Below are 55,872 nucleotides of genomic sequence, written 5' to 3'. Positions count from 1 at the left end.
TCACGTTGTTCGATACGACCGGAACACTCGTCGGAGTCGGAAAACAGGCCAACCTGTTGAAAGAAGATGGGACGATCGAAAACGGGCACCGCGCCTTGTTCGCCGATTCACTCGCGACGATGGGCGGCTCGCTCGTCGGGACGAGCCCGTCGACGGCTTATATCGAGTCGGCCGCTGGTGTCGCCCAAGGCGGACGGACCGGTCTGACGACCGCGGTCGTGGCCGGTTTGTTCGGACTGACATTGTTCTTCAGCCCGCTCATCGGTGCCATCTCTGGCGTTGCCGCCATCACGGCACCGGCCCTCATCATCGTCGGTGCGCTCATGTTGACGAACGTCCGTTACATCGACTGGACAGACTTCAGCGAATACTTCCCGGCGTTCATGACGATTCTCATCATGCCGCTCTCAGGCAGTATCGAACGCGGGATCGCCTTCGGTTTCATCCTCTATCCGATCTTTAAAGCGATGAACAAAGAAACGGTCCACCCGCTCATCTACTTGTTCGGCGCGCTATTCATCCTGGAAATGTTTTTCTTATAAGTTAGATTCGAGCCCTCGTCGACCGACGAGGGTTTTTCTGTTATCGGGCAGGGTAATGCTGTTTTATAGCAGTCATCTTCTGAATATTGATTCATTATCATTTAGTTCTCAATTAGACAGGATTTGACAATTTTTTGTGAGAATCGTTCCATTTTTCTGTTTTGGCCTCGTTTGTTATGGAATAATAACTGTGAAACCGTTTTCGATTTTGACTAAGAACAGGAAAGAAGGAATGGACATGCCTAACGTGGCGCTGTTCGTCACTTGTCTCTCCGATACGTTGTTCCCATCGGTAGGACAAGCGACGGTCGAACTATTAGAACATCTAGGTTGTGACGTCAGTTTCCCATTTGAACAAACGTGTTGCGGGCAGCCCGCTTACAACAGTGGCTACCATGAAGAGACGAAAAAGATTGCGAAACATATGATTGAGACGTTCGAGAAGGCGGATGCTGAGTATATCGTCGGTCCGTCTGGGTCTTGTGTCATGATGATGCGCGACTATCCACATTTATTTAAAGACGACCCCGCTTGGAAGGCGCGGGCTGAGGCTCATGCGGCGAAGACGTTCGAGTTGACGCAGTTCATCGTTGACGTGCTTGAAGTGACGGACGTAGGGGCCAAATTCCCAGCCAAGGCAACGTATCATGCGTCTTGTCATATGACGCGCCTCCTCGGAATCGAGGCGGCACCGGGCCAGCTACTTAAAAATGTCGACGGATTGACGATGATCCCGCTCGACAATGTCCACAACTGTTGTGGCTTCGGGGGGACGTTCTCCGTCAAAATGCCAGACGTCTCGGTGCAGATGGTCGATGAGAAAGTCGAGTCGATCTTGAACTCGGGAGCCGAAGTGTTGATTGGGGCTGACGCTTCATGTCTGATGAACATCGGGGGACGTTTGCATAAACAAGGTCATCCGATCAAAGTGATGCATATCGCGGAAGTGTTGAACGAAGGGGTGAAACAAGCATGAGTATGGGGATTCGGTTAGATGAGAAGTTTCAGGATCGACGCAAAGACGGAATCGACAATCCGTTCATGCGTCAGGCTGTCAGTTCGGCGCAAAACCGTCTGCGTGACGGTCGTTTAAACGCGGCAGGTGAACTCGGGGATTGGGAAGCGTTCCGGGACCATTCGGAAGAGATTCGCCAACACGTGCTCGAACATCTCGACTATTACTTATATCAATTGAGCGAGAACATCTCGAAACGAGGCGGCAACGTCTTCTTCGCCGAGACGCCGGAAGAAGCGAACCGTTATATCCGGGAAGTTGTACGCGCCAAAAACGCCAAACATGTCGTCAAATCGAAGTCGATGGTGACAGAAGAAATCGGGCTGAACGAGGCGCTCCATGAGGAAGGATGCACGGTCGTCGAGTCCGACCTCGGGGAATGGATCCTTCAACTCGATAATGATCCGCCGTCGCATATCGTTGCCCCGGCCCTTCATAAAGACCGGAACGCCGTCCATGAGACGTTCACGGCCCACGGCTACGAAGGGACGAACGACCCGACCGAGCTCGGGCGCTATGCACGCCGTGAGTTACGAAAAGACTTTTTGAAAGCGGAGGTCGGCATCACCGGTTGTAACTTCGCCATCGCCGAGAGCGGTGCCGTCGGGCTCGTCACGAACGAAGGGAACGGCCGCATGGTGACGTCGCTTCCGAACACTGTCATTTCCGTCATGGGGATGGAACGAATCGTCCCGTCGTACGAGGAGTTCGAAGTACTCGTCAACATGTTGTGTCGGAGCGCCGTCGGTCAACGACTCACCTCGTACATCACGACGTTCGCTGGCACGCGCGATCACGGCGAAGTCGATGGACCCGAGGAGTTCCATCTCGTCATCGTCGACAACAAACGTTCCGGCATCCTCGGCACACAGTTCCAATCTGTGCTCCAATGCATCCGTTGTGCGGCCTGTATCAACGTCTGTCCCGTGTACCGCCACATCGGTGGTCATGCCTACGGCTCGATTTATCCGGGTCCGATCGGCGCCGTGCTCGCTCCACTCCTCGACGGCTACGAGAATTATAAAGAGTTGCCGTATGCCTCGAGTCTATGCGGTGCCTGTACGGAAGCCTGCCCGGTCAAGATTCCGCTCCACGAGCTATTGATCGAACATCGCCGTGTCATCGTCGAAGAGAGAAAACAGTCACCGTTCGTCGAGCGCATCGCCATGAAAGGCTTCGCGGTCACGTCTTCGAGCCCGTTCTTGTTCGAAGCGGCCGAACACATCGCGCCGTTCGCATCGTCCCCATTCACGAAAGCGGGACAAATCGAGAAAGGCTTGCCGGCCTGGACGGATTCGAAAGACTTGCCGCAACCCGCCAAGCAGACGGTACGGGATTGGTTCAAGAAACGGGGGAATGCAGAATGAATCCAGGCACGATCACCAATCGCGAAGACTTTCTAAAACGAATCGCCGGACAGCTCGGACGTGACGTCGACTTGACGCCGCCGAAACGCGTGTATAAGCACCGCCCGCAAGACGAGGTGCTGAAAGACGCCTCTGACGAGGAACTGCTCGAGACGTTCCGGATGGTCGCGACACGCATCCATACTGACGTCGTCGAATGCGAGTCGGCTAACCTCGATGATACACTCCGTCTCTTGATTGAACGGTATGATGGGCAGAGCATCATCGCCGAACGTGACGACCGAATCCAGGCATGGGCGCCCCAGACGAGCGAATCGTTCGACTGGTGGGATGCGGAGCGGCCAGAAGACAGCCGTGCCCTCGCCGTGAAGGCCGATATCGGTATCACGATTGCCGACCAGGCCCTCGCCGAGAGTGCGACGATCGTCCAGTACGCGGCTCCAGGGAAGTCACGCACAATCAGCTTATTGCCGCGCGACCATATTGCCATCATCCCGAAATCGGTGCTCGTGCCGCGGATGACACAGGCAGCCAAAAAATTAGCCGAACTTGACCGCACCGGTGACCTCGCCTCGCCGAACGGTGTCAACTTCATCTCCGGCCCATCGAACTCGGCCGATATCGAGATGAATTTGATTGTCGGCGTCCACGGACCTGTCCGTGTCGCCTATTTGCTCGTCCATGACTTATAAGGAAAAAGACTCGCCGCGTGATGAAGCCATTCACGTAGCGAGTCTTTTTGTGTTCAGTTTATTCGACCGTGATACTCCCGTTTGAGCTCGTCAGTTTGACTTCAACCGCTCCGTCCCCGAACGTCCGCTCGTTCGCCCGATCCCCGAACAGCTCGACTTTGCCGTTTCTCGTCTTGGCCCGAATGACGGCATCACGCGGATCTTGCTTCAGACGCATATCGATGCGGCCATTGTTCGTCTTCAGACGGATTGGATGCTCGATCACATCAATCACACAGTCGATGCGGCCGTTCGAGGTTTTCCCCTCAATCGCTCCTGTCACGTCGTTAATATCGAGGCGACCGTTCGACGATTGGATTTCGAGGCGGTCCACGTTCGAGGCGCCCACTTCCACACTCCCGTTCGATGATTGCGCGTCAAGGATCTGTCCTGTTATCGACGTCAAACTGACTTTTCCGTTCGAGGAGCGGAATGAGGCACGCTCGGCGCGAACTGTGTGGGCCGTGATGCTCCCATTCTCACTCTCGACGTCGACCGACGTGGCGTCAACATTGCTCATATCGCACGAGCCGAGACGGTTTTTGATCATGACCTTCTCATACGCATGGCGCGGCAGCTCGACGTGTAACACCGGTGCTTTTGTGACGATCCAGGAGAATAGGTTCGACAGACCGAAACGACGTTCTGACTCAATTCGGATTTCGAGCGTGTCTCCAACGATATCCATCGTCACCCCGTGGTCCCGTTCCGTCTCGAGCGTCGCGTAGGCAAAGCCGTCATCAGATGGGACGACTTTGACGTGTGCTTGCAGGACATTGATCGAGACGTTGCGGAACGCAACGTTCGGACTTTTCACAATAGCCGGTTCCTTTCGCTCTGCAGTGAGTGGCTCGACCGTGCCGAGCAACTCGCTCGCGAGTGCGCTTGGCGTCCCGAGCTCCTCGACCATTGCCGCATCACTTTTCCCGTCGAGTCGTCCGCTCGCAAAGTACTCCGACACATCCCGTAAAATATCAACCCGATCGATGACGCTCATCCCCATCAACAAACGTTCGAGTTCCAATAAATACTGTTCTTCTGTCATTTGTCCGTTCCCCCTTCGATCAATTCGTTGACGCCGGTCGTGAACGTCTCCCATTCCGCGCGTAGTTCCGCCAAATGAGCTTTCCCCTGCTCCGTGATGGCGTAGTACTTTCGCGGTGGTCCTTCTGCCGATTCTTTTAAATACGTCGTGAAGTACCCGTCTGACGTGAGCCGCCTTAGGAGCGGGTAGACGGCACCTTCTGAGATGGCGACTTTTGCCGAAATGGCTTGCACGAGCTCATAACCGTAACGATCATGCGTCTCGACAAGTGCGAGCACGCACAAGTTGAGCACGCCTTTCTTAAATTGAGGATTCATTCCCTCGCCTCCTCTACTATATATTAAACAATAGCTTATCGTTCACTATTATTCAATAGACAATAGTTAGATTTCCGCTTATTTCTTGATTGGTGGAAACAACTGGTTTAAATCTGTACAATGAAAGAACGACACTCGCAGGATATTTGTCACATCAGGAATGTACGCAGTTCCGGGAAGGACCGGTCTTTATGAAAGCATGGATTGACCAGCGGATCGGAAGACAGTTTTTATTCGTCTTCTATTTATTCATCGGACTGATCCTCCTGACCTCACTCGCCGTGTACATGTATACGGAAAACCGAATCGAACAGACGACATCATCGCTCGAGAACATTAGTGAACGTCGCACGAACGCGACCGAACTATTCGAAACGTGGCAGTCGATGCAATATGAAATGCGTGGCTATGTCATCCTCGGCGACGAGGCGATGCTCGCTCGCGTGAAAGAAAAACAAGACTTGATTGAGATTCAGACCGCATGGTTCGAGACGAACGCGGTCACGGAAAAAGAGAAGACGTATGCCAGCGACGCGCGGACGCTCTTCTCGGCCTATCAACAACGCGTCATGCCGAGCCTAGAGCGATATGTCATCGCCAAACGCGAAGGGACGGTCACTGAACCGTTCTTGAAAATGCCGACGCTCGGTAAAGTGAATCCACAAGCGGAACCACCTGCCGATCGCAAATTCAAGATCAATTCGAAAAGTGCCGCTGACATGAGCGCGAGCATCGTCGATATGGAGACCGTATTCACGGAGTATCGCAACTCATTGAATGAAGAAGAGAATCTGCTACGGGAACAACTGGCCACACATACGAAGTGGGCCCAAGTGTTATGGCTCCTCTCTCTCTTAGCGGTCTTGCTCGTCCTCTTCATCGCCGCCCGTCCTTACGTCCAACGACTGACCGGTCAACTTCATGAGTTGATCATCAACAGTGAACGTTTGGCGGACGAACGGATCATCCCGATCCCGGCGGCTGTGTCGTCACGAAATGAGGTTGGACAATTAACGAACTCCTTCCGTCAAATGGCCTCTTCGCTCGCAACGCAACGCAATCAAGTCGAGGAAGAACGCGAGAAGACGGCGCGGCTCCTTCACTCGATTCGTGATGCGGTCATTTATGTGGAGCATACGACGCATGAAAAATTCGCTAACCAGGCCCTCTTCATCATGTTCAATCAAGCCGCCACGAAACGAAACGAGATGGACTTGTATCGCTTGGACGCCGATCTAGAAGAACTCGGTCTTCAAGTCGATCAAAAAGATTCGTTCTTCTCATTTATGCGTCGCGCGTTTGATGGCGAGAGCATGGAAGAGAGCGTGACGTTCTCGATGAATCAAGAAGCCCGTTTCATCCAGATGTACGCGGAAAAGATTCACTTGCGTGGTACCCGGCACGGTACGATGCTCGTCTTCCGGGACGTGACACAAGAGACCGAGGTCGATCGGTTGAAGACAGAGCTCGTCTCGACCGTGTCGCACGAATTGCGTACACCGCTCACGAGCATCATCGGCTTCACCGAGCTGTTGCGTTATCGAACGATGCCTGCCGAACGCACCGACCAATACTTAGGAATGATCCACCAAGAGACATTGCGTCTCGAGGACTTGATTTCAAACTTATTGGACGTGCAACGGATGGAGTCCGGCAAACAGACGTACCATAGCCAACCGGAGAGCCTGCATGACATCTTGAAAGAGACGATTGCCGTCCACCAAGGCGCGAGCGAACATCATCAGCTCGCCCTCGAATGTGACACAAATCTCTATGTATATGGTGACCGGGATCGGCTCAGTCAGCTGTTCACGAACTTGCTCCACAATGCGATCAAGTACTCGCCGGATGGCGGGAAAGTGGCCGTCTGCGTTACAAATGATAAATCAGACGTCATTGAGATTTCCATTCAAGACACAGGCATCGGGATTCCGATGGCGGCATTGCCGAAACTGTTCGACAAGTTTTATCGCGTCGACAATTCGGCCAGCCGTAAAATCGGCGGCACGGGCCTCGGCCTCGCCATCTGTAAAGAGATTGCTGAAGGGCACGGCGGCTCGATTCGAGTCGATTCGAGCGTCGGCCATGGCTCGACGTTCACGATTATCTTGCCGAAGTATAGTATGGAAGACCAGATGAGCAGCTAACGAACAAGGGAGGACTCGCGTAAAGCGAGTCCTCCCTTTCGTCATTGTACTTTATTTTCAGGTCCGAAAGCCGGGTACAGCGATAGACCGCCATCCGCGAAAATCGTCGCGCCTGTGACGTACGACGACTCGTCAGAAGCAAGCCAGGCCGCCACGGCCGCAATCTGTTCAGGACGCCCGATCTCATGCGTCGGGATGAGTGCCTCAAGCCCTTTTTTCTCTTCTGGGTCTTGCATTGTCTCTTCGTTGATCGGTGTGTCGATCGCCCCCGGCGCGATGCCGTTGACACGAATCTTGTTCGGTGCGTACTCGAGCGCGACCGATTTCGTGAACATCTTGACGCCACCCTTACTCGCTGCGTAATGGGTATAACCAGGACGCGGAATCACTTCATGCACCGACGACATGTTGATGATGTTCCCTTGGATTTTGTGCTCCACAAAATATTTGAGAGCGGCCCGCACACCAAGGAACGTTCCAGTCAAGTTCGTGTCGATGATTTTCTTCCAGTTGTCGAGTTCCATCTCATGCGTTTTTGCTTCGACCTGCACCCCTGCATTATTGACGAAGATGTCCATCTTCCCGAACTCTGACACGGCCGTTTCAATCATCTTCTCGGCGAGTCCTTCTTCCGCGACGTCACCTTTCACCGCGACTGCCTTTCCGCCGGCCTCTTCAATTCCTTGAATCACTTTCTTCATCTCGTCTTCACTGCTGCGATAGTTCAGGACGACATGGACCCCTTCTTTTGCGTAACGCTCTGCAATCGCTCGACCGAGTCCTTTCGAACTGCCGGTGATGACTGCGACTTTGCCTTTCAGTTCTGGATAGTTAGCCATATCAATTCCTCCTTCATCTCTTCTCGATTTGTAGTTCCCTCATTCCCCTCTTCGTGAAACCTTTTAGGCTGTTTTTTGAATATTTGTGGCAAATCTACTATACTGAAACAAACTATTCGTTTTCAGGGATTCTCCTGAACGACATACAACTTACTCTAATGGAGGTGACTCCCCGATTTTGGGGGGAATTTTTGGACAGTCCCATGTTATTCAGCTTATTGATCGTCGCCCTGCTCATTTTCATGACCGCCTTTTTTGTGGCGGCTGAATTCTCGATTGTTAAAGTGCGCGGCGCCCGTCTTGACCAACTCGTGCTCGAGGGAAACAAACGGGCCTCTGTCGCCAAAAAGGTGATTGAAAACCTTGATGACTCGCTATCGGCTTCACAATTCGGTATCACGCTCGCCGCACTCGGTCTCGGTTGGATCGGTGCGGATCAAATCGAAGGGATGATTCAACCGCTTGTCGACCGTTTGAACGTATCGACGTCGCTCGCGACCGTCCTATCCTTTTTGATTGCCTTCTTACTGATTGCCTTCTTGCACGTCGTCATCGGGGAACTGGTCCCGAAAACACTGGCCGTGCACGAAGCCGAGCGCTTGACGTTACTCGTCGCCCGACCGCTTTATTTCTTCACGAAATTATTGTATCCGTTCATCCACGTGCTAAACGGCACAGCCCGGCTGACACTTCGCTTGTTCGGCGTACAGACGACAGCACAGGAGACGGCGCACTCGGAAGAAGAACTCAAAATCATCATGACCGAGAGTTTCCGCAGTGGAGAAATCAACGAGAATGAGCTCGCCTACGTTCAAAATATCTTCTCTTTCGACGAACGTGTCGCCAAAGACGCGATGGTCCCACGGATGAACATGGTGACCATCGACGAAGAAGACTCGATTGAGACGATTATCGCTACCGTCCAAGAGCACCAATATACGCGCTACCCGGTCACCCGTGACGGTGACCGCGATGATGTGCTTGGCTTTATTAACGCCAAGCAGCTATTCACCGCTCAACTCGTCAAGAGCGACGCCCCGTTCGAATCGTTCATCCATCAACTCCCGCTCGTGACGGAGTTCACGCCGCTTCAAGAGGCGATGGTGAAAATGCAGAACGCGCGGACGATGATGTGTCTCGTCATCGACGAGTATGGGGGTACGGCGGGACTTCTCACGATTGAAGATATCCTCGAGGAAATCGTTGGGGAGATTCGTGATGAATTCGACCGTGACGAGCAAGCTGAAATCACCGAAGTCACACCCGGGCATTATCGCCTGTCCGGTCTCGTCTTGACGCAAGAGATCGAAGAACGGTTCGGCATCGAAATCGAGGATGATGTCGATACGATCGGCGGCTTCGTCTTATCACAAAAAGCGAATGCACGTACTGGAGAACGCTTCGTCTTACCGGGCGAACATGAGCTGATTGTTCGTGAAATCGACAATCACCGCATCGTTTTCGTCGATTTGATTTTGGCCCATAAAGACGAGATTCAACCTGAACTCGACTGACCAATTAGACCGCCCTCCCCGAAAAATCGGGGAGGGCTTTTCGTAGGCGGTCCGAACTGTCGCTATATTTTCAGACCTTGTCGTGATATACTGCACATATGTTGCTTATTTGAGTGCGTGTCACTCATTGACACAACATCACCGAACAGTTCATGAATGTTCGGTCCAACAACTACAGAAAGAAGGTTACGCATGGAACGTAAACTATTTTTAATTGACGGAAACTCCATGCTGGCCAGTGCCTATTACGGTGCCGCCGCGAGCCGAACGAAAAAAGGACGCGAGGTATCTAAAAACGATCGGAGTGCCGTCATCGGTATGACCGGCCTCATCCGGACGATTCTACGCAGACATCGTCCGACTCATTTTGTCGTCGTGTGGGACGTCTCACGTGAAACATTATGGCGCCGCGAGCTTTATCCAGGCTATAAACGCCGTCGCCGCCAGACACCACCCGAGTTGAAAGCTCAAATGGAACTCATGCGCCAATTGCTTGAAGATAGCGGGATTCCGCAATATCAAGTCGAAGGCTATGAAGGAGAAGATTTGATCGCTCATATCGCTCGGAAGTTTAGCTGTAGCGCTCCTGTCGTCATCATGACGAAAGACAAGGACTTGCTTCAGCTCGTGAGCCCACGCATCACCGTTTGGCTTCAAACGCAAGAGTTGCAACAAATGCAGGCTCGTTGCGACATCAAAGACAATCGCCCGCTCCCGCTCAAGCGACATCTCGAGATTCGTCCTGAGGAGATTGCGGCGTTGTACGAAGGATTGAAGCCAAAACAGCTCTCAGCAGTCAAAGCATTGACAGGAGACCGTTCAGACGGGATCCCGCCTGTGGCCGGATTGGACGAAAGCCAATCGGTCCAGTTGATCAAACGCTTTGGTTCGCTTGATAAGCTCTATACGGCGCTAAGCGTCAAAGGCGACAAACGACAATTAATCAATGAAACGATCGCGGCACTGACGTCAGAAGAAGTGCCCCGTAACTTGAGACGCACACGTAAAAAGGCCGAGCGCAACATGGAGCTCGTCCGTCTCGATGTCACGGTGCCAGAACTCGAACACTTGAAACTCGCTCATCTTGAGCTCAGTATCAATTCAAAACGTGTCGAACAAGCGTATCAAAAACGCGGCATTCGCCTCTCGTTTGATTCGAGTCAAAAGAAAATTTCAGCACGCTAAAAAAGCGCGGACAATTAGTCCACGCTTTTTATATTTACCTTGATGCCATCATCGTCGGTGAGCGACCATTCCGGTGTCGTCCCGCCAAGCGCGCGGTTCGTCTCTGCGTCGACCAAAAGCGTCCACGCCTCCAGACCGGCCTCTTGTCCCATCGCCTGGCTCGGCCGGGCCCAGACGTTCGTCCCGATATGGTGATGATACCCGTCGGCCGCTAAAAATAAGGCGCCTGGATACGAATCGGTCGTCACCGTGAAACCGAGACGATCTTGATAGAATAATTTTGCCGCTTCTAGGGAACGTACTTTGAAGTGGACATGCCCCATCGTCGTCCCGTTCGGAAGGCCCGTGAACGGACGGTCGGCCGCCGCCTCGAGCATCGATTCATATTCAACCGGGTCCGTCGACATCTTCACATGACCGTTCGCTTCATATTCCCACTGCTCCCGGGGACGATCCGCGTAGAGCTCGATGCCGTTGCCTTCCGGGTCGCTCAAATAAAACGCCTCGCTGACCAAATGATCACCTTGGCCGACTTCAATCCGTTGCTCAATCAAATGACGAAGAATCCGTCCGAGTTCGACACGGTCCGGCAATAAGATGGCCATATGGAACAAACCGGCTGCTCGTGGATTTGGACGCACGCCGCTCACTTCATGTAAGACGACAAGTGCCATTTCATGGGTTCCGAGCGTGACGCGATGTTCTGACGTCTCGAGCACATCCATTCCGATGACGCGCTCATAATACGTTTTCATCGTTTCTAAATCATTGACGCGCAGCGTGACAGCGCCGAGTTGTATGTTTGTTAATTTCATAGTTGATCACCTCTGTCCTCAGTATACTCGCTAAGTAGGATCGACAGAAGACGGCACAAAAAGGTGGTATAGTTACCTAAAGGATACTTAGAGAGGAGTGAGGCAGATGCCACTGATTTCAAGCTGTGAGGTCGATACCGCACTCGAGATGATCACGGGAAAATGGAAACCATCGATTTTACTCGCACTCATCAACGAAGACACGTTGCGGTTCAGCGAATTGAAACGTTCCCTTCCGAACATCAGTCAAAAGATTTTGACGGCCCAGCTCCGCGATTTAGAGGAGCAGGACCTCATCATCCGGACCGTCTATCCGGAGGTGCCGCCTCGTGTCGACTATCGCTTGAGCGAGTATGGGAAAACGCTCATCCCGGTGCTCGAGACGATGAACGCTTGGGGCATTCAACACGCCGAACGCATGCGCAACAAATAAATTGTCCACATGTGGATAACCCATTTCCGTAACATCATCTATCACTTATCCACAGGAGGCTCACATGATTCGTTATCCACAGTTAACCGGTCATCACTTCGGTGTGACGGCCCCTTCATCGGGTGTTCCTGCTGAACTGCACAAGTTGCTCCACGAGGCCGAAGCCACATTCACTAGCCATGGCTTCACGCTTCAATTTGAACCATCGGTCTGGACGCAGGACAAAGCGAAATCGGCACCGGCAGAAGTCCGGGCCGATGAGTTGACGCGCTTGTTCCATGACGAGGCCATTGACCTGATTATTCCGCCATGGGGCGGCGTCTTATTGATTGAGTTGCTAGACGCGATTGACTGGGACGCGCTCCCTCCGAAATGGATGCTCGGATATTCGGACGTCAGCTTATTCCTATTCGTGTACACGCTCAAGACCGGTATCGCTTCGGCCCACGGGACGAACCTCGTCGACCTACGCGGCGAAGAATGGGACGCGACGAGCTCGCGTTGGCTCGACGTCGTATCGGCGAAAGAAGGCGAGACGGTCATCCAACTCGCCTCGGAACAGTTCCAAAAAGAGTGGCAACATGACAACCCGAGCCCTCATGTGTATCACTTGACCGAGCCGACCGAATGGAAATCACTCGGTGGGACGGAAGCGACCGGACGACTGCTCGGCGGCTGTATCGACGTCTTGTTGCATACGATCGGCACACCGTATGGCGACGTCGCTACGTTCCAACAGACCCATTTGAACGGGGAACCGATTCTTTGGTATTTCGAGAATGCCGAGCTCGATGTACCGGCACTCAAACGGACCCTGCTTCAAATGAAGTGGGCCGGTTGGTTCGATCATACGTCTGGCATTCTGTTCGGGCGCAGTGCGGCCCAACAGCCCGTCCAAGGCTACACGGCAGAGGACGTGTATGCGGAACTGCAGGCATTGCTCGACGTACCTGTCATCTACGACATCGACTGCGGGCACGTCCCGCCGCAAATGACACTGATCAACGGTGCCCATGCCTCGATTCAAGTCGAGGACGGCAAAGGGACACTCATCCAAACGTTCAAGGGCTGACGCGTCAGCCCTTGATTTTTTGTAACAGCTCAGTCAAATGTGTCCGGTAAAATCCTTCTGGGAGCTTTTCGACGGCTTCACGAATAAACGGGATTAACTTCTCTCCACATCCGTAGCTCGCCCCAATCAGCACACCCTCGAAATACACGGCCTGGTCAATCAAACTATGTGCCTTCCAATCATCCATTCCTTCCCATAGACGGTCGAACGCCTTGTCCCCTGTTTCTTTTTCCCCTTTCATCGCATAGTAGACGCCTTTTGACATTTCAATCGCGGCGATGAATGGGTAATCTTCAGCTAGCAGTCGTTCCATTTCTTCGATGTGTCGTCCTAGGTGTTCGACACGACGATAATGGATAGCATAGAGCGCTTCTGACAACGCGAGTCTTACTTTTGCGACGTGATCATCCGTGAACTGAATGTATTGTCTCGCTTTCACAAATGCTTCATCGATTCGTTGTTCGTCCTTCAAATACAGCGAACATAACGCGATGGTCCGATATACATCATCCGCTCGATAGTACGTTCGTGTCTGATGCATATATTGAAGCGCATCATCTAAATGACGAATAGCTCCTGACAAATCGCCTTCATACGTCAGCTCTTTCATAACGAGTATCATCGCATATTCGATTCGGGTTCTCGAAGACATGTTTCGCACATCTAACCATTCCATCCGATCGATTTGCGCGCTAGCTTCCTCGAACTCATTCCATAAAATGTGATAAAACGCTTTTCCAACAAGCGCCATCGCTAGCTCATCTCTTTCCCCGAGTCGCTCAAATAAGGTGATGGCACGCTCATAAAACGTTAACAGTTCAGCCCGTTTGTCGCTATATCTCAATTGGTCTCCCATAATGATATAGGCACGACCTTGCCATACTGAGTTCATCTCGGGCTCTAGGTACGGAGTGAGTGCTTCATGCGTGGCTTTTTCAGTCCACGGATCGAGCGTCAATTGCGCATATTCAATCTCCTCGACGATTTTCTGGAGTTCCGCCTCGCGCGGATCGACGAGAAGTGACTGCACCGACACGCCCAGCCGCTTGGCGATTTCACGAAGACTGCGCATCGACGCCTCTGCCTTTCCATTTTCAATCATACTGAGCATCGATTTTGTGATGATGCCTTCGGCCAGTTGACTTTGCGTCAATTTTTTTTCTTTTCGTAACGCTTTAATCCGTTGTCCAATCATAGGCCACCTCTTAAAAGTTAAATTTAATTGAACTTATTGTATACAAATCGGTTGTCATCGTTTACTATAAAGTTAAATCAGGTTGAACTTAATTGTAAAGGAGAATCGATATGACGACTACCTCATCAAACTTGTATGTATTGTTGCTCGGAAAATTCATGTCGTTGTTCGCATCCAGTCTCTTCACGTTCGTCGCGGGATTGACCGTGCTGACAACATCTGGCTCAGGGCTCCAGTTCGCGCTCGTCTTACTCGCCGGCACAGTGCCCCGCGTTTTATTATCTCCGTTTGCCGGGGCGTTCGCCGACAAACTGGATCGCAAACGCGTGATTATCACGATGGAGTCAGTGAACGCCTTATTATTTTTGGCTGCTGGCATCGCGAGTCTCGTCTGGACGTTCGGCGTCCCTGCTTTCTTGATTATCACATGTCTGCTCTCTGTCGTCTCGACTTTCTTATCGGTCACGTTGTCGAGCTCGATTCCGCTCTTGTTTGACGAAGACGGGCTCCAACGCGCAAACTCGCTCATTCAAAGCACCATTTCCATCTCTAGCATCGGCACGCCATTGCTCGCCGGGGCACTGTTCACTTTGCTGCCCGTCTCGGCATTTTTGTTCAGTTCGTCGCTCTTGTTTGTCATCGCCGCCTTTTTCGCCTCTCGTCTCCACTTTAAAACGTATGACCATGTCCCCACCGAGCAATCGACTTGGAACGAGGTCCAATCTGGCTTCCACTACTTGAAACGCCAGCGCGTACTTTGGACGTTGACCCTTTTAGCAGCATTGCTCAATTTCTTCTTCGTTGCCGCAGAAGTACTATTCCCGATTGCCGCCCTACAAGAAGTCGGCGTCAGTCCGCTCCAGTTCGGCTTTTTAGAAAGCATGTTCGCCGTCGGCTTTTTAGTCGCCTCGCTCGCCCATGCGTTACCGGTCTTTCAAATCAAGCATCGGCTAGCCACGACCCGAACCGCGCTAATCATTATCAGTTGCCTCTTTATCGGACCGGCCGTCCCGCTCTATTTTGACTTCTCAGTCACACCAGCTATCGTCTTCTTCGCTGGTTTCGCCTTATTAAGCGGATTCTTCATCATCCGCGTCAATATCCCCATCCAGCTCTATTTACAGACGAACACGGAACCAAGTTATCTCGGTCGTGTGATCGGTGTTCTCGAATCCCTCGCCATGGGCATCACACCGTTCGGATTCATCGTGTTTGGCCTATTGAGCGAATGGATGCCAGTCGCTTCACTCTATACGATTTGTATGCTCTGCCTGCTCACCATCACGTTGTTCGCGATGTATCGGATCCGTCACGACATCGCTGCCGAAAAAGCAAATGTGTCAGCGAAAGCAGAAAGTGCGTGAACACAAAAAGACATCGAACGTTTTTCAGTTCGATGTCTTTTCTGTTGATGGAAGGACGCGTTTCTCTAACAAGAACGGTCCGAGTGGGATGACCGACGCCATGACGGCGAGGACCAACACTTTGAAGCCCCAGTTGAAACGCCATGCCATATAGACGGCTGCCGCCACGTAAGCGACGAACAGGAAACCATGGGCCGCGCCGACGATACTGACAGCGAGCGGCATGCCCGCCAAATACTTGAGCGGCATCGCGATGAGCAACAAGAGTAAGAAAGACACTCCTTCTGTGTATCCGAGCCATTTAAAATGTGTCGCGTTCATATTCGTTCTCCTTTTCAATCGATGCTACGTTCATCGTAGCCGAAAGTGGTGAGTTTTGTCACAGGAGAACGTCATAAAGTCGTTACGCTATTTGACGATTTGGTGAACGATGCATGACTTTTGTTTCCACGAACTTGCGAAGGAACAATCCATCGACGCCAAGTTTACCAGCATTGTAGCCTGCGACGAGAATGAGGACTGAGACGATTAACATCGTCGGGTTCGTGCTGACCGTACCTGAGAGCAAGAACGCCATGTTCATAACAAGACCGAAGAAGGCTGCGCTACGTGTGAGGGCACCAACCAAGAGTCCAAGACCGACTAGGAATTCACCGTATGGAATCAACACATCGAACAAGGCTGCGTTCGGGATGGCGAAGTTTTCAAGGAATGCTGCCCACCAACCGGCTACAGCTGGGTGATCGCCTGTCGCCAGTGTCAGTGCGTTATTGAGGAAACCTTCTGAACCGAATCCGCCTGTGATTTTGCCCCAACCTGCTGTGAGCCAGTGATAGCCGAGCCAGAGACGAAGGACTGTCAAAATACCGGTGGCGACGTTGTGGTTCTGCCAAAATTTTGTGAACATGATAATTCCTCCTTAGAATGAGTGAATGATGACTTATATGTGATTACATTCACAATATACCATCCATGTTCATCTTTTCACATAGGTTAGGACAAGAGTTCACGTTTCGTTCATATGTGCGTCACAGGTCAGTCACTTTTTGGAAATTGGTCAATTCGAAAAGGACGTCCGCGAGGGACGTCCTTGTTTGAGTTACAACTTCACCTCTTGAGGTGGCTGTCCTTTTTTATTCATCACGCGCATCGATTGTGGCGCGATTTTTAAGATGACGAGTTTTGGATCATCCGGACCGTCGAACCAACCTTCGAGTTTCTCGTTCCATACCTTTTCTTTCATCGATTCATCGTCAGATACACTCGTCTCGCCTAAAATCTCGAGGTACGTATCCCCGACGCCGTCCCCGTCATAGCCAATCAAAATATGTGTATACGGATTATTTTTCAGTTCATCCACTTTATCCGTTTCTTTCGAAGTTGCGGTGTAGAGCGTCAAGTCATCATGGAAAAATGTCATATAACGGCTGTGCGGCTTCCCTTTATAAACCGTTGCCATTGTCCCTACGTTACTATGATCTAAAATCTGTTTTGCCGTTTGCATTGCATCCATTCTGAAAAACCTCCTTGTGGTAGTCACTCGTATATTGATTCCCCCGGGGCAAGTGATTAAACACGCGGACAACAAAAAACCTGCTCGCCGAAGCGAGCAGGTTATAAAATTCCTTAGAAAGGAAGATTAGATTTTTTCAACGTTAGAAGCTTGTGGTCCACGAGCTCCGTCAGTGATTTCGAAAGTTACTGCTTGGCCTTCTTCAAGTGTCTTGAAGCCGTCGCCTTGGATTGCTGAGAAGTGTACGAATACGTCGTCTCCGCCTTCCATTTCGATGAAGCCGTAACCTTTTTCTGAGTTAAACCATTTTACTTTACCTGTGTTCATAATGAACCCTCCTGAAATAAACGCTGTGCGTTCTAGTAGTGCCTTACTAGAAAAAACTGACCAATAAAAAATCACAAACCTCTAGGATTATCTTAAACGAAAAATAATCCAAAGCGTTTTGTGAATTATGTTTCCAGCTATTCTTAATTAAGCACATATAGAATATACCATGGATAAATGCTTCTGTCTACTAAATACTTCGGTTTGCTAAAAATACTTCTAAAACGGGTACATCCAATTGTAGTGAACGCTAGGAGGATGAACCATATGACTGCATACATTGATCGCTCGAATATCGCTGCCACCATCGCCCACCATTCAAACTGGGCGCTCGGTGATCTATTGAAAGAAACACTTGATTGGCATGAGGCGACACGACAGGCCCACTATCCCGACCAAGCGAAAACCTATCTCTCCCATTTGCCGATGACCGAACGCATCGTCCCAGTGACAAGTTCCTTGCCGCTCGAGACGGTCGATGGAATCGTCCGTCCGGTCTGGATGCGCCGGCTCGACGCCGAGTACTTGAACTTGAGACAAATGACGCGTCAGCACGTCGACGTCACCGATTATGGCGCCATCGGGGATGGTTTGACGGATTGCACCCTCGCTTTCCGGCTCGCCCTTAGGTCGAACCGCCACGTCCACGTGCCGACCGGCGTATATATCGTCCGCGGGATCCGTATCCCGTCGAACTGTGTGCTTGAAGGGGTAAGCCAGCAGGAAACGATCATCAAGCTCTCGGACCGGGCCCCGAAACATCGACGATTACTTCGAAATGCCACTCCCTTCGCCGGCAACCACCATATCGAAGTCTCACATTTGACGCTCGATTGGAACGTGGAGCGCCTCGGCGACGTCGATCGGACGTCGAGTGTCGACACCGCCTCGAGCGCGTTAACGTTCGCGCACGTCAAATTCGGTTGGATCCATCACGTCACGGCGAAAAACGCGGGGTTACACGCATTCGATATCACTGCACCCCACTATCATTACTTGGGAGACGGATTACGCGCCAAAAAAGGTAGCCGCTACGTGTGGCTCGATCATTGCGAGGCGACGAATTACGGCGATGATGGCATCACGACCCACCATAGTGACGCCATTTATATCACGAACTGCTATTGTCATCATCCACATGGACGCACCCATGCCCATGGATTCTCGAACTCGAACGGAATCGAGATTGATGACGGGTCACGCCATGTCACGCTCGTCAACAATATGAGCGAGGGTTGCTTCGGGGGCGTCGAAGTGAAGGCGCACGGGACGTCTTCAGCCGCTCACGACGTTCACATATTCGGACACTTCTCGTATCACGACAATCGCTCGTTCAACTTCCGGCACATCAGCCACCACTTGGCTGATGACCCGCAGTCGAAGACGGCACGCTTCCTTTCAGGGACGAACCTCGTCTCGATGGAGCCGGTCCGTTCGAGTCTTTATAAGAAGTCTTCTGCGCGTAGCCTCGTCATATCAGCGTATCAAGACGTGTTCATTCACGGGTTCACGGCGATTGGGAATCCTGAATATGACTATCGTGGAAACCCGGCGCTCGCCGTTCAATACAAGTCTCGGAACGTCCGCTTGAAACGGATTGCGGCGAGCGGATTTGCATCGGGACGGGCCGACATCGAACTGTTCGGCGGAGATAACCGGACCGATCACGTCACGATCGAGGACGTCATTTGCCGTAACTCGGCCCCAGTCGCGTTGAAAGTCGGCGGGCAACTGACGAACGTCATGCTCCGTCGGATTGAAGGCGAACAAAAAAGTGGAGATGTACTCATCTCCACGAGTAGCCCGATCGAGGCCCATGATTTATTCGCTTATGGGTTTTCCGATCGCGTACGCAATGACGCTTGAGCCGACTCGACGAGTTCATCAAGCATCGCCTCATCTAAATTAAGTGAACTCACCGTCTGTTTCGCCATCATGCGGACGATGGCTTTGTCGAGAAAGCCCATTCGTTCGAAATCATAGCCGTTGCCGACGACTTCGACGAAATAAGCATGTGCCCGCAACACTTCTCGATAAGCATCCTCGAGTTCTCGTTGCCGTTCGGCCGCAGTCGGCGTACCGGCACATAAATAGAGGCCGAGCGGTCGTTTGAGCAGTTGGGTTTCGTTCATGTGCAGCCAAGCCGTCATCTCGTCTTGAATTTTGCCCATCCGGATTGAGCTGCCGACAATCACATGGTCGACCGTCCCCCACTCGACCTCTGGCTGCTCGACTACATTTTGGATGTGAACGTCTCCCGGAAGCCGTTCGGCCAACAAATGAGCAACTTTCTCACTCGTCCCGTAGCGGGTCGAGTAAGCAATTAACGTATTCATCGCGTTTCCCCCTTTCGGTCAGACTCTACTATCCTTATTCCCGAAACGGGTCATCTTTACTAACGACACAACAAAAACTCGCCACGGAGGCGAGTTTTTTTCGTCACACTTTATACACTTGCGCTTCATACGGACGAAGCGTGAACGGTTCGATCGGTTCCATGTTCCCGATGACACGTTCTGTCACGTCATACGGGAGTTCGCGTGTCACCGTCTCATCCGAGAAGTTGCAGAGCACGAGCCACGTCTCCCCTTCGAACGTTCGAGTGAAGGCGTATACCGCTTCATCGTCTGGGAGTAACAGTTCATACTTCCCGTAGACAACGATCGGATTTTGTTTCCGGAGCTGAATCAACTGGCGATAGTAATGGAACAGCGAGTCTGGATCACGCCGCGCCGCTTCCGCGTTCACGGTCGTATAGTTCGGGTTGACCCCAATCCACGGCGTTCCGGACGTGAATCCACCTTGCGCCTCGGCCGACCACTGGACCGGTGTCCGCGAGTTGTCGCGCCCACGTGCGTGAATACCGCGGAAAATCTCATCATGCGTCAACAAGCCATTCGTCGTGTAATCCCGATACGCGTTGAGCGTCTCGATATCGCGGTACTCATCGATCGAGTCGAACGCCACGTTCGTCATCCCGAACTCTTCACCTTGATAGATGTAAGGCGTCCCTTTCAACATGTGCAGGAGCGTCGCCAGCATCTTACCGGAGACGACACGGTATTCGTCCGAGTCGTTCCCGAACCGTGAGATGGCTCGCGGTTGATCATGGTTGCTCCAATAGAGACTGTTCCAGCCATCTTCCTCAAGACCTTCCTGCCAACGCGAGAAGATTGTCTTCAAATCCGTCAACTTCCAGTCCGTCGGGTTCCATTTGCCGAAACTGCCGTTGCCGACGTCGACGTGTTCGAAATGGAACACCATGTTCAACTCATCACGGTCTGTTCCCGTATATAGCTTCGCCTCATCGACGCTGACGCCAGGCATCTCACCGACCGTGATCGTATCGTATTTCGACAAGACCTCACGATTCATCTCCTGCATGAACTCATGGATGCGCGGTCCGTTGAAGAAGAACGGTGTGCCGTCCCCATAACCTGTCCCACGCGTCTCCCCGTCTGGATAGCTCGGATCTTTCGAGATCATGTTGATGACGTCCATCCGGAAACCATCGACCCCTTTATCGAGCCAGTACGTCATCAAATCGTATACTTCACGGCGCAACGTCTCTGACTCCCAGTTCAAGTCTGGTTGCTTTTTGCTGAACAGGTGCAAGTAGTATTCGTCGCTTGCCTCATCGTATTGCCACGCACTCCCTCCGAAGAAAGCGCCCCAGTTCGTTGGCGGCTGACCGTTCTCGCCTTTTTTCCAAATGTAGTAGTCCCGGTACGGGCTGTCTTTTGAGGAGCGCGATTCCATGAACCATTGGTGTTCGTCCGACGAATGGTTGACGACGAGGTCCATCATGATTTTGATGCCGTGACGATGCGCTTCTTCGAGCATCGCATCGAAATCGTCCATCGTTCCGAACTCATCCATGATGGCCCGGTAATCGCGGATGTCGTATCCGTTGTCGTCGTTCGGTGAATCGTACACCGGCGATAGCCAGATGACATCGATGCCGAGTTCCGCCAAATACGACATCTTCTCAGTGATTCCAGGGATGTCCCCAATCCCGTCACCGTTCGAGTCATTAAAGCTACGCGGGTAAATTTGATAGACGACCGCTTCTTTCCACCATTGTTTCATGTTTCATCCTCCTTATACGTTCTGTCGATTTCATCGTACCCGCTCGTCGCCTTGATTTCTATCCATGATATGATGAAAATATGCACGATTTTGCTATTAAGAAAGGATGATTCGATGGAAATTGGCTTTTGTGGCTATTCGTATCATACAACGACCTATACTTTTCCTTTTCCCAATCGGTTGGAGACGTATTTGATTCGCTTGCAAACAGAAGGCACGGCGCGCATCGTCGTCAATGGGAAGACGTATACGGCACGGCCTGGCGACCTGTTGCTCGTTAAACCTGGTGACGAGTACGAACTGCATGTCGATACCCCGGCAAGCGGGGATTATCATCTTTTCTGTGACGGTCTGACCCTCGATGCATGGTGGGTGGCGGTCGATCGTTCCCGCATCACGTCCATCTCGATCGACCCTCGCTTGTTGTCACTCTGGCAGCATATCACCGAAGAGGCGCGACGCCCGACGACTGAACAAAGTCCGGACTTGATTGAAACACTGATTGAAGCCTTGCTCCTCATGCTCGACCGTTCAGTCCAAGAAGTGCACGCAAACGTGCGACCACCTGTCGTGTCACGCATGATGCGTTATATAGAAGGAAACGTTACAAGCGACTTCAAAGTGGCGGACGTCGCCGACGCGGTCGGGCTCAGTGTATCGCGGACCGTCCACTTATTTAAAGAAGTGACCGGTATGACGATTGTCGCCTATGCTCAATCGATTCGACTCCAGCTCGCCGAAGAACAGATGCAGTATACCCAACACTCTCTCGAACGGATTGCCGAGCTGTCCGGATTCCGCTCCTATCCATATTTTCATCGTATCTTTAAACGAAAATATGGCGTCGCACCAGGGGTTTATCGCACACTTCAACAAAAAAACGAAAAAAAATAAAAAAAGAGTGATCCATTTTTTGAACCGCTCCGTTAGATGGGTGTAAACAACGACAACCACTCAAAAAAAGGAGCGATTACCCATGAAGAAGAAAACAATGAACAAGATTGTAGCACCGGCACTCGCACTCGGCTTACTCGTACCATTGAATGCACAGGCAGCGGATCACGCGCCGACAGCAAGCACACCAGCAGGTGACTTACGAGCCACGCTCGACCAATTACTGTCTGAGCATTACGTCTTAGCCGTCACATCGATGATGAAAGCTTATGATGGAGCACCAGACGCTGAAGTCGCGATGAAGGCACTCGATCAAAACGCACTCGACATGACACCGGCCATCGCTTCAATTTATGGAGATGAGGGCGCAGCCCAGTTCGAAGACATCTTCGCTGGTCACAACGACTACTCAGCTGACTTCGTTGAAGCGGCTAAATCAGAAGACAAAGAGCTTCGCGCTGACGCAGAAGCTGAAGTCGACGAATTCGTCGAAGAGTTCTCAACATTCCTTGATGCAGCAACAGAAGGTAACTTACCGAAAGACGCTGCTGCTGACGTACTTGAGCTTCACGAAGACCAAGTTCTCTCAGTATTCGACAACTATGTCGCAGGTGATTACGAGTCGGCATACATGACGTACCGCGAAGGGTACAAGCTCATGTTCGACATCAGTAAAGCCCTCTCAGGCGCAATCGTCACACAGATGCCTGACAAGTTTGAAACTGCTGCTGACACACCGGCCGTCGAGCTTCGTTCGACATTGAACAGCCTTGCTGGTGAACACTTCGCACTCGCAGCAATCGGCATGCAAAAAGGCTACGATCAAGCAGAAGACTTCGACTACGTGAGCTGGGCTGAAGATCAGAACACACTCGATTTCAAAGCAGCCATCGGTTCAGTCTACGGTGATGAAGGTGCGGCCCAATTCGAAAAAGTATGGAACGGGAACCACATCACAGCACAAGGTGACATCGTTGCCGCTACACTCGAAGGCGATGAAGCTAAAATTGAAGAAGCACGCATGAAGCTCGACCAGTTCGCTGTCGATTTCAGCACATTCCTCGATGCAGCGACGGAAGGTAACTTGCCACAAGAAGCTGGCCAAGAAGCCATTAAACAACATGAGGCCCTCGTGCTTCAAACGTTCGATCAGTATGTAGCTGGTGACGCGGATGCCGCTTGGATGTCATTCCGTGAAGGATACGCGTTCATGTTCGGTGTTGGTGAGACACTCGGTAACGCGATCGTGACACAAATGCCTGACAAGTTCGCTGAAACAACAATGCCTGAAGAGATGCCTGAAACAGGTCTCGGTGGTGCACAAGAACAATCAATGAACACGCTCTACGCTGGCCTTGCTGTACTTGGCGGAATCTTGCTCGCCTTTGTAACGCTTCGCAACCGTAAAGTGTCTGAACAATAATTCAATAAGGAGGGAGCCCCATGAACAAGCGCCATTTGTTTCTGGCGCTCTCTCTCTTTTGTTTTGGCTTCTGGACGTGGACGAGCGCCCAAGAATCGTCGTCACCACCTGTAGAAGAAAAACAAATAGAGGAGAGCCCAGATTTATCGGCTGAATTCTCACTTCTACAGGAAGAGGTGAAGAAGCTTCGATTAGCCGAGGAAGAGGAAAGTGCCAAGGCCGCGACACCCGTCCAACTTCAAATTCCCAAAATCAAGGTCGACACCGCGATCGAACAGGTCGGCGTACTCGACAACGGACAGATGGGCGTCCCAAAAGACGAGAACCAAGTCGGTTGGTTCGAACCGGGCGTCAAACCTGGTAGTAAAGGAAATGCCGTCATCGCGGGACACGTCGACAGCAAGACCGGCCCTGCCGTCTTTTATGAGCTCGATCAACTGAAGACCGGCGATGACGTGACGATCATCGACGAGAATGGCAACACGTTGACGTTTCGTGTCACAAAAACAGAGAGTTACGATACGAAAAACGCACCAATCGAGGATATCTTCGGGGCCACGTCGAGTCGACATTTGAACTTGATCACGTGTTCCGGTACGTTCGGTGACGGCGGTTATGACGAGCGTTTCGTCGTCTATACCGAGCTTGTCGATACCGAAATCAATACCGAAGTCGAACTTGACGCACCGACGAGCGTCGAACTCCGCGGGAACTTATTGACGTGGCACGCCGTCCGTGACGACGCAGTCATCGGCTATCGCGTCTATGAGGTCGTCGACGGTGAAGCGACACATATCGAAAGTATCCCGTCGCACGCCCGGAAGAGCATCGAAGTCACGAACGAGCAGGCAGCTTATTATGTGACAGCGATCGATCAACTCGGGAACGAGTCGAGTCCTTCTCAAGAGACGAAATAATCACAAAAGAACCCGCAGACGATTTATGTCTGCGGGTTCTTACGTTTTACACGAAACACGGAATCTGCGGGTTGAACGTCTTGTTGTTCTCCGTCATGATTTGTTTCTTGATTTTGCCTTCGCCGAGATAGACGATACGGTCGGCGAGCGCCTCCGCGTCCTCTTCATCGTGGGTAACGAAGATCGTCGTCGTACCCGTCTGTTTGAGGAGGCGGCGCAAATCGTCCCGAATGCGATGTTGGAGCGACGTGTCCAAGTTGCTGAACGGCTCATCCAAGATGAGAAGCGATGGTTTCGGAGCAAGCGCACGCGCGAGCGCGACACGCTGTTGCTGACCGCCGCTGAGCTCGTACGGATAGCGATGGCGGAACTCGGACAAGTTCACGAGCGTCAACATCTCTTCGACGCGCTCGTTCCGCTCTTTCCGGCTCAATTTATGCAGACCGAAGCGGATGTTCTTCTCAACGGTCATATGCGGGAAGAGCGCATAGTCTTGGAACACCATCCCGACACCACGCTGTTCAGGCGGCATGAACTGGCAATCGTCGCAACAGACACAGTCGTTGACGACGACGACGCCTTGATTCGGCATCTCGAGTCCCGCAATGAGGCGTAAAATCGTACTCTTCCCAGAACCGCTGTCACCGAGAAGCGAGACGATTTCACCTTTCGTGATCGAGATCGAGAATCCTTTAATCGTCTCGGCTTGCGCACCTTTATAGCTGAAGTGTAAATCGTTGATTTGAACAAACATTAGTCGGCCTCCTTATCAAGCACCTTATGGAACACAAAGATCAACAGTCCGCTCATGAGCACGATGACGATCGAGGCGAGCGCGGCCTCATGTATCTTCTCGTCACTGACATATTTGAACGCTTGTGTGGCGAGCGTCGAAAAATTGAATGGCTGTAAAAACAGCGTCAGCGGCAATTCTTTCATAATATCGATAAAGACGAGGATGAACGCGCTCATGATCGCCCCTTTAATCATCGGGATATCGACCCGGAAGAACGTCTGCACCGTCCCCCACCCGAGCATGCGTGACGCTTCCGTGAACGATTTCCCGACTTTCTCAAACCCACTCTCGATCGAGTTATAGCCGATGGCGAGGAAGCGGATGACGTAGGCGAAGATGAGCATAATGAGTGTCGTCCTGAACACGAACGTCTGGCCTAAGTCCAAAGCGAGCGCCATGTTCAACACCCACTCATCAAGCAGTAAGAACAACGTGATGACGGCGATGGCGATGGCCGCTCCCGGGATTGAATAACCGAGCGTCGTCACTTTCGAGATGACGCGTGTCATGTTTGACGGGAACAAGCGCGTATAGTTGGCAATGACGAGTGCGAACACGAGAATGATCACCGTCGCGATGAAGGCGACGCTCACCGTGTTCCAGACGAGACGGAAAAACTCGGCCGTGAACACTTGTTCAAACGTCAATACCGTCCAAGCAACGAGTTGAACGAACGGAATGAAGAATGCGACCGCGAAGATGGTCGCTACATAACCGAACACGGCGTATCGATGCCATCCATTCAGTTGTCTCGGTTTGAGCGGCTTCACTTTCGTCGTCGCATAGCTGAACTGTTTTCGACCTCGGATCAGCCGTTCCATCGTCAAGATGGCGATGACGAGAATCATGAGCGTCCCAGCGAGTTTGAGCGCTGAGGACGTATCTTTCATCCCGAACCACGTACTGAAGATGGCCGTACTGAACGTCTGAATCCCGAAGTATTTGACGACGCCATAGTCGTTCAACACTTCCATCAAGACGAGGCTGACCCCGCCGATGATGGCGACGCGCGAAATCGGGATGACGACGGTGAAGAAGATATCCCACGAGCCGCGACCGAGGATACGGGCGTTTTCAATCATCGAGGACGATTGATTGTGCAGGAAGGCACGCGTGATCGTGTAGATGTATGGATACAAGAACAGCGTGAAGATGAACACCGTCCCTTGAATCGTCATGATGTTGAAATACGTCTGGTCGACCGTGATACCGAACTCGTTGCGAAGCGTCGTCTGGATGACGCCCGTATAGTTTAAAATCCCGTGATACGTATAAGCCCCAATGTAAGGCGGGATGGCGAGCGGTAAGATGAGCGCCCATTTGAAGAACCGACGGAACGGAAAGTCGTACACCGTGACGAACCAAGCCAGGCTCGTTCCGATGACGGTCGTCAACAATCCGGTCGCGAGCATGATGAACAGTGTATTGCGCACATAAGTCGGCAACAAGTACTCGCGAATGTGTTGCCAGTTCTCGTTGACCGGTGCGAACAGCTCGACCAAGACGACGACGCCTGGCAGGACGATGAACACCAGCGCGATAAAGCTGAGGATGGCCCATCCATTCAGTTGTCGTTTCAGCGCGTACCAGTTCATGTCGTACAACTCCCGTTCTTTCGTTCAGTCACTTCCTGTCCCATCATATCAGTTTCCGCGCCACCGGTGTACCGTCAGCGTGCCATGAAACACAAAAACCTTCGGCCTGAACATCTGTTCAAGCCGAAGTCGTCTTATTTCCAGCCCGCTTCGTTGAAAATACGGATGGCTTCTTGCTGGTTTTCACCGAGGACAGACAAGTTGATGTCCTGCTCTTTGAACTCACCCCATGATTGAAGGAGCTCGTTCGGTTCAACCGATTCGTTGACCGGATACTCGTAGTTCACGCTCGCAAACTGCTCTTGTGCTGACGGATCAGACATGAACTCCATGAGTTTCTTCGCGTTTTCTGAGTTCTTCGCTGCTTTTGTCATCGCAATCCCCGAGATGTTCACGTGTGTCCCCGTCGTGTCTTGGTTCGGGAAGAAGACACCGAGTTGCTCGGCCACTTTCTTCTCTTCCGCATCTTCTGAGTTCAACATGAGACCCATGTAGTATGTGTTCATGATGGCGACGTCCCCTTCACCGGCCACGACCGCTTTCGCTTGGTCACGGTCGTTCCCTTGTGGATCACGTGCCATATTGTTGACCATGCCTTTCGCCCACTCTTTCGCTTGATCGACACCGTTCACTTCAATGAATGAAGCGAGGAGTGAGATGTTGTACATGTTCTCAGACGGACGAACGAGCACTTTTCCGTTCCACTGTTCTTCTGTGAGCGCTTCGTATGTTGACAAGTCTTCTGGTTTCACACGGTCTTTTGCATAGACGATGACACGTGCCCGTTTCGTGAGACCGAACCACTCGTTGTCCGTATCACGATATTTTTCAGGGACGTTCGACTCAAGCACGTCGCTATCGACCGCTTGAAGATGTCCCGCGTCTTTCGCTTGATACAAGTTCCCGGCGTCTGCCGTGATAAAGAGGTCGGCCTCTGTGCTCTCACCCTCTGTGTTCAAACGCTCGAGAAGCTCATCGCTCTTCCCTTCGACGACGTTGACTTTTACGCCCGTCTCTTCTTCGAACTGCTTGTAAAGTTCTTTATCGACGTCATAGTGACGGCTCGAGTAGACGTTGACGACTTTCGACTCTTCTGCTGTCTCGTTATCATTTGACGTCGTCTCTTCCGTGCTCGCGCAAGCGGCCAGGAGTGATGTTGTGAGCGCAGCTGATAGGCCGAGCACCATGTACTTTTTGTTCATTTGATTATCCCCCACTTATTCATCTCTATTGTTGGTAATGATAATTACTCTCAGTTACTATCATCACTGATAATCATTCTCACGTCAACCTTTTTTTGAAATCGTTTACAGTAGTTATAAATACATAACTTAACAGTTTTGACGTCATCATTTCTTGACTTCAAAATGACTACGCACCTATAGTGGAAGAGAACAAACCGTCTGGTCGGTACAGAAAAGAGGGATGACATGACAAACCGATCAATAATCACCAAGCAAAAACTGTTGGATGCCGCGACCGATATCATCATGGAGCACGGTGTGCATCACCTGACATTGGATGAAGTCGCCAAAACGGCGGGTGTCTCGAAAGGTGGTCTCTTGTACCACTATCCATCCAAAGAAGCGTTGTTGACCGCCATCGTGGAACGGCTCCAAACCGAGCAAAACGATTTGTACGAATCGCTCCAAGCCGATGGCAATGGCCCTGTTGAGGCGTTCGTGCGTCTCTTTGACGAGACGAAACTTCATCCGGAGCGCTCAGCCATCCACATCGACGCCGAAAAGATGATTGCGTTCCTCACATTGTTCGCCGTCGACCAAGAGTACGCAGAGCGGTGGAAGCACGACCTCGACACGTTCTTCGCACAGTTTCAACAGACGAGCGATCCAGTGGAGACGATGATCATCCGCTATGCGCTCGAAGGAATGATGATGTCCGAGCACTTCAATGTCGGCGTCGCCCCACCTGCTTTAAAACAAGACATTATCGCTCGCTTGATCGAGCGAGCCCAGAACATCGATTCGGGTAAAACAGACTAATCTATTAGAGGAGAAATGAACCCCATGCAAAAAATCACGTCCTTCTCCGTCAATAACAAGTTCGCCGTCTGGTTGATGACCATCATCTTGACGGCCGCCGGAATTTTCGCCGGCTTGACGATGAAACTAGAAACATTGCCTGATATCACGACACCGACCGTCTCGGTGACGACGATTTACCCAGGAGCCTCACCTGAACAAGTGCTCGACGAAGTCAGCACCGTGCTCGAAGAGCGCTTGAAGAGCTTGAACGGGGTCGAACAAGTTCGTTCGTCTTCGTTCCAGAACGCTTCAAACATTCAAATCGATTATGACTTCAGCACTGATATGGAAGAAGCTGAACAGCTCGTCAAAGACGCGCTCAGCAACGTCGAATTGCCAGAAGCCGTTCAAGACCCACAAGTATCACGACTCAGCTTTGACGCGTTCCCTGTCGTTGGTGCAGCCGTCTCAGATGAGAGTCTCGATTTGGCCGAATTGACGAAATTGGTCGAAGATGAGTTGCAACCGGCCCTTGAAGGCGTCGAAGGCGCTCAGACCGTCCAAATCGCCGGACAAGAGATTCGTCGCGTCGAGCTTCAGTTCGATGCGGAGGCACTCGCCGAATACAACTTGACGGAAGACACGGTCAAACAGTTGATTCAAGCGAACGACGCCCGCATCGCGCTCGGCCTGTATGAACTTGGTGATACGGAGCAAGCCGTCGTCATCGACGGGAAGTCGGAGACGCTCGAGGCGTTCCGCGACCTCCAAATTCCGTACTCACCCGCACAAACGGAACAGCCTGTGCCAGGTGCGCCAACGGAACTTCCGACTGGCGAGACCCCACAAGTCCCGACTGAAGTACCAGGTGCCGTCCCACCTGCCAATATCCCGACAACCGTCCCGACCGTCGCTTTGAGCGAACTCGCGACGATTGAAGACCGTGGCATCGAGGAATCGATTTCGCGCTCAAACGGAGAACGTTCAATCGGGATTCAAGTGACGAAAACACAAGACGCGAACACCGTCGACGTCGTCAACGCCGTCAAAGAGGTGCTCGCCGACTTCGAAGCCGACTATGACACGGCCAACGTCTCCGTCACGCTCGACCAAGGTCAACCGATTGAAGAATCGGTCGAGACGATGGTCTCGAAAGCGTTACTCGGTGGTCTATTCGCCATTTTGATTATTCTCGTGTTCCTTCGTAACTTCCGCTCGACGATTATTGCGGTCATCTCCATCCCGCTCTCGCTCTTGATGGCGTTGATCGTCTTGAAACAGCTCGACATCACGCTCAACATCATGACGCTCGGCGCGATGACCGTCGCCATCGGACGGGTCGTCGATGACTCCATCGTCGTCATTGAGAACATTTACCGTCGCCTCACCCGTCCGAACGAGACGTTGCGCGGCAAAGAACTGATTATCGCCGCGACGAAAGAAGTGTTCATTCCGATCGCGTCGTCGACAATCGTTACGATTGCCGTCTTCTTGCCGCTCGGGTTCGTCACCGGATTCGTCGGCGAGCTGTTCTTACCGTTCGCCTTGACCGTCGTCTTCGCTTTGCTCGCATCACTTCTCGTCGCGATCACGGTCGTGCCGATGATGGCCGACTCGTTCTTTAAGAACCGTGACAAGTTGAAGCCGGAAGAAGGACCAGGGAAACTCGCCGAATGGTATCGCGGCGTCCTCAACTGGTCGCTCAACCATAAACTCGTCGTCTTCGGCCTGGCTACCGTTCTCTTAATCGGAAGTTTCGCCCTCGTACCAGCCATCGGGGTCAACTTCTTGAACCAAGAATCTGAGAAGACGCTTTACGTCACGTTCGACCCAGAGCCGGGACAAACGCTCGATGATTCGATTGCGGCGGCCGAAATCGCCGAGACGTATTTCATGGAAGAGCAAGCGAACGCGACCGACGTTCAATTTACAGTCGGTGGCGAGAACCCGCTTAACCCAGGAAACAACAAACAAGGAATTTTCATCGTCCAGTACGATCCGGACACGGAAGATTTCGCCGATGTCAAAATCGCCGACGTCGAACGCTTGAATGAACTCGCCTCAGGCGGTGAATGGAAAGAACAAGACTTCGCCGGCGGTGCCGGAACGAGCGGCGTGACGTACAACGTCTACGCCAACTCACTCGAAGACCTCGAAGCCATCGTTCCGACGTTCATTGAGACGATTGAAGAAGAGACAGATTACGTCCGTCAAGCAACGTCTGACCTTCGTGAATCGTACGTCCAATACACGTTCAACGTCGACCAGCAAGCTGCTGCTGAGGCAGGCGTCTCGGCCGCCCAGCTCGCCCAGACGATTGGTCAGTTCCAAGCGCAAGAAAGTCCGCTCTCGACCGTGACGATTGATGACAAGCAACTCGACGTCATCATTCCGACAGAACAAGTCACGTACGACAGCATTGACGATTTGCAGGAACAAGAAGTGACGACGCCGTTTGGACCACGTCCAATCTCAGACTTCATCGGAGTCGAGGAAGGCACGACACCGGATACGCTCGTTCAGCGTGACGGCAAGCTCCTCGCTCGCGTCAACGTCGAGCTCAGCACGGACAAAGCGACGGAAGCTTCGGCGGCCATCGAAGAACGTGTGTCTGACATCGAGCTCCCGACTGGCGTCTCGTATGATGTCGGCGGTGTCACGGAACAGATTCAAGAATCGTTCACTCAGCTCGGTCTCGCCATGCTCGCAGCCGTTGCCATCGTCTACTTGGTGCTCGTCATCACGTTCGGCGGTGCCGTTACACCGTTCGTCGTCCTGTTCTCGCTCCCTTACGCGATTATCGGGGGACTTGTCGCCCTTCTCATCACTGGCGAGACGATCTCGGTATCTGCCTTGATTGGAGCGCTCATGTTGATTGGGATCGTTGTGACGAACGCCATCGTCTTGATTGACCGTGTTATTCATAAAGAAGAAGCTGGTCTCTCGACGCGTGATGCCTTGCTCGAGGCAGCCGGTACGCGCCTCCGTCCAATCCTCATGACGGCACTCGCAACGATTGGTGCCCTCGCACCGCTCGCGCTCGGTCTTGAAGGTGGCGCTTTGATTTCGAAAGGTCTCGGTGTGACCGTCATCGGTGGATTGACAAGTTCAACGCTATTGACGCTCCTCATCGTTCCAATCGTGTATGAGTTCTTCGCACGGTTCCGTAAGAAAAAAGAAGCGTAATTCAAAAGAGAGTCGCCCGCACAGGGTCGACTCTCTTTTCGATTCGGTCATTCCTGACGTGTTCCACACGGCTTTCCGTGCTTTTATAAAACCTCTTTGGAGAGAAGAACTTCACTTTTTGATGATTGCCTAACCTTGACCTGTACAAATAAATCTGAGAAAATTCTTACGTTTTGAACGTATTCGCGAAAGGATGGTATACATGCAACTCTTTATCAAATGGATGATCGGCCTTTCGCTCTTATTCGGGTTAAGCGCGCTCGGCAATTGGATCGTCGCCACTTTAGAATGGAAAGTGCCTGGGAACGTCGTCGGGATGATGCTGTTGTTGATATTACTTATGACAAAAATCATCCGAGTCGAATGGATCGAGGACAGTGCCGGCTTCCTCACGAAACATCTCGCTTTCTTCTTCATCCCGATTGCGGTCGGTCTCATGTCTTATAGTAATCTATTAAAAGCAGAAGGGATCCCGCTCTTTCTCGCCTTGATGATCAGTCTAAGTGTGGGGCTCATCGTGACCGCCATCATCTCCGGAAGACGAGGTGAAGCGTCATGACATTATTTTGGGTACTCGTCACAGTTGGTGTCTATCTCATCAGCCGAAAACTATCATTTAAATGGGCGTCTCCGTTCACGAACGTCGTCTTCTTGAGCACAACTATTTTGATTGTGATCCTCCTTCTCTTTGAACAACCGTACGACGTGTATGAACCGGCCAAAGATTTGATCACGATTTTACTCGGCCCGGCGACCGTCGCCCTCGGTCTGCCGTTGTACCGCAACTTGCCGACGCTACTCGCACGCGCGAGACGTGCCCTCAGTGCAATCGTTGCCGGTACCGTCTCGACGATTATCGTCGCAGTCATGATCGGCACGGCGCTCAAACTGACGGACCAAGTGCTCATCGGGCTAGCGGTCAAATCCGTCACTGCCCCGATTGCACTCGAACTGGCAAAACAGCTCCAAGGAGACGCGGCGCTTGCTGCCTCCATCACTGTCGCCTGTGGCATACTCGGTGCCATGTTCGGTCCGATAATGTTGTCGCTTTTCAAAGTGACTGATCCGTTCACGCGAGGACTCGCACTCGGAACGATCAGCCACGGCATCGGCACAGCTCAAGCCGCGACAGAACATCCGCTCTCAGGGGCCACCGGGGGCGCGGCGATGGGCCTGTCCGCCATCTTCACGTCGTTTTTGTTGCCGTTTCTCCTGCCGTTCCTTCTCTAAAAAAGGCCAGCACCCTTGTTTCATACAAATTGAGTAAAAGTAGAGGCCTTGCGCCTCTCTTTTTATTTTCAAACAATTTCGATACTTCTCAAAACGGCTCTCATGCTACACTAAACGAGAACAGATTGATTAGAGGAGGCAGACCATGCAATCGAAATTAATTGAACGTTTAATCACGTATGCAAAAATTGATACACAGTCCGACTTCACGAGTGAAACGACACCCTCAACAGCGAAACAATGGGATTTGATTCGCCATCTCGAGGCTGAGTTAAAAGCGATTGGACTCGAGGACGTCGAGACGGATGACTATGGCTACTTGTTCGCCACCCTTCCGAGTAACGTCGACCATGACGTACCGACGATCGGCCTGCTCGCCCACGTCGATACGGCGACCGACTTCACCGGGACGAACGTCAACCCGCAACTCGTCGCACATTACGAGGGCGGCGATATCGTCTTGAACGAGGCGCTCGGTGTCATCTTGTCGCCGAGTGACTTCCCGGAGCTCGATGGCTACGTCGGACATACACTCATCACGACAGACGGCACGACGCTGCTCGGTGCCGACGACAAAGCCGGCATGGCCGAGATCGTCACTGCGGTCGAATACTTATTGGCGCATCCGGAAATCCCGCATGGCCCGGTGCGAATCGCCTTCACACCGGACGAAGAGATTGGACGCGGCCCGCACAAGTTCGACGTCGCCCGCTTCAACGCCGATTTCGCCTATACGATGGACGGCGGCCCGCTCGGTGAACTGCAATACGAGAGCTTCAACGCGGCCGGTGCCACGGTCACGTTCCATGGGACGAACGTACACCCGGGCAGTGCCAAAAACAAGATGGTCAACTCGATGAAGTTGGCGATGGCGTTCCACAACCGCCTCCCAGCTGATGAAGCCCCAGAGCATACGAGCGACTATGAAGGCTTCTTCCATCTGAACGGCTTCTCTGGAGATGTCGAAACGACGACGCTGCAATACATTATCCGCGACCACGACCGCACAAAGTTTGAGGCGCGCAAAGCGTTGCTTGAAAAGCTCGTCGTCGAATGGAAACAGAAGTACGGCGAAGCACGTATCGACTTGAAAATGGACGACCAATATTACAACATGGCCGAGAAAATCGAGCCGGTGAAACACATCGTCGACACCGTCGCCGACGTCATGCGCGAACTTGGCATCGAACCAAAAATCGAACCTATTCGCGGCGGGACGGACGGTTCGCAACTGTCGTATATGGGACTCCCGACCCCGAACATCTTCACGGGTGGCGAGAACTATCACGGCAAGTTCGAGTACGTCTCCGTCAATAACATGGAAAAAGCGACCCACGTCATCATCCAGACGCTCCGTACGTTCGCTGAACGCGCGCGAGCATAACACATGCGCCTCCAATCGTTCTCTTCTAGAATAGAGACATTGGAGGCGATTTTTTATGAAGCATACGTTTCAAATGAACCTCGACTGGACCGGCGGACGCAACGACGTCGGAACGATCGAGGCCGAACGGTTAAAGACACAGATCTCGATTCCCCCGGAAATGGACGGGCCCGGCATCGGCACGAACCCGGATGAGATGTTGCTCGGTGCTGCGGCGACCTGCTATATCATCACACTTGCGGCTATGCTCGGGCGAAGCGAACTGCCGCATCAAGGCATCACGATTGACGCCGAAGGCATCGTCGACGTGACGAACGGTGTCTTCACGTATGAGACGATTCGCTACACGACACGTATTAACGTTCCAAAAACGGCCACAGATCGCGATATCACGCTCGTCGAACGAATCGCCAAAAAAGCGAAGGATGGCTGTATGATTTCACGCGCCTTGGCCGGCAACGTCGCGTTCGAACTCGACACGACGGTCACGCGCGTCGTCTGACGATGTATCGCTTCGTATCTCCCTTGCAGGAAGGGGTCATCCTGAAACGCCGCAATCGGTTCGTGATGGACGTATTGCTCGGCGACACTGTCGTCGCCTGCCACTGTCCGGTCACAGGCCGCATCGGTGACCTCGTCTTTGACGGGGTTCCTTGCCTCGTCTCAGCGACGGACGACCCGCGACGGAACACCGCCTTCACGGTGGAGGCCATCTCGATTGACGCGGACCGACAATGGATTGGAATTCATCAAGGCCGCGTCAACGATTTCGTCGAACATTGGTTGCGGACGAACGTGATTTCAGCTTTTCCTTCTCCGAGACATGTGGAACGAGAGAAAGTCGTCGATGCGTCACGAATCGACTTTAAAGTCGATGGCACTTATATCGAAGTGAAAGCACCTCTAGCCGAGTTGTTCGTAACGCCTCTCCCCCGCTTTGAACGGCGTGCGGTGACGAGACCGATCGAGACCGAACGGTTGATTCGACATCTCGAGACACTCATTGCGACGTTGCCGAAAACGGGTCGGGCCGTCTTGCTGTATGTCTTCTTATATGATGCGCCCGTCTTCACCGGCAACCCGAACCGGAAACACGACTTCCGAATTCGGCAGCTGATTCGCGACGCAATTGCGGACGGACTTGAAATCTGGCAAGTGAATGGCGAGGTGTCTACGGAAGGGATTCGTTTGACCCACTGTGTCGAGACGACGCCTCATTTCAAGTAAAAAAGCCATCAGCGATGGCTTTTTTACTGTAATAACAGTGGGGTCACGTACGCCTCGATGATCGCAGAGATGGCGAGGAGCGGAACTGCGATGACGAGAAATGTCTTCACGCCTGCCACGAACAGCGCCTTGAACGTGACGTCGGTCTCTTTCCCGCGCAGTTTTTTCCAGATGTAACGGTTGAGCGATAACCCCATCGCCGCCCCGAGCAAGATAGCCGAGATTTCGGTGATGCCGTGGGGAATTATTCCGAGCACGATGACCCGGATCACGGATTCGCCGGCAAACCCGACGAGCATGGCGACCAGGCCGATGACCGCGGCGTTGATGACGACGAACACATACGGGATGAAGAGCGGGATCATTCCGAGTAAGAAAGCGAGCAACGTGACGCGCGTATTGTTCACGAATAGGGCGATCATCGTCTCGCGTGCGCTCGAATCGAACGTCAATCCTTGTGATTCAAACGATTCGCCGAGCTGAGCTAAAATTTCATCCACTTGTTCAGGAGCGATAACGGCCCGGAATAAAAAGTACGATCCGATGCCCGTCACGAGGAAGATGACCCAGAGCCGGAAGAAATCTCGACGGTAGTAGTTTGACCATGCTTCTTTCAGCGAGAGCATTGTTTTCATGGCTGATTCCCCCTTTCTTCTCTATACGAATCAGGCTGCTGTTTGTTTCATTTTTACCCCCGACTGCGCGTTTTCAAAAAACGTGATACAATACACGTCGTAAACTAATCAGAAAAACGAGGGATCCTATACATGATTACAGTAAATAACGTAAGTCTCCAATTCGGTGGACGCAAGTTGTTCGAAGACGTGAACATCAAGTTCACACCAGGCAACTGCTACGGCTTGATCGGCGCGAACGGTGCCGGGAAGTCGACATTCTTAAAAATTCTTGCCGGCGAGCAAGAAACGACAACAGGTGACGTCAGCTTCTCACCTGGCGAACGCCTCGCCGTCCTCAAGCAGGACCATTATGCGTACGAAGATCAAGCGGTACTCGAGACGGTCATCATGGGCCACGAGCGTTTGTATCAAGTCATGAAAGAGAAAGACGCCATCTATATGAAGGAAGATTTCTCTGACGAAGATGGTATGCGCGCTGCTGAACTCGAAGGCGAATTCGCTGAGATGAACGGTTGGGAAGCCGAATCAGAAGCTGCCATGGTCCTTCAAGGACTAGGGATCACGGATGCATCACACCACAAGCTCATGAGCGAGCTCACAGGTGGCGAGAAAGTCAAAGTCCTCCTTGCTCAAGCATTGTTTGGCAAACCTGACATTCTTCTCCTCGATGAGCCGACGAACGGTCTTGACCTCAAAGCGATCCAGTGGCTCGAAGAGTTCTTAATCAACTTCGAGAATACCGTCATCGTCGTATCCCATGACCGTCACTTCTTGAACAAAGTCTGTACGCACATGGCCGATCTCGACTTCGGTAAGATTCAATTGTACGTCGGGAACTACGACTTCTGGTACGAGTCGAGTCAACTTGCTTCACGTATGGCCAACGACCAGAACAAGAAAAAAGAAGAGAAGATCAAAGAACTTCAAAACTTCATCGCCCGTTTCAGCTCGAACGCCTCGAAGGCACGTCAAGCGACGTCGCGTAAGAAGTTGCTCGATAAAATCACGCTCGACGATATCCGTCCATCATCACGTCGCTATCCGTTCGTCGGCTTCTCGATGGAGCGCGAAATCGGGAATGACGTACTCTACGTCGACAACGTCTCGAAGACGATTGATGGCGTCAAAGTACTCGACAACGTCACGTTCTCACTGAACAAGACGGACAAAGTCGCATTCGTCGGCCGTTCGGACGTTGCCATTACGACTCTCTTCAAAATCATCATGGGCGAGATGGAACCGGACACGGGTACGGTCAAATGGGGCGTGACGACGACACAGTCGTACTTCCCGAAAGACAACTCGGAATACTTCGAAGGCTCAGATAAGAGCATCTTGGATTGGTTACGCCAGTTCTCACCAGCCGACGAGTCGGATACGTTCCTTCGCGGCTTCCTCGGTCGTATGCTCTTCTCAGGCGAAGAAGTCATGAAGAAAGCATCTGTCCTCTCAGGGGGCGAGAAAGTGCGTTGCATGCTCTCGAAAATGATGCTCTCGAACTCGAACGTCCTCGTCCTCGACGATCCGACGAACCACTTGGACCTCGAGTCGATCACAGCGCTCAACAACGGTCTCGAAACGTTCAAAGGCGTACTCCTCTTCAGCTCGCATGACCATCAGCTCATCTCGACGATTGCCACGCGCATCATCGAGGTGACGCCGAACGGGATTGTCGACAAAGAAGCGACGTACGACGAGTTCCTCGAGAACGAATCGCTTCAACAGCAAGTCGAGTCACTCTATCAGAACGCATAAGAAAAAACGATCGGCCGCGGCCGATCGTTTTTTTATTTGACCTCGACCGTCTCCATGATGTGTTCATGGATGTCGTGTCCTTTCGTCACGTGGACTTGAACGTTGTACATGCCTGACTCTTTGAATGTATGCTCACCTGCATAGCTTCCGCCTTCCGTTTCATCAAGCTTAACCCAGTCGTGCTTGTCCGCTCCGTCTTTGAACACTTCGAGTTGGACGTCCGCACCCGTCAACGCCTCATGCTCAATTTCGACGTTGACTGTGAACGGTTGGACTTCATTGGCGACAGCTTGAGTCGGATCAAGGACGATGTCCGCTCCCGCGTGGTTGTGATGGTCTTGCTCAGCTTCAGCCTCGGCCGCCGTCTCCGGATGGCCGACCGTAACGTTTGTCGTCGGCATCGTATGCATCGAACGGGCCGTCACATGGACTTGCACCGTGTAAACTGCTTCTTCGACAAACGTCGTCTCCGCCTCGTAGACTCCATCTTCTGTGAGCGACGCTTTCGTCATCTCACTCTCTTCCTTGGCGCCATTTTTCCAGACCTCGAACTTAATCTCGTCGGCATCATCGACCGCTTCACCGTCTTGTGTGACGCGAACCGCTAACGTGACCGTCTCGTCTTTGTCCGCCGTGGCCGGAACGTTTAATTCTGCTTCTACCGGTTCCATCGACTGCACCGTCTCCGTACCACTGGTCGTTTCATCGGCTCCGCACGCCCCGAGGACGAACAGACCGACGAGACCAAATGCCACCCCGAACCGTTTCATTGATTTGCTCATGTTGAATCCCCCTATTCAATCGCTTACATTCTTCACACATTGTTCATGATAGCACCCTTTTTTAGGAAATGTGTGAGGATTGTGTGATATTTGACACGTTTGTCACTCATAAATTGAACACAAATATTGAGAGTCATTATCCAAAAATTCCTTTACCTATTTTTAGGGTTTCACGATGTTTGCCATCGAAAGGGGGTATATAAAATATATACACAGCTCAATATATGGAAAGCCTTAACATCAAGATACATACACCCAAGAATGGAGGCGAAACCAAAATGAAGAGCAGGTTTGTACGTGTGTTGATGGCCTTGTTGATCATGTTGGCACCGTTAGTCGCTTATCCAAAATCGGCTGACGCCGCCGCTTCGAAATTCATCACGAGCGTGAATACGACGAGTAAAGTTGTCGCGTTGACGTTCGATGACGGGGCGGATGGTGCGAATACGAACAAAATTTTGGACATACTTGCCAAGAACAATGTCAAAGCCACTTTCTTTTTGACTGGATCAGGCGCCAATAACCATCCTCAATACATTAAAAACATCGCAGCTAAAGGTCACCAACTCGGTAACCATTCGTATACCCATCCAGACTTCACAAAGTTGACCGCCACGCAAATGAAATCAGAACTTGATCGGACGGAAGCGCTCATTAAATCGCTTACTGGCAAAACGACAAAACCAATTTTCCGGGCACCGTTCGGCGCCGTCAATAGCGCCGTGTTGAGCGGAGTCGGCGCTGCCGGCTACGGTTATACGATTCAATGGAACATCGATACCGTGGACTGGAAAGGAGTCACTGCTAGCCAAATCAATACGAAAGTACAGGCGAACATCAAACCAGGCTCAATCGTCTTGATGCACACCGGTGCCGGCGCGCCGGGTACGCCGCTCGCCTTGCCGACGATGATTGCCCAGTTGAAAGCGAAAGGCTACAAGTTCGTCACCGTCTCGCAATTGCTCGCTTACCAAAACACATCTACCAGCAAAACGTATACCGTCAAATCAGGCGACACCCTTTATAGCATCGCCCGAGCTTACAACGTCACAGTCGCTGCGCTCGCTGCGGCCAACAAAATTACAAACTACAGTCTCATCTATGTCGGACAAGTGCTCGTCATCCCGGGTACCACTGTAACTCCTCCACCTACGACGACCGTCAAGTATACGGTTAAATCGGGTGACACGCTCTACAAAATCGCCACTTTGTACAAAACGACCGTCGCTAAAATAGCAGCGGCGAACAACATCACGAACATCAACCTGATCAGTGTCGGACAAGTGCTGATCATCCCAGGTACAACCGTCACACCACCGACGACTACGGTGAAATACACGGTTAAATCAGGTGATACGCTCTACAAGATTGCGACGATGTATAACACGACTGTCGCTAAAATCGCTGCCGCTAATAACATCACGAACATCAATTTGATTAGTGTCGGTCAAGTGCTTACAATCCCACGCTAACCAAAAAAGTGTCCTCCGCTTTTTCGGGGGACACTTTTCTATGCGCCAAGACACTCATCGACCATCGCGATTGCGACGTTCGCGTCATCGATTCCATGAACGAGCACACGACCGTCTTTAAATAAAAGCATCCGATGATTCCGCCATCGCCATTCTAACGTGAACGGTGTTTGCTTCACAGCGATGTCCGCACGCTCGAGTTGATGTGCGATTGGTTCAAGCCCTTCGATGGACCGCCGGACTTGGACGACGTCACGCCCACAGAGGAGTGCTGTCTGTTGCCGATTCGGAACGAGGCTCGGATAGGCGTGAATTTGACAAGAAGGACAAGACACATCGACGAGACGTGCGACATCGAGTCGCTGTGACTGGTTTTCCCACATATCTTCAATCAAGAGTCGACGTTCCATCTTTTCATGACGCCCCGTCAAATATTTCAATGCCTCAACGGCTTGACGACTCGCCACATGTTGCACGATTGGCGCCACCACCCCCGCTGTCGCGCACGTTTGCCCGGCTAGCGGCAAATGACGCATGAGACAACGAAGACACGGCGCGTCTCCCGGCATCACCGTATAGTTCATGCCGTATGCCCCGACGCAAGAGGCAAACAAGAACGGAATGCCACGCTCGAGTGCGAAATCGTTCAATAGAAGGCGCGTCTCGACGTTATCGGTTGCGTCCAAGACGAGATCAATGGGCGGCAAAGGCCGAAGCCAATCCCACGAGACATCGGCGATTTGCGCGTCCAACTCAACGTCTGAGTTGATGGCCCGCAGGCGTTCGAGTGCCGCGACCGCTTTCGGCGTCTCAGCACGTGCGTCCTGTTCCGTATAGAGCGTCTGTCGTTGTAAGTTCGTCACCTCGACATAGTCGCGGTCGACGAGGATGAGCGAGACGCCGGCCCGAACAAGTTGATCGCTAACGGCTGCCCCGAGCGCGCCGAGACCGACGACGAGCACTCGTTTCTCCATCAGATGTTCTTGGCCCTCCACCCCGATGCCGTGGAACCGGGCCTGCCGCGCGTAACGTTCCGGGATATGTGTCATCGGATGTAGTCCCCTGACTTCCCGCCTTGTTTCTCGAGCAAGTATGTCGGTCCGATGACGATGCCTTTATCGACTGCTTTCGTCATATCGTACACGGTCAATGCGGCAATCATTGCTGCTGTCAACGCCTCCATCTCGACACCGGTATCGCCTTTCGTCTTCACAAACGACTCGATGATGAGCTGTGTCCCGTCCCATTCGAACGCCAAATCGACTTTTTTCAAGGCGAGCGGATGACACATCGGAATGATGCGGCTCGTCTCTTTGGCGGCCATGATGCCAGCCACTTGAGCGACAGCGAGTACATCCCCTTTTGCAAGACCCCCATCCGTGATGAGCTGTTTGAGTTCACCGCTCAGTTCAACTGATGTACGGGCCCGAGCAGTACGTGTCGTTTCCGGTTTATCCGAGACATCGACCATCCGCGCCCGCCCTTGGTTGTTCATATGTGTCAATTCCATCGTTTACCCTCCGCTCACCATTGGAATGACGGCGACCGTGTCCCCGTCTGCAACCGTGTATTCGTCCGTCTCATAACGCTCATTGACCGCGAACATGAGACGTTCCGCTCCTGACACGCCCCGCTCGGCCAAATCCGCTCGCAAGGCGGCGATTGTTTGTGGCGCTGAAACGGTATAGGACCGGACCGCCAACTCTTCTGCCACGTGGGCAAAACATAATACCTCAATCATGTGTACGTCACTCCTTCCGGGCGTCCTGGGTGTTGTTCTTTTTGATCACCCATCCATTTCGTGCCGTCGGTCCAATGCTCCCGTTTCCAAATCGGGACAATTTCTTTAATCCGTTCGATGGCGTAACGATTCGCCTCGTAGGCGTCGGCGCGATGGGAAGAACTCGTCGCGATGACGACCGCTTCTTCCATGATATCGAGTCGTCCAATCCGGTGATGGATCGCCGTCAACGCACCAGGCCAACGTTCCGCTACTTCTTTCGCGATTTGTTCGAGCATCTTCTCGGCCATCGGTACGTATGATTCATACTCCAAGAGTTCGGTCTGTTTGGAACCAGTCATTTCCCGCACCGTCCCGATAAACAGCACGACCGCCCCGACGTTTCGATGTCGGACCGTTTCGTAAAGTGCCATCGGTTCGAGCGGATGTTCATTCACTTGATACCATTTCATCCTCCATCCACCTTTCCACTGAACGCATCAACCGGTCCTTGTCTGCCACGGAGTCTCCGCGTGCGATCACGTTCGTCACATCGACCGGTTGTTCATGCCCGTCTCGCACGAGCACCACTTTCGGATAATCTTTCCGTTTGTATCCTTCGATTAGCACGATGTCGACGTGCGCCTCGTACCAGTTGAGGAGCAATTCAAACGTATCGACCGCTTGCCACTCGATCAACGTCCCGTCTTCACCGATCACACTCGATAGCACGGCACCGGCCAACGCGTGACGGTGCGAGTCAGTCATCGGCAAGTCGAACGACCCTCCGTGACCGTGGTGCTTGATGACGCCGACACGGAGCCCCGTCGCCGACAAGCGTGTTGTCAGCTCAGAGACGAACGATGTCTTGCCGCTATTTTGATAGCCGACCACTTGTAAAATCAAAGCCGATCGATGATTCGACATCGCACCGTGTCCCCTTTCTGAAACCCTCTCGTCCCGCCTGGCAGATGGATCAACGCGTTACACGTCGCGAGCGAGGAGACAATGCCCGACTTATCTTTACCGCTCGGATGAACGACCGTCTGCCCGGTCGTATCAATCGTCACATGTCCACGGACGAAGCGGTCGAACGGATTCGGTTTCGGGAAATCGACACCGAGTTCCGCCAAAATGACAGGACGTTCCGTTTGCTCGAACAACGTCTTCATGTACGTACCGACAAACAGTTCCGTGCCGACAAAACAGGCAGACGGATTGCCGGATAAACCGAACAACAGCCGACCTTCGACGTGCGCGACCGTCGTGACGGAACCTGGCCGCATCCCGACTTTATTGAACAGTACTGTCGCTCCGAGCGCCTCATACACATCCGGTAAATAATCGAAATCTCCGACCGATACTCCGCCTGTCGTGACGATAGCATCACTCGTCTGAAGCGCTTCTTCGACCGCCCGCTTCGTCGAAGTGAACGTATCCGGCAAGATGCCGCCATACGTTGCCGTGCCGCCAAGCTCCTCGATTTGGGCAAGAATCATATACGCATTCGAATTATAAATTTGCCCGTCGGCTTTCTTCCGTCCCGGTTCGACGAGCTCGTCTCCAGTCGCGAACACAGTGATGTGCGGTTTCACGTACACGTCGACTTGTTCATAGCCGAACGTTGCGAGCAAGGCGATGACGCCTGGATTGATGCGGGTACCTCGGCCGACGATATTCGTTCCTGCCGCCACATCTTCCCCGCGATAGGAGATGTTGGCATCACGGGCCGGTCGTTTGAACGTCACGACTCGTTCATCTGCTTGTACGAGCTCGAGCATGACGACCGCATCGGCTCCGTCTGGAATTTTTGCCCCGGTCATGATGCGAATCGCCTCGCCGGCGCGGAGCGGTTCTCCGACATGTCCAGCTCCCTGAACGTATTGAATGGGTAATGTCACCGGTTCATCGCGGTTCGCAGTCAACAAGTCCGCGGAGCAGACAGCAAAACCGTCATACGGCGACTTGTCAAACGCCGGAACGTCATGCGTCGCGACGAGATCCATCGCTAAAATCCGTCCGTTCGTCCGATGCAACGGTACCGTTTCCGTCCGACCTCTCCCCGTCGCTTCTTCGACGCGTGCGACCGCCTCGTCAACGGCGAGCGGCTTACGAAATAGCGTCGATCCCTTTTCCATTACTCCACTTCCTTTCCTAGCACTTCTTCATAATCTCTCGGTGTGTTCACATTTTTAAACCAGTCCCGTTCAGCAAACGAGACGATTGTCGCCTCTGTCAAGTGAGGCATGACCGCCCGTTCGCCTCGACGTAACGCGGCTTCGAACTGGGACAGTATCGAGCGGGGATACAAGGCGATGAGCGGATGGATTCGATTATCGGCGTAGGCGACAACCGGCTGATCCCCTCGCTCCCTCTCAAGCCGTTCATAAACGGTCGGCGGCAACAAAGGTGTATCACACGCACAGATGGCATACCATTCAGCCGGGACGTGCCGCATGACGGTGACGATGCCAGCGAGCGGCCCCATGCCGCACCATTCTCTGTCGTCTTCGAGTTGATAGGGTGTCATCGACTGTCCGGCCGGCACGACGCTCCATTGGGACGTCGTCGTGGTACTAAGCGTCTGTCGTGCCCGGTCTTCAAACGAGACGTCCTCATAACGGGCTTTCCATTTGGGAGATCCGAACCGACGTGACTTCCCGCCTGCCAAGACGATCCCAATCATCGTGTCGCTTCCCAGACGATATGGGAAAGCTCAGGGAGGATCAAGCGAGTCATCGCCAAGTCGACGGCGCCTCGCGACCCTGGCATCGAAAAGATGATCGTATCCCCGATGCGTCCTGCTAAAGCTCGCGACAACATCGCCGCCGGTCCGATATCTTCCGTGAAGCTGACATAACGGAACAACTCGCCGAACCCGACCATTTCCCGGTCAAGCAGCGGTCGAATCGTCTCAATGGTGACGTCCCGTTTCGTGATGCCCGTTCCCCCGGTCGTCAAGATGACGTCCATTTTTTCGTCGACCATTCGTCTGACGGCCGCTTCGATTTCAAATGGGTCATCTTTCGTGATCTCGCGGTATGTGACCGTATGTGCTTCTTCTTTTAATAGCGTGCAAATATGTTCGCCTGACACGTCCGTATCGAGTGTTCGCGTATCCGAGATCGTTAAAATCGCTGCCCGGACACGCTGTGTGTTTTGATGTACATGGTTGTGTGCTTGCATCGTCTTCATCCTCCGATATAACTCATTTCAATCCGGTTACGTGCCCGACTCCCAGTTCGCGACCGTTCTTCCGAATAGCGGTCGTCCCGTACTTCCCATACCATTTTCAGTGTCATGGCGATCAATTCATCGCTCGCCCCACTGCGGAGCAATTCGCGGATATCGGTCCCGTCTTCAGCGAACAGGCACGTGTACCATTTGCCGTCACTCGATAGGCGGCCTCGCGTACACGTTCCGCAGAACGGTTGACTGACCGAAGAGATGAAGCCGACTTGCGCCCCATCCGTGTAACGGTAACGTTGCGCGACTTCTCCTAGCGTTTCAGGTGCAAGCGGTTCAAGTAATCCATTTCGTTGTTTCAACACCTCGAGAATTGATTCAGACGACACGACATGTTCGACGTTCCATTCATTCGCCGTGCCGACATCCATGAACTCGATGTAACGGAGCGTGATGTTCCGTTCTTTGAAATATGCGGCCATCGGGGCGACTTCATGATCGTTCCAGCCTTTCCGGACGACCATGTTCACTTTCACTTCGAGCCCTTGCCGTTTCGCCTCATCGATTCCTCGTAATACCGTCTCGGGCGACGTGCCGCGTCCGTTCATCATCCCGAACGTCTCGGCCGATAAGGCGTCTAGACTGACGTTGACCCGGTCGAGCCCAGCTTGCTTCAACACTTTCGCCATCCGTTCTAAATAGACGCCGTTCGTCGTCAACCCAATCGTCTCGATGGTCGTGACCGCGCGAAGGCGGCGAATCAGTTCATCGAGATTCGGCCTGAGTAGCGGTTCGCCCCCGGTCAGACGCACTTTTTTCACGCCGTGTGGGGCGATGATGCGAACGAAGCGCTCGATCTCGTCAAACGATAACAACTCATCTCGTTTTAAAAACTGATGGTGGCGAAACGCTTCTTCCGGCATGCAGTACCGGCAACGAAAGTTGCATTTATCAATGACTGAGATGCGTAAGTCTTCCAACGGTCGTCTCCGTCGATCGGTCCATGGTGTCATCTTGGTTCATCCTTTCTATCCATCAACGACAGCAGGGACCCTCACAGTCCCTGCGTCGGTTTGTCAGCGAATCGGCTTTTCAGCCCCGCTGCGCAAGTAATAATAAATTGTGGTGGCAATCGAGATCGCATAGAGCCCTAGCATGACGAACAACGCACCGTTGAACGAACCGACGAGCTCGAGCGACCAACCGAACATCTTCGGAATGAAGAATGCGCCGTAAGCAGCAAACGCTGCGGAGAATCCGACGACGGCCGGTGTCTTCGTCGCCACGAACACGTGGGGAATCATCGCGAACGTCGCTCCAGAGTTGAGTCCTGTTGCGATGAACAAGACGACGAAGGAGATGAAAAACATCGTCAAGTTGCTGTTCGTGATGGCCATGATGACACTGATCGTACCGAGCGCCATGATTCCGAACACGATCAATGTCACTTTGGCCGCTCCGATCTTATCACTGATCCAGCCCCCGAACGGACGCGAAGAGGCGCCAAGGAATGCACCAAGGAAGGCGAGCGCCATCAAGTCCGACTCAGGGAACTTTAACTTTAAAATCATCGGGAACGCTGCGGCATATCCAATGAAGGAACCGAACGCCGCCGTGTAGAGCAACGTTTGAATCCAAAAATGTTTGTCTTTAAACACGCTCGCCTGTTCACGAAGCGATTGACGCGCGGTCGGTAAGTTATCCATGAACAAGTATGCGCAGACCGTCAAAATGATGGTCGGCACGACCCAAAGGAGCGCGGCGTTTTGAAGCCAAATCTCTTCGCCGGTCTCGGTCACGAGGGCGTTCCCGCCGATGAACCCGAAAATACTTGTCGTGATGACGAGCGGTGTGATCAATTGGACGAGCGACACGCCCAAGTTCCCGATGCCTCCGTTAATACCGAGTGCCGTCCCTTTTTTCGCTTTCGGATAAAACGCGCCGATGTTGGCGTTTGATGACGAGAAGTTTCCGCCGCCTAGTCCGCAAAGTGCGGCCAAAATCATGAATACCCAATACGGCGTATTAACGTTTTGAACGGCATAGGCGATGCCTAGGAGCGGCAACAACAAAATCGATGTCGAGAAGATCGTCCAGTTCCGACCACCGAATATACTGTTTGCGAACGTATAGAAAAAGCGCAACGTCGCCCCGACGAGTCCAGGTAGGGCGGCCAACGTGAACAACTGGCCTTGCGTAAAGCTAAACCCGATTGAATTCAATTGGACGGCCGCGACCGACCACATTTGCCAGACGATGAATGCAAGCGTCAGTGCCGGGACCGAGACGAGCAAGTTCCGATTGGCGACTTGTTTTCCCGTCCCTTCCCAAAATCCCACATCCTCTGGCTTCCACTCGGCGAGTGCGTGTGACCCTTTGTCTAATTGTTGCATGGTCTATTCCTCCTCTTAACGGTTCAATTCGTACCCTAATCCCATCCTATCGGCCGTCCCCTTAAAAAAGTGTGCCTTCTTTCACACTTATTTCGCATCTTGAGTTTTTTTCTCACCCTGTCATCAATCTGTGACAAAATCGCCTATCTTTTGTTTCTGTGACATTGAACACAGAAAAACCCTCCCCGATTCCTTATCGTAAGGAATAGAGGAGGGATTAATTTGTCACATCTCATTCAAATCCACTGTGCGCCCGAAGTTCGCTTGGCGCTACAACCATATTTCTTCAGTCAAGACGGGGCCCACGTGTTCCGTGTCTTCGGCGTCGCGATCGCCGAGGCTGCGTTCACCGAGACGGGGCTCGATATCACATTCCCACTTGAAAGTCCGTTAGAAGAACTAGAAGCGCTGCACACCTTGCTCGTTCGGATCGACACTCACCATGACGTGACGATCGATGATACCCAGGCAGTTATCGGTTACTTAGGGGACGGGACAACGGTCACCGTTTATCGCCATTTCAAACGATGGCTCGACTTTTTATCTGCAGCGCGTGTCCGCTCGATGGAAGGTGTCGTCGTCGAGGTCCGTGCCAACGGGATCAAGCTAGCCGAAGGCGTGCTCCGGTCTTATGAGTTGATGGAAGATGGCGATTTTTATGTATCGGCCTGTACAATCGAGGCCGATGGGTTAGAACATTTCGAGGGCGAGCTATCACTTGCCGCCGTAATGTGATCAATCGATGACACAGACCGAGACCGGACAGTCCTCACAATGGTTGAGCAGTTTCAACCGGTCGAGGTCATGGATAATGATTTGACGGGAAGGGAGCGAAATAATCCCTTCTTGAGCGAGCTCGTTCAACATGCGGTTCACGCGTTCACGCGATGTCCCGCAATAGTTGGCGAGCTCTTGGTTTTTCAGTTTCAAGTCGATGAGAATGCCGTCTTCGACTTCCACCCCATAGCTGTTCGCCATACGAATGAGCGTCGAGTAGAGCGCTCCTTTTTTCCCGTTCAATACCAAGTCTCTAAATTTCGTATGCTGTTTCCGCATATGTTCGTTGATCATGACCATGAACTCGCGGACGAATTCCGGGTTCGACGACAAAATCATCGTTTCAATGCGCTCGATTTTGACCGCATAAATTTCACTATCTTCTAACGCCTTGGCGTTAAATAAATATTTTGGTTCGATTGCGAATAACGTCAACTCTCCGCAACAAGCCTCAGCGCTTAAACAACGTAACGTCAATTCTTTTCCATTTTCCGTCAATTTCGAAATTTGGATCAGTCCACTCTTTACAATATAAAATTCAGCTGCGTCTTCTTGTTCTCGGAACAGAAAACCGCCTTTTGGGACATGAATGATTCGATGTGCCAATTTTTTTGTTTCCTCGAGCACCATCGCTTTACTTGAATGAGCCATTTCCACCGACCTTCCTTAAAACACGTTGCACCATATGAAAGCTTGCCTTCATTCTAAACACAAACCCCCTCGAAACGCAATCAACATTTGGAAGCGTTTCAAGGGGAGGACTATTCTTTCGTACGATATTCAATTTTTTTCCAATATCGATATAATAAGCCGATCAATCCGACATTGATGACGGCGATGGTCATATACAGTCGCATCGAGGCATGATCATACACCATATAGCTCTCAATTGTATATTGCAAGAGTATCATGTTCGTCGCGAGCAATATGACCAATCCGATTAAACTCCAACCGTTACGCCCCATGATGAATCTCTCTTCCGACCGCAAAGATCTTCCCGTTCTCGATTTCAAGCAAGATTTTAGGGAGTTCCCGCTGCGGCGGACCGGCCTGTGGTTGGCCGTCGACACCGAAGTAACCACGGTGGCACGGACAGAGGAGTACGTCCTCCTCCTCTACGTAAAACACCGGGCACTGTAGATGGGTGCATTTGTTGTTATAGGCAACGAATTCACCATTCTTTAAATGAACGAGCAACGATGGTTCCGTACCCGGATATTCAAATTCGAGTGATTTCCCGCGCTCTAGCGCCTCGACCGTCGTGATGAATTGACGGTCGGTTCTCGGCTCGCTTCGAACGAAGGCCGCGATATTGAACGGGACGGTCGCGAGACCGAGTGCGATGCCTGCGCCGAACGTTGATTTGATGAACGCCCGTCGATTCAGTTTCACGTCATCGGCCCGACTCAAGTTATCGACGAGTGCGGATAACCGTTTCCGGTCTTTTGATTCATTTGACATAAGTCATCTTCCTTTCCATCTCAATCGGAATAGACGCCAAAGAATTCAGGGACGTAATTCCATTTATCGTCTTGCGAAGGCTTTTTCCCTTCGATCATGTTCATTTGGACGCGTTGACGACGGAGTTGCATCATCTCGTCATGGTCGATGAAGCGAATCGCATCCGACGGACAAACCGACGCACACATCGGCGCGATATCATGTTTGGAGCGGTCGTAACACATGTCGCACTTATACATCTTATTCTTCTCAAAGTCGAACTTCGGAATCCCGAACGGACAAGCGAACGTACAGTTCCGGCAGCCGATACATTTTTCTTCCGAAGCCGATAACACGACGCCCTCTGGCGTGATTTGAATCGCATTGGCCGGACACACTTGAGCACAAGCCGGATTTTTACACTGCATACAGATCATTGGGAACGTCTGACGGTTCTCCGAGAAATCGATATAATCCACATAGTTGCGCTCGAGCCCCTCGTGGTCCCCGCATTCGCGGCAAGCTGCCTGACAGGCCCGACAGCCGATACAACGTTCAAACTCTAAATACATGACCTTATTCATTTCGTATGAACCTCCTCATCCATGACGTGACAGCTCGTCGCAATCGCATGGTCCGCCATGAACGGCACGCTTGATCCGAGCGGGACCGTCAACGGATTAATGTGTAACGGGGTGTTGGCCGGTAACTTTTTCATTTGTACCGCACATACCTTGAACTCCGGCATGCGTGACATCGGATCGAGACACGGGTTCGTCAATTGATTGATGGCGAGCTCCTTGCCCCAATGATAAGGGACGAAGACCGTATCTTTTCGAATCGCCTTCGTCAAACGTGCTTCGACGACCATCGATCCGCGACGTGTGCGGAGTTCGACTTTGTCGCCCGTTTGAAGGCTATAACTTGATGCCAACTCCGGATGGATCTCCACGAACGGCAGTTTTGACATCGTGCTCAAGAAGTCGACACGGCGCGTCTGATTGCCCGACAAGTAATGGAAGACGACCCGACCTGTCGTGAGCGTGACCGGATATTCTTCATTCGCATATTCACCGGCCGGCCGATACGTGACGACAGGCAAATTCGCTTTTCCGTTCGCCGTTCCAAACCGTTCTTTGAACATCGTCGGTGTGCCGGGATGATCTTCGGACGGACATGGCCAAAAGACACCATACTCGTCGTCGATTCGTTCCCATGTGATCCCAGAGTAGTCAGCCGCTCCACCTTTCGTCGCGATGCGGAACTCCTCCCAAATGTCACGCGCCGTCTCGTACGGGAAGTACTGTCCGCGTCCCATCCGTTCAGCGATCCGCTTCATGATTTCCCAGTCTGGGAGCGAGTCTCCGAGCGGTTCGCGCACTTTCCGGATCCGAATGACACGTCCTTCTAGGTTCGTCGTCGTCCCTTCATCTTCGGCCCACGAACAAGCCGGCAAGACGACATCAGCGAACTCACAAGATTCCGACATGAAGAAGTCACTGACGACGAAGAAATCGAGTTTGTTGAAACTGTCCCATACGTACGGAAGGTTCGGTGCCGAAACGGCTGGGTTCGAACACATGAGGTGCATTGCCCGAATCGTTCCCGCTTGAATCTCATCGAACATTTCGAACGCGGACACACCTGGTTTTGGCATCTCGGAAGGATCGATGCCCCAAACCCCGCTCACATATTCGACGGCTTTCGGGTCAGTTAATTTCCGGTAGCCTGGTAACAGGTCTGCTTTTTGTCCATGTTCTCGTCCACCCTGCCCGTTCCCTTGCCCCGTCATCGTGGCCACGCCCGAAGCAAACTTCCCAATCATGCCTCGTAAGAGCGCCATCGACGTATAGAGCGAGACATTGTCGACGCCTTTTGACTGTTGTTCGACGCCGCGGGCGAACAACATGACCGAACGTGGGCTCTTCCCGTAAATATGACCGGCCTTCTCGAGTTTTTCGATGGCGACACCGGTCACCTCACTCGTCCGTTCGAGCGTCCAGTCTCGGACCGACGCTTTCAACTCTTCATAGTTATCGCAACGCTCATCCACGTACGCTTGATCAACATAATCGTGTTCGACTAAAAAGTTGAGCAGTCCCATCGCAAGCGCCGCATCCGTCCCTGGCTTCAAATCGAGATGGACATCGGCGACGCGCGCCATCGGAATTTCACGCGGGTCGGCGACGATGATTTTCGCGCCTTTGTCTTTCGCCTTCCAAATATGTTGCGTCGTCGTCGGATGACATTCGGCGATATTCGAACCGGCGACAAAGAATGTGTCGACGTGCTCGAACTCCGTCCACGGAAGCGTCGCTCCGCGGTCAATCCCAAGTGTCTTTAAGAAACCGCCGGCAGCTGACGACATGCAGAAGCGACCGTTGTAATCGATGAACCGTGTGCCGAGTGCGACCCGGGCATACTTCCCGACGAGGTAACATTTTTCATTCGTCATCGAGACGCCGCCGAAGACGGACACCGCATCTTTCCCATGCTCTCGTTGAATGCGTTTAAAGTTCGCTTCGATCACGTCGAGCGCTTCTTCCCATGTCGCTTTTTCAAACTTGCCGTTCCGTTTGATGAGCGGAGTCATGATGCGGTCCGGATGTTCGATCGTTTGATAGGCCGTGACGCCTTTCGGACAAAGTTTTCCTTTGTTGACCGGGAAATCGTAGCGTGGTTCAACGCCTTTGACGGCCCCGGTTTTCTCATCGACCCGGATATGCATGCCGCACTGCATGCCACAGTAACAACAGTGGGTCGTGATCAACTTTTCACCCGGTTTGATTAAATTCTGTACTTCTGGCGACGTTAAAAAGTCACTCATCGTCTTCCCCTCCATAGAACGTTTCCGCTCTTCGTTTTGAAAATCCACTGACGTGATAGCCGTTAATCGTTTGAAGCGGATAATGCATCCCGTCACTTCCGGGCCGTCCGAGCGCCGAATCGAGCCGGGCGCGACGACGACAGGCGTGACAGAGGTCTTGGACCGTGTGCGCCGCATCGACTTTCACGAGTTGGTCCGACCCCTCGAGCAATTGTTTCACTTGTTCAATCTCTTCAAGCGTGCCGGTCGGTTCGCCGCACTTAACGCACAGGTGTCTCATCTTTTGCCTCACCTTTCGTCTCCTTCGGTCGGCCGAATCCTGGCATCGACATGCCCGTGTTCGTATCGACCGGGTGTGTCGGTAACTGTCCGTTCATCAAGTTCAATTGCATCTTCACACGCATCGAACGTCGACACGGTTGGCAGTAATCGGAGAGCTGGGTCCCGTCACTGAGCCCGAGCTGGATCGTCTGTGCTTGCAAAATCGCTTGGACGTCCTCGACTTGATTGTCCGTCGCATAACGTGTCCCACACCCGGCGCAGACACGTGTCTCATCTGCCTCAACTTCCCGGTAGTTCATCGGGACACTGGCCGCCATCGGTCGGACCGGCAAGTGGAACAGTTTACCGAACGGGAAATAACATAAAAAGATGATGACGGTCAATTGATGGAACAAGGCGAGCTCGTGATGGATGAAGCCTCCGAAGAACACGTACGAAACGGTCAGCAACAACCCCGAGACAGTGACGATGAGCAACATGAGGAGCGGTAAAATATCAAATTCGAACCGCTGGGTCACTTTCACGTCCTGGTCGTTGATCCGGCGATAGAGTGCCATGAGCACGCCGACGAGCAACATGAGCGCGGTGATGTTCAACCCGTTATAGACGAGCTCCGCGAACAACCCGTGCGCAGCCATCTTGATGGTCGGGATGTTAAAGACGACAATCTGATACGTCTCGATATCAATCAAATCAAACCGCATCCATTGGAACGTCAGCCCGAATGTGATGGCGAACGACCCGAGACATCCCCAGGCAATCAACATATGTTGGGTCCAGCGGTACCAGCCACGTTCCCAGATGAACTTCTGTAAGACAATATTGTTGACGGTCGTGGCGGCGACGGCCTTGCTGGCCCGTTTCTTTTCTGCCTTCATTTGTTTGAGGCTCCGCTTCAATACTTGTGAGGTGGCCGGCCGTGCAAAAAATAACGTCAAGCGGACGACCATCCCAATCATGCAAATGACGGCGGCGATATAGTAGCCGAACAGCGCCATGTCTACGTGCTCAAATCCTGCCGAGGCGATCCATGTCGAGAGCACCAAGACGGTGAATCCTACGAACGACCACTTTGCGGCGGTCGAATAAAAATAACGATCGGACATATGTGTTCCCCCTTCTCTTTCCGAGCGACTTCATAGTTTCATCATAAAGATGACATCTCGACTTAACTGTTACTTTTTTCACAGATAAGCGATTCGAGACGTGACAGAATAATGAACGAAGGAGGCGTTCCCTTATGAAATCATCGCTTAAAATCATGTTATTCCTCACCATCGCGGCCATGCTCGTCGTCTTTTCCATCGGTTTCGTCTTCGCCAATCGAGCGACGACCGAACCAGATGTCGAGGGGTATGTGATTGAAATAAATGAATCTGACCGCACCGCACTCGTCATCAGCGGAATTACCGCAGAAGAGGCCACACTCTCTCCTGACACCTTGTTCGCGCAAAGCGAACCGGAAGACGTAAGCTGGTTCAAGTTTCAAGTGAAAGCCACGTTCAAGCAAATCGCTGTCGGGGACCACGTCCACATTTGGAAAAAGACCGGTCCGAGTATCTTAAATACTCCGAACCGGTCTTATGTGAAAAAAGTCGACGTGATCGACTAATATGAACGCTTGCCATAACGTTCACTCAGCCAGAGGACTAAAAACGCCAAACCAACCAACCATCCGCTCCAGACGAGTGCCTGGGTCATATCACCGTTGATTGTCGCCATATAAATCGCTGTGGCGAGCGTCATCGTCTCGCCCGGGATATTTCCGGCAATCATCATCGTAATCCCAAACTCGCCGATTGATCGGGCGAAGCCGAGGACGAAGCCGCTCGTCAACGCAGGTAACAGCAGCGGAATCGTCACGTAGGTGAACAGTTGACGCTCTGACCCGCCGAGCACGCGTCCGGCCTCATACCATTCCGCATCGAGTTGTTTGAGACCGAGACGAATCGTTTGGTAGATGAGCGGGAACGCGGCCAAGGCGGACGCGATGACGTTCGCCTGTTTCGTGAACAAGATAGTAATCGGCAACAATCCGCCGATCCCGTTGTTCCCGAGGACAATCAAGGCGTATAGTCCGATGACTGTCGGCGGCAAGATGAGCGGCAGTAAAAACACCGTCTCCAACAGCCGCTTTCCTTTGAATTGACGGTGATGCATGAAATAGGCTGCTCCGAAGGAGAGGACGAAGGCGCTCACCGTCGCCAGCATCCCGACTTCGAATGTGAGTTGAAGTGGAGATTGCGTCATTTAGAAAATCCTTTCGCTAAAAAGTGAGCTTGGATATCATCGTCAAACAAACGCGCGTAAACATCGCGCACGTATGGATTGTGCGTCAACCGGGCCGCTGGATACGCGATCGTACCCGTCGCTTCAAACGGGACCGACTGAAGCGACTCGACGTCCGTCGTCAGTTCCGTCTTATAGACGAATCCCGCATTGGCGTCGCCTTG

The 55,872-nt window shown here is 52.4% G+C and carries 60 protein-coding genes (2 of these 60 only partly in view); 25 read left to right on the top strand and 35 right to left on the bottom strand.

Annotated features, from left to right (window positions below):
- From KNP75_RS12125 to KNP75_RS12110, 4 genes are all read left to right on the top strand, one after another.
- On the top strand, positions 1 to 542 hold the 3' portion of the coding sequence (locus tag KNP75_RS12125) for an NCS2 family permease (protein ID WP_214754858.1). It extends 748 nt beyond the left edge of the window; only the last 542 of its 1,290 coding nucleotides appear in the window; the start codon falls outside the window, past its left edge; its stop codon occupies positions 540 to 542.
- A 238-nt stretch (positions 543 to 780) separates the two neighbouring features.
- Positions 781 to 1,518, top strand: a complete 738-nt coding sequence (locus KNP75_RS12120; RefSeq protein ID WP_215190579.1) for a (Fe-S)-binding protein — start codon at positions 781 to 783, stop codon at positions 1,516 to 1,518.
- A gap of 2 nt (positions 1,519 to 1,520) precedes the next feature.
- Positions 1,521 to 2,924 (top strand): LutB/LldF family L-lactate oxidation iron-sulfur protein, encoded by a 1,404-nt coding sequence (locus tag KNP75_RS12115; protein ID WP_215190578.1) that lies wholly within the window; start codon positions 1,521 to 1,523, stop codon positions 2,922 to 2,924.
- Positions 2,921 to 3,616: a LutC/YkgG family protein gene (locus KNP75_RS12110; RefSeq protein WP_138860096.1), complete on the top strand. Its 696-nt coding sequence runs from the start codon at positions 2,921 to 2,923 to the stop codon at positions 3,614 to 3,616. The genes KNP75_RS12115 and KNP75_RS12110 overlap by 4 nt, the downstream gene beginning before the upstream one ends.
- Positions 3,617 to 3,674: 58 nt before the next feature.
- On the opposite strand, the gene KNP75_RS12105 is transcribed toward KNP75_RS12110, so the two are convergent.
- Together KNP75_RS12105 and KNP75_RS12100 are read right to left on the bottom strand one after the other, a co-directional pair.
- Positions 3,675 to 4,700 carry a DUF4097 family beta strand repeat-containing protein gene (locus KNP75_RS12105; RefSeq protein WP_034780701.1) on the bottom strand — a complete coding sequence of 342 codons (1,026 nt, stop codon included), beginning with the start codon at positions 4,698 to 4,700 and terminating at the stop codon, positions 3,675 to 3,677.
- Entirely contained in the window at positions 4,697 to 5,017 is a 321-nt protein-coding gene (locus KNP75_RS12100) for a PadR family transcriptional regulator (protein WP_034780699.1), read from the bottom strand. Before KNP75_RS12100 ends, KNP75_RS12105 begins: the two co-directional genes overlap by 4 nt.
- Positions 5,018 to 5,208: 191 nt before the next feature.
- Here KNP75_RS12100 and KNP75_RS12095 point away from each other — a divergent pair, with 191 nt between their 5' ends.
- A complete protein-coding gene (locus KNP75_RS12095; protein ID WP_215190534.1) occupies positions 5,209 to 7,164 on the top strand; it encodes a HAMP domain-containing sensor histidine kinase in 1,956 nt (651 codons plus the stop codon).
- Between the two features lie 41 nt (positions 7,165 to 7,205).
- Here the strand turns inward: KNP75_RS12095 and KNP75_RS12090 are convergent, their stop codons facing one another.
- The gene (locus KNP75_RS12090; RefSeq protein WP_034780694.1) at positions 7,206 to 8,003 is read right to left on the bottom strand and encodes a glucose 1-dehydrogenase; all 798 of its coding nucleotides are present in this window, start codon (positions 8,001 to 8,003) and stop codon (positions 7,206 to 7,208) included.
- 191 nt (positions 8,004 to 8,194) lie between these two features.
- Between KNP75_RS12090 and KNP75_RS12085 the strand changes: the two genes are divergently transcribed.
- Both KNP75_RS12085 and KNP75_RS12080 read left to right on the top strand, forming a co-directional pair.
- Positions 8,195 to 9,517, top strand: a complete 1,323-nt coding sequence (locus tag KNP75_RS12085; RefSeq protein WP_034780692.1) for a hemolysin family protein — start codon at positions 8,195 to 8,197, stop codon at positions 9,515 to 9,517.
- Between the two features lie 192 nt (positions 9,518 to 9,709).
- Positions 9,710 to 10,702 (top strand): 5'-3' exonuclease, encoded by a 993-nt coding sequence (locus tag KNP75_RS12080; RefSeq protein ID WP_034780689.1) that lies wholly within the window; start codon positions 9,710 to 9,712, stop codon positions 10,700 to 10,702.
- Between the two features lie 14 nt (positions 10,703 to 10,716).
- Here the strand turns inward: KNP75_RS12080 and KNP75_RS12075 are convergent, their stop codons facing one another.
- Entirely contained in the window at positions 10,717 to 11,517 is an 801-nt protein-coding gene (locus tag KNP75_RS12075; RefSeq protein ID WP_215190533.1) for a VOC family protein, read from the bottom strand.
- Positions 11,518 to 11,623: 106 nt separating this feature from the next.
- Between KNP75_RS12075 and KNP75_RS12070 the strand changes: the two genes are divergently transcribed.
- The gene (locus KNP75_RS12070) at positions 11,624 to 11,950 is read left to right on the top strand and encodes a winged helix-turn-helix transcriptional regulator (RefSeq protein WP_034780682.1); all 327 of its coding nucleotides are present in this window, start codon (positions 11,624 to 11,626) and stop codon (positions 11,948 to 11,950) included.
- 64 nt (positions 11,951 to 12,014) lie between these two features.
- On the top strand, positions 12,015 to 13,022 hold the full coding sequence (locus KNP75_RS12065) for a S66 family peptidase (protein ID WP_215190532.1): 1,008 nt from the start codon (positions 12,015 to 12,017) through the stop codon (positions 13,020 to 13,022).
- A 4-nt stretch (positions 13,023 to 13,026) separates the two neighbouring features.
- Here KNP75_RS12065 and KNP75_RS12060 read toward each other — a convergent pair whose 3' ends face one another.
- Entirely contained in the window at positions 13,027 to 14,217 is a 1,191-nt protein-coding gene (locus KNP75_RS12060; RefSeq protein ID WP_215190531.1) for a helix-turn-helix domain-containing protein, read from the bottom strand.
- Positions 14,218 to 14,327: 110 nt separating this feature from the next.
- Between KNP75_RS12060 and KNP75_RS12055 the strand changes: the two genes are divergently transcribed.
- Entirely contained in the window at positions 14,328 to 15,581 is a 1,254-nt protein-coding gene (locus KNP75_RS12055; RefSeq protein WP_215190530.1) for an MFS transporter, read from the top strand.
- A gap of 24 nt (positions 15,582 to 15,605) precedes the next feature.
- Here the strand turns inward: KNP75_RS12055 and KNP75_RS12050 are convergent, their stop codons facing one another.
- From KNP75_RS12050 to KNP75_RS12035, 4 genes are all read right to left on the bottom strand, one after another.
- Complete coding sequence (locus KNP75_RS12050) at positions 15,606 to 15,902, bottom strand: DUF3817 domain-containing protein (protein WP_029596302.1); 297 nt, start codon at positions 15,900 to 15,902, stop codon at positions 15,606 to 15,608.
- A gap of 82 nt (positions 15,903 to 15,984) precedes the next feature.
- Positions 15,985 to 16,488: a DoxX family protein gene (locus KNP75_RS12045; protein ID WP_215190529.1), complete on the bottom strand. Its 504-nt coding sequence runs from the start codon at positions 16,486 to 16,488 to the stop codon at positions 15,985 to 15,987.
- A 192-nt stretch (positions 16,489 to 16,680) separates the two neighbouring features.
- A complete protein-coding gene (locus tag KNP75_RS12040; protein WP_029596304.1) occupies positions 16,681 to 17,094 on the bottom strand; it encodes a pyridoxamine 5'-phosphate oxidase family protein in 414 nt (137 codons plus the stop codon).
- 126 nt (positions 17,095 to 17,220) lie between these two features.
- Positions 17,221 to 17,421 (bottom strand): cold-shock protein, encoded by a 201-nt coding sequence (locus KNP75_RS12035; protein ID WP_016507985.1) that lies wholly within the window; start codon positions 17,419 to 17,421, stop codon positions 17,221 to 17,223.
- 267 nt (positions 17,422 to 17,688) lie between these two features.
- On the opposite strand from KNP75_RS12035, the gene KNP75_RS12030 reads away from it, so the two are divergent.
- A complete protein-coding gene (locus KNP75_RS12030; protein WP_215190528.1) occupies positions 17,689 to 19,287 on the top strand; it encodes a glycoside hydrolase family 55 protein in 1,599 nt (532 codons plus the stop codon).
- Here KNP75_RS12030 and KNP75_RS12025 read toward each other — a convergent pair.
- On the bottom strand, positions 19,251 to 19,757 hold the full coding sequence (locus KNP75_RS12025) for a flavodoxin domain-containing protein (protein WP_215190527.1): 507 nt from the start codon (positions 19,755 to 19,757) through the stop codon (positions 19,251 to 19,253). The two genes, KNP75_RS12030 and KNP75_RS12025, sit on opposite strands and share 37 nt — an antisense overlap.
- A 103-nt stretch (positions 19,758 to 19,860) precedes the next feature.
- Complete coding sequence (locus KNP75_RS12020; RefSeq protein ID WP_214764080.1) at positions 19,861 to 21,510, bottom strand: glycoside hydrolase family 13 protein; 1,650 nt, start codon at positions 21,508 to 21,510, stop codon at positions 19,861 to 19,863.
- A gap of 69 nt (positions 21,511 to 21,579) precedes the next feature.
- Between KNP75_RS12020 and KNP75_RS12015 the strand changes: the two genes are divergently transcribed.
- The 3 genes from KNP75_RS12015 to KNP75_RS12005 all read left to right on the top strand — a co-directional run bounded on the left by KNP75_RS12015 (position 21,580) and on the right by KNP75_RS12005 (position 24,744).
- Positions 21,580 to 22,404, top strand: a complete 825-nt coding sequence (locus KNP75_RS12015; protein WP_353049033.1) for a helix-turn-helix domain-containing protein — start codon at positions 21,580 to 21,582, stop codon at positions 22,402 to 22,404.
- An 82-nt stretch (positions 22,405 to 22,486) separates the two neighbouring features.
- A complete protein-coding gene (locus tag KNP75_RS12010; RefSeq protein WP_058765405.1) occupies positions 22,487 to 23,827 on the top strand; it encodes a globin family protein in 1,341 nt (446 codons plus the stop codon).
- 20 nt (positions 23,828 to 23,847) lie between these two features.
- Positions 23,848 to 24,744, top strand: a complete 897-nt coding sequence (locus KNP75_RS12005; RefSeq protein WP_215190525.1) for a class F sortase — start codon at positions 23,848 to 23,850, stop codon at positions 24,742 to 24,744.
- A gap of 46 nt (positions 24,745 to 24,790) precedes the next feature.
- On the opposite strand, the gene KNP75_RS12000 is transcribed toward KNP75_RS12005, so the two are convergent.
- From KNP75_RS12000 to KNP75_RS11990, 3 genes are all read right to left on the bottom strand, one after another.
- Complete coding sequence (locus KNP75_RS12000) at positions 24,791 to 25,498, bottom strand: ABC transporter ATP-binding protein (RefSeq protein ID WP_021068048.1); 708 nt, start codon at positions 25,496 to 25,498, stop codon at positions 24,791 to 24,793.
- Positions 25,498 to 27,135 (bottom strand): ABC transporter permease, encoded by a 1,638-nt coding sequence (locus tag KNP75_RS11995; protein ID WP_214797407.1) that lies wholly within the window; start codon positions 27,133 to 27,135, stop codon positions 25,498 to 25,500. Before KNP75_RS11995 ends, KNP75_RS12000 begins: the two co-directional genes overlap by 1 nt.
- A 134-nt stretch (positions 27,136 to 27,269) precedes the next feature.
- Positions 27,270 to 28,337, bottom strand: coding sequence for a Fe(3+) ABC transporter substrate-binding protein (locus KNP75_RS11990; RefSeq protein WP_215190524.1), 1,068 nt, complete (start codon positions 28,335 to 28,337; stop codon positions 27,270 to 27,272).
- Positions 28,338 to 28,565: 228 nt separating this feature from the next.
- Between KNP75_RS11990 and KNP75_RS11985 the strand changes: the two genes are divergently transcribed.
- The 7 genes from KNP75_RS11985 to KNP75_RS11955 all read left to right on the top strand — a co-directional run bounded on the left by KNP75_RS11985 (position 28,566) and on the right by KNP75_RS11955 (position 36,147).
- Positions 28,566 to 29,138 (top strand): TetR/AcrR family transcriptional regulator, encoded by a 573-nt coding sequence (locus KNP75_RS11985; protein WP_052090260.1) that lies wholly within the window; start codon positions 28,566 to 28,568, stop codon positions 29,136 to 29,138.
- 24 nt (positions 29,139 to 29,162) lie between these two features.
- On the top strand, positions 29,163 to 32,306 hold the full coding sequence (locus KNP75_RS11980; protein ID WP_215190523.1) for an efflux RND transporter permease subunit: 3,144 nt from the start codon (positions 29,163 to 29,165) through the stop codon (positions 32,304 to 32,306).
- Between the two features lie 202 nt (positions 32,307 to 32,508).
- Positions 32,509 to 32,865: a CidA/LrgA family protein gene (locus KNP75_RS11975; RefSeq protein ID WP_034780640.1), complete on the top strand. Its 357-nt coding sequence runs from the start codon at positions 32,509 to 32,511 to the stop codon at positions 32,863 to 32,865.
- Entirely contained in the window at positions 32,862 to 33,536 is a 675-nt protein-coding gene (locus KNP75_RS11970; protein ID WP_214710713.1) for an LrgB family protein, read from the top strand. Before KNP75_RS11975 ends, KNP75_RS11970 begins: the two co-directional genes overlap by 4 nt.
- A gap of 145 nt (positions 33,537 to 33,681) precedes the next feature.
- Positions 33,682 to 34,920 (top strand): peptidase T, encoded by a 1,239-nt coding sequence (gene pepT / locus KNP75_RS11965; RefSeq protein ID WP_034780634.1) that lies wholly within the window; start codon positions 33,682 to 33,684, stop codon positions 34,918 to 34,920.
- A 55-nt stretch (positions 34,921 to 34,975) separates the two neighbouring features.
- A complete protein-coding gene (locus KNP75_RS11960; RefSeq protein ID WP_114164930.1) occupies positions 34,976 to 35,422 on the top strand; it encodes an OsmC family protein in 447 nt (148 codons plus the stop codon).
- A gap of 2 nt (positions 35,423 to 35,424) precedes the next feature.
- Positions 35,425 to 36,147: a DNA/RNA nuclease SfsA gene (locus tag KNP75_RS11955; RefSeq protein WP_215190522.1), complete on the top strand. Its 723-nt coding sequence runs from the start codon at positions 35,425 to 35,427 to the stop codon at positions 36,145 to 36,147.
- A 23-nt stretch (positions 36,148 to 36,170) separates the two neighbouring features.
- Here the strand turns inward: KNP75_RS11955 and KNP75_RS11950 are convergent, their stop codons facing one another.
- Positions 36,171 to 36,782, bottom strand: a complete 612-nt coding sequence (locus KNP75_RS11950; RefSeq protein WP_215190521.1) for a stage II sporulation protein M — start codon at positions 36,780 to 36,782, stop codon at positions 36,171 to 36,173.
- Between the two features lie 132 nt (positions 36,783 to 36,914).
- Between KNP75_RS11950 and KNP75_RS11945 the strand changes: the two genes are divergently transcribed.
- Positions 36,915 to 38,540 carry an ABC-F family ATP-binding cassette domain-containing protein gene (locus KNP75_RS11945; RefSeq protein WP_034780623.1) on the top strand — a complete coding sequence of 542 codons (1,626 nt, stop codon included), beginning with the start codon at positions 36,915 to 36,917 and terminating at the stop codon, positions 38,538 to 38,540.
- Between the two features lie 32 nt (positions 38,541 to 38,572).
- Here KNP75_RS11945 and KNP75_RS11940 read toward each other — a convergent pair whose 3' ends face one another.
- Positions 38,573 to 39,322 (bottom strand): FixH family protein, encoded by a 750-nt coding sequence (locus KNP75_RS11940; RefSeq protein WP_215190520.1) that lies wholly within the window; start codon positions 39,320 to 39,322, stop codon positions 38,573 to 38,575.
- 278 nt (positions 39,323 to 39,600) lie between these two features.
- Here KNP75_RS11940 and KNP75_RS11935 point away from each other — a divergent pair, with 278 nt between their 5' ends.
- Positions 39,601 to 40,794, top strand: coding sequence for a LysM peptidoglycan-binding domain-containing protein (locus tag KNP75_RS11935; protein ID WP_215190519.1), 1,194 nt, complete (start codon positions 39,601 to 39,603; stop codon positions 40,792 to 40,794).
- A 38-nt stretch (positions 40,795 to 40,832) separates the two neighbouring features.
- Here the strand turns inward: KNP75_RS11935 and KNP75_RS11930 are convergent, their stop codons facing one another.
- From KNP75_RS11930 to KNP75_RS11885, 10 genes are all read right to left on the bottom strand, one after another.
- Entirely contained in the window at positions 40,833 to 41,843 is a 1,011-nt protein-coding gene (locus tag KNP75_RS11930) for a ThiF family adenylyltransferase (RefSeq protein WP_215190518.1), read from the bottom strand.
- A complete protein-coding gene (gene moaC, locus KNP75_RS11925) occupies positions 41,840 to 42,304 on the bottom strand; it encodes a cyclic pyranopterin monophosphate synthase MoaC (protein WP_215190517.1) in 465 nt (154 codons plus the stop codon). Before moaC ends, KNP75_RS11930 begins: the two co-directional genes overlap by 4 nt.
- A 3-nt stretch (positions 42,305 to 42,307) precedes the next feature.
- Positions 42,308 to 42,535: a MoaD/ThiS family protein gene (locus KNP75_RS11920; protein WP_015880400.1), complete on the bottom strand. Its 228-nt coding sequence runs from the start codon at positions 42,533 to 42,535 to the stop codon at positions 42,308 to 42,310.
- Complete coding sequence (locus KNP75_RS11915; RefSeq protein ID WP_015880399.1) at positions 42,532 to 42,987, bottom strand: molybdenum cofactor biosynthesis protein MoaE; 456 nt, start codon at positions 42,985 to 42,987, stop codon at positions 42,532 to 42,534. The genes KNP75_RS11920 and KNP75_RS11915 overlap by 4 nt, the downstream gene beginning before the upstream one ends.
- Positions 42,965 to 43,441, bottom strand: coding sequence for a molybdopterin-guanine dinucleotide biosynthesis protein B (gene mobB / locus KNP75_RS11910; RefSeq protein WP_034780611.1), 477 nt, complete (start codon positions 43,439 to 43,441; stop codon positions 42,965 to 42,967). Before mobB ends, KNP75_RS11915 begins: the two co-directional genes overlap by 23 nt.
- Positions 43,417 to 44,652: a molybdopterin molybdotransferase MoeA gene (locus KNP75_RS11905; protein WP_215190516.1), complete on the bottom strand. Its 1,236-nt coding sequence runs from the start codon at positions 44,650 to 44,652 to the stop codon at positions 43,417 to 43,419. Before KNP75_RS11905 ends, mobB begins: the two co-directional genes overlap by 25 nt.
- Positions 44,652 to 45,200 carry a molybdenum cofactor guanylyltransferase gene (locus KNP75_RS11900; RefSeq protein ID WP_034780605.1) on the bottom strand — a complete coding sequence of 183 codons (549 nt, stop codon included), beginning with the start codon at positions 45,198 to 45,200 and terminating at the stop codon, positions 44,652 to 44,654. Before KNP75_RS11900 ends, KNP75_RS11905 begins: the two co-directional genes overlap by 1 nt.
- A complete protein-coding gene (locus tag KNP75_RS11895) occupies positions 45,197 to 45,700 on the bottom strand; it encodes a MogA/MoaB family molybdenum cofactor biosynthesis protein (RefSeq protein WP_114164944.1) in 504 nt (167 codons plus the stop codon). The genes KNP75_RS11900 and KNP75_RS11895 overlap by 4 nt, the downstream gene beginning before the upstream one ends.
- Positions 45,701 to 45,705: 5 nt before the next feature.
- Complete coding sequence (gene moaA, locus KNP75_RS11890; RefSeq protein WP_215190515.1) at positions 45,706 to 46,713, bottom strand: GTP 3',8-cyclase MoaA; 1,008 nt, start codon at positions 46,711 to 46,713, stop codon at positions 45,706 to 45,708.
- Positions 46,714 to 46,776: 63 nt separating this feature from the next.
- Positions 46,777 to 48,093 (bottom strand): MFS transporter, encoded by a 1,317-nt coding sequence (locus tag KNP75_RS11885; protein WP_211781932.1) that lies wholly within the window; start codon positions 48,091 to 48,093, stop codon positions 46,777 to 46,779.
- 222 nt (positions 48,094 to 48,315) lie between these two features.
- Here KNP75_RS11885 and KNP75_RS11880 point away from each other — a divergent pair, with 222 nt between their 5' ends.
- A complete protein-coding gene (locus KNP75_RS11880; protein ID WP_215190514.1) occupies positions 48,316 to 48,828 on the top strand; it encodes a hypothetical protein in 513 nt (170 codons plus the stop codon).
- Here KNP75_RS11880 and KNP75_RS11875 read toward each other — a convergent pair whose 3' ends face one another.
- The 7 genes from KNP75_RS11875 to KNP75_RS11845 form a co-directional block, all read right to left on the bottom strand.
- A complete protein-coding gene (locus KNP75_RS11875; protein WP_034780597.1) occupies positions 48,829 to 49,521 on the bottom strand; it encodes a Crp/Fnr family transcriptional regulator in 693 nt (230 codons plus the stop codon).
- A 110-nt stretch (positions 49,522 to 49,631) separates the two neighbouring features.
- Positions 49,632 to 49,835, bottom strand: a complete 204-nt coding sequence (locus tag KNP75_RS11870; RefSeq protein WP_215190513.1) for a hypothetical protein — start codon at positions 49,833 to 49,835, stop codon at positions 49,632 to 49,634.
- Entirely contained in the window at positions 49,825 to 50,331 is a 507-nt protein-coding gene (locus KNP75_RS11865; protein WP_215190512.1) for a QcrA and Rieske domain-containing protein, read from the bottom strand. The genes KNP75_RS11870 and KNP75_RS11865 overlap by 11 nt, the downstream gene beginning before the upstream one ends.
- 20 nt (positions 50,332 to 50,351) lie before the next feature.
- Positions 50,352 to 50,894 carry a 4Fe-4S dicluster domain-containing protein gene (locus KNP75_RS11860; protein ID WP_015880388.1) on the bottom strand — a complete coding sequence of 181 codons (543 nt, stop codon included), beginning with the start codon at positions 50,892 to 50,894 and terminating at the stop codon, positions 50,352 to 50,354.
- The gene (locus KNP75_RS11855; protein ID WP_034780591.1) at positions 50,891 to 53,137 is read right to left on the bottom strand and encodes a molybdopterin oxidoreductase family protein; all 2,247 of its coding nucleotides are present in this window, start codon (positions 53,135 to 53,137) and stop codon (positions 50,891 to 50,893) included. Before KNP75_RS11855 ends, KNP75_RS11860 begins: the two co-directional genes overlap by 4 nt.
- Entirely contained in the window at positions 53,130 to 53,417 is a 288-nt protein-coding gene (locus tag KNP75_RS11850; RefSeq protein ID WP_114164958.1) for a hypothetical protein, read from the bottom strand. Before KNP75_RS11850 ends, KNP75_RS11855 begins: the two co-directional genes overlap by 8 nt.
- Entirely contained in the window at positions 53,398 to 54,525 is a 1,128-nt protein-coding gene (locus KNP75_RS11845) for an MFS transporter (RefSeq protein WP_114164959.1), read from the bottom strand. The genes KNP75_RS11850 and KNP75_RS11845 overlap by 20 nt, the downstream gene beginning before the upstream one ends.
- Positions 54,526 to 54,659: 134 nt before the next feature.
- Here KNP75_RS11845 and KNP75_RS11840 point away from each other — a divergent pair, with 134 nt between their 5' ends.
- Positions 54,660 to 55,031: a DUF3221 domain-containing protein gene (locus KNP75_RS11840; protein WP_214797393.1), complete on the top strand. Its 372-nt coding sequence runs from the start codon at positions 54,660 to 54,662 to the stop codon at positions 55,029 to 55,031.
- On the opposite strand, the gene modB is transcribed toward KNP75_RS11840, so the two are convergent.
- Both modB and modA read right to left on the bottom strand, forming a co-directional pair.
- Complete coding sequence (modB, locus tag KNP75_RS11835) at positions 55,028 to 55,669, bottom strand: molybdate ABC transporter permease subunit (RefSeq protein ID WP_215190511.1); 642 nt, start codon at positions 55,667 to 55,669, stop codon at positions 55,028 to 55,030. The genes KNP75_RS11840 and modB overlap by 4 nt on opposite strands.
- Positions 55,666 to 55,872, bottom strand: the final stretch of a protein-coding gene (modA, locus tag KNP75_RS11830; protein WP_215190510.1) for a molybdate ABC transporter substrate-binding protein. 525 nt of this gene lie beyond the right edge of the window; only the last 207 of its 732 coding nucleotides appear in the window; the start codon falls outside the window, past its right edge; its stop codon occupies positions 55,666 to 55,668. Before modA ends, modB begins: the two co-directional genes overlap by 4 nt.

The sequence above is a fragment of the Exiguobacterium sp. s6 genome (assembly GCF_018618155.1).
GTDB lineage: Bacteria > Bacillota > Bacilli > Exiguobacteriales > Exiguobacteriaceae > Exiguobacterium > Exiguobacterium mexicanum_A.
This window is presented reverse-complemented; position numbering and strand designations above follow the sequence as displayed.

What these genes read in the sequence shown, in the direction of transcription:
- KNP75_RS12110 (WP_138860096.1), top strand. Translation starts at nt 2,921, where the DNA reads ATGAATCCAGGCACGATCACCAATCGCGAAGACTTTCTAAAACGAATC.
- KNP75_RS11905 (WP_215190516.1), bottom strand. Translation starts at nt 44,652, where the DNA reads ATGGAAAAGGGATCGACGCTATTTCGTAAGCCGCTCGCCGTTGACGAG.
- KNP75_RS12070 (WP_034780682.1), top strand. Translation starts at nt 11,624, where the DNA reads ATGCCACTGATTTCAAGCTGTGAGGTCGATACCGCACTCGAGATGATC.
- KNP75_RS12055 (WP_215190530.1), top strand. Translation starts at nt 14,328, where the DNA reads ATGACGACTACCTCATCAAACTTGTATGTATTGTTGCTCGGAAAATTC.
- KNP75_RS12080 (WP_034780689.1), top strand. Translation starts at nt 9,710, where the DNA reads ATGGAACGTAAACTATTTTTAATTGACGGAAACTCCATGCTGGCCAGT.
- KNP75_RS11840 (WP_214797393.1), top strand. Translation starts at nt 54,660, where the DNA reads ATGAAATCATCGCTTAAAATCATGTTATTCCTCACCATCGCGGCCATG.
- KNP75_RS11865 (WP_215190512.1), bottom strand. Translation starts at nt 50,331, where the DNA reads ATGTCAAATGAATCAAAAGACCGGAAACGGTTATCCGCACTCGTCGAT.
- KNP75_RS11930 (WP_215190518.1), bottom strand. Translation starts at nt 41,843, where the DNA reads ATGACACATATCCCGGAACGTTACGCGCGGCAGGCCCGGTTCCACGGC.
- KNP75_RS12035 (WP_016507985.1), bottom strand. Translation starts at nt 17,421, where the DNA reads ATGAACACAGGTAAAGTAAAATGGTTTAACTCAGAAAAAGGTTACGGC.
- KNP75_RS12040 (WP_029596304.1), bottom strand. Translation starts at nt 17,094, where the DNA reads ATGGATGCAATGCAAACGGCAAAACAGATTTTAGATCATAGTAACGTA.
- KNP75_RS12015 (WP_353049033.1), top strand. Translation starts at nt 21,580, where the DNA reads ATGATGAAAATATGCACGATTTTGCTATTAAGAAAGGATGATTCGATG.
- KNP75_RS12105 (WP_034780701.1), bottom strand. Translation starts at nt 4,700, where the DNA reads ATGACAGAAGAACAGTATTTATTGGAACTCGAACGTTTGTTGATGGGG.
- KNP75_RS11945 (WP_034780623.1), top strand. Translation starts at nt 36,915, where the DNA reads ATGATTACAGTAAATAACGTAAGTCTCCAATTCGGTGGACGCAAGTTG.
- KNP75_RS11955 (WP_215190522.1), top strand. Translation starts at nt 35,425, where the DNA reads ATGTATCGCTTCGTATCTCCCTTGCAGGAAGGGGTCATCCTGAAACGC.
- KNP75_RS12020 (WP_214764080.1), bottom strand. Translation starts at nt 21,510, where the DNA reads ATGAAACAATGGTGGAAAGAAGCGGTCGTCTATCAAATTTACCCGCGT.
- KNP75_RS11915 (WP_015880399.1), bottom strand. Translation starts at nt 42,987, where the DNA reads ATGAAATGGTATCAAGTGAATGAACATCCGCTCGAACCGATGGCACTT.
- KNP75_RS12090 (WP_034780694.1), bottom strand. Translation starts at nt 8,003, where the DNA reads ATGGCTAACTATCCAGAACTGAAAGGCAAAGTCGCAGTCATCACCGGC.
- KNP75_RS11875 (WP_034780597.1), bottom strand. Translation starts at nt 49,521, where the DNA reads ATGGCTCATTCAAGTAAAGCGATGGTGCTCGAGGAAACAAAAAAATTG.
- KNP75_RS12060 (WP_215190531.1), bottom strand. Translation starts at nt 14,217, where the DNA reads ATGATTGGACAACGGATTAAAGCGTTACGAAAAGAAAAAAAATTGACG.
- KNP75_RS11985 (WP_052090260.1), top strand. Translation starts at nt 28,566, where the DNA reads ATGACAAACCGATCAATAATCACCAAGCAAAAACTGTTGGATGCCGCG.
- pepT (WP_034780634.1), top strand. Translation starts at nt 33,682, where the DNA reads ATGCAATCGAAATTAATTGAACGTTTAATCACGTATGCAAAAATTGAT.
- KNP75_RS11975 (WP_034780640.1), top strand. Translation starts at nt 32,509, where the DNA reads ATGCAACTCTTTATCAAATGGATGATCGGCCTTTCGCTCTTATTCGGG.
- KNP75_RS12065 (WP_215190532.1), top strand. Translation starts at nt 12,015, where the DNA reads ATGATTCGTTATCCACAGTTAACCGGTCATCACTTCGGTGTGACGGCC.
- KNP75_RS11950 (WP_215190521.1), bottom strand. Translation starts at nt 36,782, where the DNA reads ATGAAAACAATGCTCTCGCTGAAAGAAGCATGGTCAAACTACTACCGT.
- moaC (WP_215190517.1), bottom strand. Translation starts at nt 42,304, where the DNA reads ATGGAATTGACACATATGAACAACCAAGGGCGGGCGCGGATGGTCGAT.
- KNP75_RS11990 (WP_215190524.1), bottom strand. Translation starts at nt 28,337, where the DNA reads ATGAACAAAAAGTACATGGTGCTCGGCCTATCAGCTGCGCTCACAACA.
- KNP75_RS12005 (WP_215190525.1), top strand. Translation starts at nt 23,848, where the DNA reads ATGAACAAGCGCCATTTGTTTCTGGCGCTCTCTCTCTTTTGTTTTGGC.
- KNP75_RS12010 (WP_058765405.1), top strand. Translation starts at nt 22,487, where the DNA reads ATGAAGAAGAAAACAATGAACAAGATTGTAGCACCGGCACTCGCACTC.
- modB (WP_215190511.1), bottom strand. Translation starts at nt 55,669, where the DNA reads ATGACGCAATCTCCACTTCAACTCACATTCGAAGTCGGGATGCTGGCG.
- KNP75_RS11980 (WP_215190523.1), top strand. Translation starts at nt 29,163, where the DNA reads ATGCAAAAAATCACGTCCTTCTCCGTCAATAACAAGTTCGCCGTCTGG.
- KNP75_RS12000 (WP_021068048.1), bottom strand. Translation starts at nt 25,498, where the DNA reads ATGTTTGTTCAAATCAACGATTTACACTTCAGCTATAAAGGTGCGCAA.
- KNP75_RS11920 (WP_015880400.1), bottom strand. Translation starts at nt 42,535, where the DNA reads ATGATTGAGGTATTATGTTTTGCCCACGTGGCAGAAGAGTTGGCGGTC.
- KNP75_RS11870 (WP_215190513.1), bottom strand. Translation starts at nt 49,835, where the DNA reads ATGGGGCGTAACGGTTGGAGTTTAATCGGATTGGTCATATTGCTCGCG.
- KNP75_RS12050 (WP_029596302.1), bottom strand. Translation starts at nt 15,902, where the DNA reads ATGAACGCGACACATTTTAAATGGCTCGGATACACAGAAGGAGTGTCT.
- KNP75_RS12100 (WP_034780699.1), bottom strand. Translation starts at nt 5,017, where the DNA reads ATGAATCCTCAATTTAAGAAAGGCGTGCTCAACTTGTGCGTGCTCGCA.
- KNP75_RS11900 (WP_034780605.1), bottom strand. Translation starts at nt 45,200, where the DNA reads ATGATTGGGATCGTCTTGGCAGGCGGGAAGTCACGTCGGTTCGGATCT.
- KNP75_RS12115 (WP_215190578.1), top strand. Translation starts at nt 1,521, where the DNA reads ATGGGGATTCGGTTAGATGAGAAGTTTCAGGATCGACGCAAAGACGGA.
- moaA (WP_215190515.1), bottom strand. Translation starts at nt 46,713, where the DNA reads ATGACACCATGGACCGATCGACGGAGACGACCGTTGGAAGACTTACGC.
- KNP75_RS11935 (WP_215190519.1), top strand. Translation starts at nt 39,601, where the DNA reads ATGAAGAGCAGGTTTGTACGTGTGTTGATGGCCTTGTTGATCATGTTG.
- KNP75_RS11850 (WP_114164958.1), bottom strand. Translation starts at nt 53,417, where the DNA reads ATGAGACACCTGTGCGTTAAGTGCGGCGAACCGACCGGCACGCTTGAA.
- KNP75_RS11960 (WP_114164930.1), top strand. Translation starts at nt 34,976, where the DNA reads ATGAAGCATACGTTTCAAATGAACCTCGACTGGACCGGCGGACGCAAC.
- KNP75_RS11885 (WP_211781932.1), bottom strand. Translation starts at nt 48,093, where the DNA reads ATGCAACAATTAGACAAAGGGTCACACGCACTCGCCGAGTGGAAGCCA.
- KNP75_RS12030 (WP_215190528.1), top strand. Translation starts at nt 17,689, where the DNA reads ATGACTGCATACATTGATCGCTCGAATATCGCTGCCACCATCGCCCAC.
- KNP75_RS11940 (WP_215190520.1), bottom strand. Translation starts at nt 39,322, where the DNA reads ATGAGCAAATCAATGAAACGGTTCGGGGTGGCATTTGGTCTCGTCGGT.
- KNP75_RS12025 (WP_215190527.1), bottom strand. Translation starts at nt 19,757, where the DNA reads ATGAATACGTTAATTGCTTACTCGACCCGCTACGGGACGAGTGAGAAA.
- KNP75_RS11995 (WP_214797407.1), bottom strand. Translation starts at nt 27,135, where the DNA reads ATGAACTGGTACGCGCTGAAACGACAACTGAATGGATGGGCCATCCTC.
- KNP75_RS11860 (WP_015880388.1), bottom strand. Translation starts at nt 50,894, where the DNA reads ATGAATAAGGTCATGTATTTAGAGTTTGAACGTTGTATCGGCTGTCGG.
- KNP75_RS12120 (WP_215190579.1), top strand. Translation starts at nt 781, where the DNA reads ATGCCTAACGTGGCGCTGTTCGTCACTTGTCTCTCCGATACGTTGTTC.
- KNP75_RS12075 (WP_215190533.1), bottom strand. Translation starts at nt 11,517, where the DNA reads ATGAAATTAACAAACATACAACTCGGCGCTGTCACGCTGCGCGTCAAT.
- KNP75_RS11895 (WP_114164944.1), bottom strand. Translation starts at nt 45,700, where the DNA reads ATGCAAGCACACAACCATGTACATCAAAACACACAGCGTGTCCGGGCA.
- KNP75_RS11855 (WP_034780591.1), bottom strand. Translation starts at nt 53,137, where the DNA reads ATGAGTGACTTTTTAACGTCGCCAGAAGTACAGAATTTAATCAAACCG.
- KNP75_RS12045 (WP_215190529.1), bottom strand. Translation starts at nt 16,488, where the DNA reads ATGTTCACAAAATTTTGGCAGAACCACAACGTCGCCACCGGTATTTTG.
- KNP75_RS11970 (WP_214710713.1), top strand. Translation starts at nt 32,862, where the DNA reads ATGACATTATTTTGGGTACTCGTCACAGTTGGTGTCTATCTCATCAGC.
- KNP75_RS11845 (WP_114164959.1), bottom strand. Translation starts at nt 54,525, where the DNA reads ATGTCCGATCGTTATTTTTATTCGACCGCCGCAAAGTGGTCGTTCGTA.
- KNP75_RS12095 (WP_215190534.1), top strand. Translation starts at nt 5,209, where the DNA reads ATGAAAGCATGGATTGACCAGCGGATCGGAAGACAGTTTTTATTCGTC.
- mobB (WP_034780611.1), bottom strand. Translation starts at nt 43,441, where the DNA reads ATGTCGAATCATCGATCGGCTTTGATTTTACAAGTGGTCGGCTATCAA.